We start from the raw sequence: 57,671 nt of genomic DNA, 5'->3' as shown, positions 1-57,671 counted from the left end.
GCGTCCCTGTCCGATCTCGTCCGGTCCTCGCTGCGTCTGCGCCCCGACCGTATTCCGGTTGGGGAGGTGCGGGGCAGCGAGGCCTTGGAGCTTCTCAAAGCCTGGGGGACCGGCCACCCCGGTGGGATTGGAACGATTCACGCAGGCACGGCGCTGGGCGCGCTCCGTCGCCTCGAGCAGCTCATCCAGGAAGCCGTTCTCACCGTTCCCAAGGCGCTGATCGCCGAGACGATTGATGTCGTCGCGGTGCTGCGCGGCCGCGGAAGCGAACGCCGCCTTGCTGAACTTGCTCTCGTCGCCGGCCTCGATCCCGCCACCGGCGATTACCGCGTCCAGTCCGCCGGGGCGGGCGGCGAATCCTCAATTACCGGAGAACCATCATGATCCAGTTCCCTTCCGCGATCCGTCGTGTTCGACGTCGCTTCGCCGACCTCGCCGCGATTGCCTTCATCTCAATCGCGCTCGCACCCGTGGCCTACGCCTCCGGCTCTTCGATGCCTTGGGAGACGCCGCTCAACCAGATCCTGGAATCGGTGCAGGGTCCAGTCGCAAAGATCATCTCGGTCATCATCATCACTGTGACCGGCCTGACGCTTGCGTTTGGCGACACCGCCGGCGGCTTCCGCCGGCTGATCCAGATCGTCTTCGGCCTGTCGATCGCCTTCGCCGCCTCGAGCTTCTTCCTGACGTTCTTCAGCTTCTCGGGCGGAGCGCTGGTCTGATGGCTGCGATTGTCGATCCAGACGTGCCGGGCTTCTTTGCGCCGGTTCATCGCGCACTCACCGAGCCAATTCTGATGGGCGGCGCGCCGCGCTCCGTCGCGATCGCCAACGGCACGTTGGCGGCTGCTATCGCTCTCGGCCTTCGTCTCTGGATTCCCGGCGCACTGATCTGGGCCGTGGGCCACGTCGCCGCCGTCTGGGCGGCAAAGCGCGACCCGCAGTTCGTGGACGTCGTTCGCCGCCACCTCCGCTATCCGCCTTACCTCGCCACATGAGGCTTCCATGCTGAACCTCACTGAGTATCGCAATCGACCTGCCAGTCTTCCCGACTTCCTGCCGTGGGCCGCGTTGGTTGAACGCGGTGTGGTCCTCAACAAGGACGGATCATTCCAGCGGACGGCGCGCTTCCGTGGTCCGGATCTCGACAGCGCGACACCTGCGGAGCTGGTCGGGGTGACGGCCCGCCTCAACAACGCATTGCGCCGCCTCGGCTCAGGCTGGGCGATCTTCGTCGAAGCCCAGCGCAGCGCCGCCCAGAGCTACCCCTATGGCGCCTTTCCCGATCCCGCATCGGCGCTTGTCGATCTGGAGCGGCGGGATGCGTTCGAAGAGGCCGGTGCGCATTTCGAGAGCCGCTATTTCCTGACCTTCGTCTGGCTCCCGCCGGCGGAGGACGCCTCGCGCATCGAGGGTTGGCTTTATGAGGGCCGTGCGCAGAGCGGCGTAGATCCTTACGAGCTGCTGCGCAGCTTCCTCGATCGGACCAACCGTGTCCTGCAACTGGTCGAAGGGTTCATGCCGGAGGTGGCGTGGCTCGATGACGGCGACACGCTGACTTACCTGCACTCGACCGTCTCGACGCGGCAACAGCGCGTCCGCGTCCCGGAGACGCCGATGCATCTCGACGCGCTGCTCGCGGACGAGCCGCTCGCCGGCGGGCTCGAGCCGCGTCTCGGCAGCCACCATCTTCGCACGCTCACCGTGGTTGGTTTTCCGACCGCGACGCATCCCGGAATCCTCGACGAGCTGAACCGGCTTGCCTTTCCCTACCGCTGGTCGACCCGCGCGATCCTCCTCGACAAGACCGAAGCGGTGAAGCTGCTGACAAGGATCCGCCGGCAGTGGTTCGCCAAGCGAAAGTCGATCGCCGCCATCGTCAAGGAGGTGATGACAAACGAGGCCTCGACCCTGGTCGACAGCGACGCCGCCAATAAGGCCACTGACGCCGATCTCGCGTTGCAGGAACTGGGCACCGATGATGTCGGCCAGGCCTACGTCACCGCGACCGTCACCGTCTGGGACGAGGACCCCAGGCGCGCCACTGAAAAACTTCGCCTCGTCGAGAAGGTGACCCAGGGGCGCGACTTCACCTGCATGCCGGAAGGAGTGAATGCGCTCGAAGCCTGGCTTGGCTCGCTGCCGGGACACACCTACGCGAACGTTCGCCAACCGCCGCTCTCCACATTGAACCTGGCCCACATGATTCCGCTGTCGGCGGTCTGGGCGGGACCGGCGCGCGACGAGCATTTCCGTAGCGCACCGCTCTTCTTCGGCAAGACAGAGGGATCGACGCCGTTCCGCTTCTCCCTGCATGTCGGCGACGTCGGACACACCCTGATCGTCGGCCCGACCGGCGCCGGCAAGTCCGTGTTGCTGGCGCTGATGGCGATCCAGTTCCGCCGCTACCGCAAAAGCCAGATCTTTGCCTTCGATTTCGGCGGTTCAATCCGTACCGCGGCGCTGGCCATGGGCGGCGACTGGCACGATCTCGGCGGCAGCCTCTCAAATAGCGCCGATGATTCCGTTTTGCTTCAGCCGCTCGCACGGATCGGCGATGCCGCCGAGCGCGCCTGGGCGGCCGAATGGGTGACCGCGATCCTCGCCAAGGAAGGCGTCACCATCGACCCGACCGCGAAGGAGCATGTCTGGTCGGCCTTGACGTCATTGGCTTCCTCGCCGGTCGAGGAGCGGACGATTACCGGCCTAACCGTTCTGCTGCAATCGACCGCGCTCAAGCAGGCGCTGCAACCGTATTGTGTCGGCGGTCCTTCCGGCCGGCTGCTCGACGCCGAGGTTGAGCAGCTCGGGCTCGCGTCAGTCCAGGCTTTCGAGACCGAGGGTTTGATCGGGGCGGGCGCTGCACCTGCCGTCCTCACCTACCTCTTTCATCGTATCGAGGGACGCCTCGACGGCCGGCCGACCCTCCTCATCATCGATGAGGGCTGGCTCGTCTTGGACGATCCGGCCTTTGCCCAGCAACTCCGCGAATGGCTGAAGACGTTGCGAAAGAAGAATGCGTCCGTCGTGTTCGCCACGCAGTCGCTCTCGGACATTGACGGCAACAACATTGCACCCGCGATCGTCGAGAGCTGCCCGACGCGCATCTTCTTGCCGAACGAGCGCGCGATCGAGCCGCAGCTCACAGCGATCTATCGGCGCTTCGGTCTGAACGATCGCCAGATCGAGATCATCGCGCGAGCGACGCCAAAGCGGGACTACTACTGCCAATCGCGACGCGGCAATCGGCTGTTCGAGCTGGGCCTCGGGCCGATCGCGCTTGCCTTCTGCGCGGCATCCTCAAAGGACGATCATGCCGCGATCGAACGGCTGCTCGCCGAGCACGGCCGCGAGGATTTTACGCCGGCCTGGCTCGCCGATCACGAGCTCCTGTGGGCCGCCGATCTCATCCCTGACCTAACAAATCTGGAGGTGCAATCATGAGCATCCGCAAGACGCCCCGTAGCTTGATGATCGCGAGCGTCCTGTCGCTCAGCCTGTCGTTTCAGCAGCTTTTGACGACGCGGGCCTCTGCGCAAGTGATCGTCTACGACCCCAGTAACTTCAGCCAAACCGTGCTGACCGCGGCGCGCGAACTGCAGCAGATCAACAATCAGATCCAGATGCTAACCAATCAGGCCCAGAGCCTGGTGAACCAGGGAAAGAACCTCGCCAACCTGCCGTTGTCGACGCTGACCCAGCTTCAGTCACAGGTCGCACGGACGCAGTCACTGCTGAGTCAGGCCCAGAACATCGCCTTCAACGTTGAGCGCATCCAGACAACCTATTCCAGCACCTACGGCACGGCGGCGGCTACGGGGTCCAATGCGACAATGTTTGCCGCGGCTCAAAGTCGTTGGCGGAACTCGGTGGGCGCTTTCGAAGACTCGCTGAAGGTGCAGGCGGGCGTCGTTGGCAATATCTCAGCCAATTCCAGCGCCATGAGCTCGCTGGTCACCGCCAGCCAGTCGGCAAGTGGCGCCCTGCAGGCCGCTCAGGCCGGCAATCAGCTCCTGGCCCTGCATTCCCAGCAGTTGTCCGATCTCGTCGCGGTGCTCGCCGCGAAGGGACGGGCGGATGCATTGGAGCAGGCGCGCGTGACGGCGACCGAATCGCAGGGCCAGCAGCAATACAAGATCTTCTCGACGCGCGGGGGTTATCAGCCCGGCAACGTCACCATGTTCCGCGGCAACTGAGGCGCGGATCATGGAGCGCTCGGATATCCTTCGCGCAGGCGCGATGATCGTCGTGTTTGTGATTTTCCTCGCCGCACTGCACGTCATTCATCGGCGTCCGGCGGAGCGGCCTGTATCCGATGCCCCCTCTGTGTCCGCTCCCGATGATCTTTCGGCCGAGCTGCGCCGCTGCCGCGCGCTTGGTCCCCAGGATGCCGAAGATCCGCACTGCCAGGCGGTCTGGGAGGAGAACCGCGCGCGCTTCTTCGGCAGGCCGGCGCGGCCACTTCTGCCGCAGGCCGCGCCGGCCACTTCGTCGATGACGAATGCTGCGGAAGGAGATAAGCGATGAACAACGTCGGGGTCATCGATACCTTTCTCAATACTTACACCACCTATATCGATTCAGGATTTGGTCTCATCAAAGGCGAGGTCACCTATCTCGCCTCGACACTGATCGTGATCGACATCACCTTGGCCGGCCTGTTCTGGGCCTGGGGCGCAGACGAAGACATTCTCCAGCGGCTGGTGAAGAAGACGCTCTATATCGGCTTCTTTGCCTTCATCATCACCAACTTCAACAATCTCTCCGGCGTCATCTTCAACAGCTTCGCCGGCCTTGGCCTGAAGGCCGGCGGCTCGTCCATCTCGACGGCAGACTTCTTGAGGCCCGGCCGGCTTGCGCAGGTCGGCTTAGATGCCGGGCAGCCGCTGCTGGACGCTGCAAGCCAGATGATGGGCTTCACCAGCTTCTTTGCGAACTTCGTCCAGATCGCGGTGCTGATGGTGTCCTGGCTGCTGGTGCTGATCGCCTTCTTCATTCTGGCCGTGCAGCTGTTCGTCACCCTGATCGAGTTCAAGTTGACGACGCTCGCCGGCTTCATCCTGATTCCATTCGCGCTGTTCAACAAGACCGCCTTCCTGGCGGAAAAGGTGCTCGGCAATGTCGTTGCCTCCGGCGTGAAGGTGATGGTGCTTGCCGTCATCGTCGGCATCGGCACCGGACTGTTCGCCCAGTTCACGTCAGCCTATGGCGGCGGCCAGCCGACGATCGAGCAGGCACTCTCGGTCGTGCTGGCGGCACTCGCCATGCTCGGCCTCGGCATCTTCGGGCCTGGCATCGCAACTGGTCTCGTCTCAGGGGCGCCGCAGCTTGGCGCGGGCGCTGCCGTCGGCACCGGCCTTGCCGTTGCCGGCACGGCGATGGCGGGGAGCGCCGCGCTTGGGCTCGCGGGGCGGGGAGCGATGGCCGCAGCCTCCGGCACTGCTGCGGCAGCACGTGGTGGTGCGGCGACGGCGGGCGGCATGTCCTCCGCCTACAGCCTGGCATCGGCTGGCCGGTCCGGCGCTGGCGGCGTCGCCTCGGGTCTCGGCGGCGCGGGCCGCGCTGCAGCCAGTGCGGCGACAGCTCCCGTCAGACGCGCCATTGCGCAAGCGACCGGCTCGATGACGGAGAGCTTCGCATCAGGCGCCCGGTCCGGGGTCGCAAATACCGGCGGCTCCTCGACGATGGGGACCATTGGGGGCGGCGAGGCCACAAACGATGAAGCCACATCTCAAGCCGCGAACGACAGCGGTCCGCCCGCCTGGGCCCAGCGCGTCAAGCGCAATCAGACAGTCATTCACGGCGCGCAGACAGCCGCGCAAGCCCTCAAAACCGGCGACAGCCATGGTGGCGGCCATTCCGTCGAGCTATCAGGGGGAGAATAAAGAATGTCAGTCTTTCGGCGATCGTCGGTCCGCTATGGCCGCACGCCCGAACCCGAAACCCCCTATCAGCGCGCAGCGCAAGTGTGGGACGATCGCATCGGCTCAGCCCGCGTGCAGGCGAAGAACTGGCGGCTGATGGCGTTCGGTTCGCTGTTCCTCGCTTGCAGTCTCGCCGGCGGGCTCGTCTGGCAATCTACCCACGGCACCGTCGTTCCCTGGGTGGTGCAGGTCGATAAGCTCGGCGAGTCACAAGCGGTGGCGCCGGCTGTCGCCGACTTTAGACCAAGCGATCCGCAGATTGCCTGGTATCTCGCCCACTTCGTCGCGATGGTGCGCTCGCTTCCAGCCGACCCCATCATCGTGCGGCAGAACTGGCTGAAGGCCTACGATTTTACGACCACGGCGGGCGCAATGGCGCTGAACGACTACGCCCGCGCCAATGACCCCTTCGCCAGTCTCGGCAAGCAGCAGGTCGCAATCGACGTCTCCAGCGTCATCCGCGCCTCGCCCGACAGCTTTCGCGTGGCCTGGGTCGAGCACCGCTATCAGGACGGGGCTCTCGCCGGCACCACACGTTGGACCGCCATCCTCACCATCGCAATCCAGCCGCCCACCGATGCCGACCGGCTGCGCAAGAATCCGCTCGGCATCTACGTCAACGCCATCAACTGGTCGAAGGAGCTGGGACAATGACCCCGCCGTTTTCTCCAATCGCCGGCGCTCCGGCTTCGCGTCTCTTCATCGCTCACCGAAACCGGAAAGCTGGCAATACGTGCTTCCGTAAATCCGAACTTGTGGCGTTGCTGATATGTGTCTCGATACTCGGCGGCTGCGCACACAATTTCATCCCGCCCGACATCAACTACGACACCGCTGAGCCGGCAACGCTGACTGCCGATCCACCGCCGCCCGTCAAGATCGTGGAATTGCCCAAGCCGCTGCCGCTGCCCGGGCAGCTGAAACCGCTCGCTCCGGGCAAACGCGTCCCAGAAGCTGCCGATCCGAAGGTTCGCGTCAAGCGGGCCAACGCCGCGGCACGGGTGCAGCCGGTCCGTAACGGATTCATCAACGCGGTCCAGGTCTATCCGTTCTCCGGCGGAGCCCTCTACCAAGTCTATACGGCACCCGGCCAGATCACCGATGTCGCCCTGCAGGAGGGCGAGCAACTCACAGGCTCCGGACCGGTCGCCGCCGGCGACACCGTACGCTGGATTGTCGGTGATACCGAAAGCGGCGCGGGCGCAACCAAGAAGATCCACATCCTCGTCAAACCGACGCGGCCGGAGCTCGTTACCAATCTCGTCATCAACACCGACCGGCGGACTTATCTCCTCGAGCTGCGCTCGACGGAGAAGACCTATATGGCCTCGGTCTCCTGGCAATATCCGGAGGACCAACTCATCGCGCTTCGACAGCAGAACGCAACGGCTGAGGCCGCAGCGCCAATCGCGGCCGGCGTCGATCTCGGCTCAATCAACTTCCGCTACGCAATCGAGGGCGACGATCCTGCCTGGCGTCCGCTGCGTGCATTCGACGACGGGAATAAGGTCTACATCGAATTCCCCAGCGGGATCGTCCAGGGCGAAATGCCGCCGCTGTTCGTCATCGGTCCGGCCGGCGGCTCCGAGCTCGTGAACTACCGCGTGAACCGCAACTACTACATCGTCGATCGCCTGTTTGCCGCTGCCGAATTGCGTCTTGGCGACAAGGACAGCGAGCGGCGCGTGCGCATTGTCCGCACCGACGGAAGGCCGCGATCATGGCGATAGACGGCGAAAACGAACGTCAGAGCGACATTCCGCCCGTTGCGCCCCCGGATCTTCGGCTCCGCGGCGAGCGGCCGCCTGTCACCCGCCTCTCGCGCAAGATCCTGATCGGCCTCGGCGCGGTGTCAGCCCTCACGGTCGCGGCAGCGCTCGGCTACGCCCTGCAAACCCGCAACAAGCAGCAAGCCGGCCAGGAGTTGCTCAGCACCCAGAATAGCCCTTCGGCTGAGGGCCTTGCCGCCTTGCCGAAGGATTATACCGGGCTGCCGCGTCAGGCGCCGCCGCTCGGACCGGCACTGCCCGGCGATCTCGGCAAGCCGATGCTCAACGCGGGCGCTGCACCAAACACCGCAGTTCCCGGAACGACGTCCGATCCGGAGGCACAGCATAGAGTGCAGGAGATCGAAGCGGCACGCGTCAGCCGGCTGTTCGCCCAGACGGTTCAGCAGCCGCAGAGCGTCGGCCAACCCATCCCGAATTCGGCGACCGGTGCCGCGACGCCGCCGGCCGCGACACCACCCCTCGACGCTGGATCGGCCCAGAACATGCAGGACCGCAAAGCGGCCTTCCTCAATGCGTCGACGGACAAGCGCACGGTCAGTCCGGACCGGCTTGAGGCCAAAGTCTCGCCTTATGTTGTGCAGGCGGGTACGGTGATCCCCGCTGCGCTCATCACCGGCATTCGCTCCGATCTGCCCGGCCAAGTCACCGCCCAGATCACGGAGGCGGTCTACGACAGTCCGTCCGGCAAATATCTTCTGATCCCCCAGGGTGCGAAGCTAATCGGCCAGTACGACAGTTCCGTCGCGTTCGGCCAGAGCAGAATCCTCCTGGTCTGGACCCGGATCATCATGCCGGATGGCAACTCGATTGTCTTGGAGCGCCAGCCCGGCGCCGACACCGGTGGTTATGCTGGGCTTGAGGACGAGGTCGACAACCATTGGGGCATGCTGTTCAAGGCCGCAGTTCTCTCGACCATGCTCAGCGTCGGAGCCGAGGCGGGTACGAGCCAGAATGAGAACAACCTTGTTCAAGCGATCCGCAGCGGTGCGTCCAACAGTTTCAGCCAGACCGGACAGCAGATCGTGCAGCGCCAACTCAACATCCAGCCGACGCTGACCATCCGGCCAGGTTTTCCGGTCCGCGTGATCGTCACGCGGGACCTCGTGCTGGCGCCCTACGCGAAGGGAGGAAGACCATGACGAAGCTCAAGCTCGGGCCGCTCGAAGACGACAAGCCGGTGAAACTCACCATCGAACTGCCGGCGGCGGTCTTCAGGGATCTCAAAAGCTACGCCGAGATTCTGACGCGCAGCGGAGGCGCGACGACGCCGGCCGAGCCTGTCAAATTGATCGCGCCGATGATCGAGCGTTTCATGGCGACCGACCGAGCCTTTGCGAAGGCACGACGGAATGCTGCTCAGTTCGTTTCCGGATCAGCCGAGAGGTCCGGATAGCGCTCGCGAAGCAAATCGAGGAACGGACGCAGCGATGGATTGCAGCTGGCCTGCCGCCAATATGCGTGGAAGCTTAGCCGCGTCGGCTCGTCGGCATCATGAACCTCGCGGAAGATGACGCCCGGATATGCAATGCCCGTCACACTTTCCAATGCCAGCAAGATACCCCAGCCCACGCCGACCAAGGTAAGAAGCCGGTCGAGCGCCACATCATGGCGAAGAAGCGGGCAAGGATCGGAAGAACCCAATTTGCTGATGAGCAGCTTGTGGAATTCTGGTCCCGGGCCGCGCAGTGACGTTAAAAGTGGTTCGCGCCTCAGTTCGCCCCAGTGAACCACGTCACGGCCTGTCAGCGGATGGTTCGCGGGGAGAGCGGCGACGATACGTTCGCTCCAGAGCAGTAATGACCTGTCGCTCCACGTTGTATGGGGCTCGGCCACGAAGGCGACGTCAATGGCGCAGTTAGCGAGATCCGAGATCAGATGGTCGCTCGCTCCGTCGACGAGATGCGTTTCGACCTCGGGAAAGCGGTGCCGGTGCTCAAGGAGGGTGGCCCGTAGATTGCCGGCTGAGAGGGAGGTGTGGATGCCGATGGTCAGTCGACCGCTCTCGCCGCGCGAGTGGCTCTTGAGGCGAGCCGCGATTGACTCGGTATCATCTACGATGCGCCGCGCGGCATCGAGGAATTCCTGTCCCTCGATGGTCGGTCGCGTGCCGCCGTTTGTGCGCTCGAAGAGAGTGACGCCCAGCTTGTATTCGAGGTCTCGTAGTCGGCGACTGAGGGTTGGCTGCTTGATTCTGAGCGTCTCTGCCGCTTGGCGTAAACTCCGGTGCTGGGACGCCGTGATTGCCCAGCGCAGCTCTCGGAATTCCACTGGCACGGTCGATGCCCTGTGGCGAGTTGTTGTGACCGTGTGTTTTCTTGATTGGCACACTCCATTTGCTTGCACTGCATCATCCCTTCATTCGCTTCGGCTACACGTACCCTTGAAACTGACTAATTTCCTTCTGGGCGTCGGGGTTCGATATTGCCGACACTCATTCGGTAAGTGAGGACTTCTCGTGACGACGTCCGCTTTGAAGGGAGGCGCACAGTGCAGCGATGCGACCGATCGCCGGCGGCGTTCTAAGAGCCGACGTTGTTTATGTTCATCGGCGCGGCACTTCCGCCGATGAGCGGCGGACGTCTCCATTGAGCGTTCTTCCCCAGGTTTCGGTGGCTCCACAAAAATGTCGCCAAACCGGTGGTCAGAGCCGGATGACCGCGCGCGTATTGATCCGCCGGAACGCGCTGGTTGGCCGCCTGCCAGGCTTCTCTGATGCTTCTCACTCAGGATTCAACGCCATCTGGGTTGGCGGTGCCGTGTCGGACTTCGATTGCCGCTCAGTCCTCCTCCGCAGCGATCGATTCCATCAGCGACACGAGCTGTCGCTGGACGGTCTGATCCTCGATCTTGCTGTAGGCGCGTAGCAAGCGAAGGCTGAAGGCGCTGTCGAGGAGCAGGAGGCTGTTGACTTCGCGGGCCTTGTTGTCACCGTCGTAGAAGAAGGTGACCGGTACATCGAGCGCAGTCGCGATCTGCTGAAGGCGGGCGGCGCCCACGCGGTTAACGCCCTTCTCGTACTTCTGGACCTGCTGGAAGCTGACGCCGAGCTTGTCGCCGAGTTCGGCCTGCGAAATCTTCTGCTCCACACGCCGCAGGCGGATCCGCTTGCCCAACTCAATGTCCGATTTGCCGGTACTACGCGGCTTCATCTTCTTCGCTGCTGATTTGTTCATTCTGGTGACCTGTCCGTCAAATCGAGGATCGATTGCCTTCTAAGATCAGAGACCCGTCCATGATGTACCGCGCTAACGTTCGTCTGGATCGTCAGTCGCTCTTAAGAACCACAGCAATCCAAGAAGCGGCATCGTACCCAAGCGCAGTCGCGTGCTGAAAGCTGATGCTGTGGAATACCTAAGGTCGAACCCACCGAAGATGCCTCTCGAGACTTCGGCTCGTTCATTTGGCGGAATATTGACCGGGCCACAACAAAAGCGATCATACCCTGTCACTTATTCGATGTGCGTGCTTCCTCGAGGCATCCGACTGCTCCTGAGTAGCTCTTGAGCAGGTGTCCGTCACACACCAGATGCTTCACCAGCCTAAATGGTGCGTGGCTCCTTCAATTCAGCCAGAGACGGTGGGAGGCATCTGACATCCCGATCAGTCGAACGGGAGATTAAGGAGGCCGACGCAGCGGCAGGCCTTCCTTGAGCAGAGATAGTTAACGCCACACGTTCTCAGGCGCGCATCCGCCACACGCGTCCTCGCAAACGGTGACGACCTTCGAGCGATGCAGACCATGCTGGGTCATAAGAAATTTCGGGACCGCCGAAATCTAAAGACCCGCGGAGCGATGGTGATTGATCCACCTTCCTCGATGTCTAAACTAATCCCGACACTGGCTCGGATCGGTCGGCACCGGGTGCTATACGACTCCATTGGTACTAGCGGGGCTGAGCCTTCGCGCTATTGGTTTCGAACTTCAGCCCGGCTCTGCCGATTTCGAGTCGGAATTCCACGCCCCAGCCATGGCGGCCAGAAACTAGTGTCCTGAACCAGAAGTTCGCAACATCGTGGCGCGTTCTGCCGGGATATTGTATCGGCAGAAGCGCTCGATGGAAGCAAGGATATCATCGGCGGATTTGGTCCATCGGAACGGTTTTGGATCGGCGTTGTGCCGGTCGATGAACGAAGCGATGTCCGCTCTAAGAGCGGCGACGCTGCGATAGATACCGCGTCTGATCTTCTTATCGGTAAGGAGCGCGAAGAAGCGCTCGACCTGATTGAGCCATGACGAACTGGTCGGGGTCAGGTGCACATGCCAACGCGGCCTCTTAGCCAGCCATCGTCGGATCAGCGGGGTTTTGTGCGTGGCGCAGTTATCCATGACGAGATGAACGTCGAGTTCGTGCGGCACGGCGGCCTCGATCTCGTCCAAGAGCTTGCGGAACTCGGCGGCTCGGTGACGTCCGTAGCACTTGCCGATGACCCGTCCGCTCGCATTGTCGAGGGCTGCGAACAGGGATGTAGTGCCGTGCCTCTTGTAGTCATGGCTTCTTCGGGCCGGTTGGCCGGGACGCATCGGCAGCATCGGCTGGCTGCGGTCCAGCGCCTGGATTTGGGACTTCTCATCCACACACAGAACGATGGCGTGCTCCGGCGGCGAGACGTAAAGGCCCACGACGTCGCGCACCTTGGCCACGAAGTTCGGATCGGTCGAGAGCTTGAACGTCTCCAGCCGGTGCGGCTGGAGCGCGAAGGCCCGCCAGATGCGTTGCACCGTCGACACCGACAGGCCGCTGGCCTTCGCCATGCCGCGAGAACTCCAATGGGTAGCGTTCTCAGGGCATCTTTCCAGCGTCCGCACGATCACGGCTTCGATGCGGGCGTCGTCAATCGTGCGCGGCGCTCCGGAGCGCGGCTCGTCGTGCAGCCCGGCGACGCGCTGCTCTACAAAGCGCCGCCGCCACTTGCCTACGGTCTGCCTGTCTAGTCCCAGCTTGGCCGCCACTTCCGTGTTCTGACCACCTTCCGCGCAGGTCAGCACGATCCGGGCCCTCAGGGCCAGCGCCTGCGCCGTCTTCCGCCGCATCGTCAGCGACTTAAGTTCGGCTCGCTCATCATCGCTCAATATCAGGGGTGCAAGTGGCTGGGCCGCCATCAGATCCTCCGTCGCTGTTACAGCCGCCATCTCTGGCACAGCGACGCGAATCTATCGCGAATCTACGATTGCGAACTTGTGACTCGGGACACTAGCATGGCAATGACGATAATCAGCCGGCCTTGCAACGCTGCTGGTGGGCCTGCTCGCGTTACATGGCGAATCTATAGATCATGGACTACGGATCATAACTGATGGGCTTTCCGCTCGTCAGGTGCATCTTTCTACCTTCTGTAAACAGTGTGATGCCTACGCAACTCTGATGCAGCGCTGCCTCCGCAGTCAAGTCGCAGTTTGGGAACAGACCCGGCCGTCAGCGAGCTCTTTAAGTTGGTCGATCCCAACTGTCGACGTTGAAGGCTGTCCTGAGGCGACGGAGTTTGCGATCGAGCTCCTCGCGCTCCGGCCCGTGGGGCGTATTCACGAGTTGAGCCTCAATGCGCGCCAGCTCGGCGGCAATCAATGCTTTGAAGGGTAGCGCTCTTTTCGTCACGTCGGCGGCTGAATGCTTGGATGGGTTAGCAGGTGATAGGTGAATGGGTCGGACGGGCCGCCTCTACCGCGTCTCACGAGACGTCCGTTCTCCACGAGTCTATGGCATACCGGGCTGACACGTTCTATTTGTGTTTCGTCATCGGACAGTAGTTCGGCGATCGCTGCAGCGGTGAGTCCGGCTTTGCCCCACATCTCCCGCAAGATATCATCAGCGACGGTCATTGGTCTCCTCGCCAACAGAGCGGTATCCGCGCATCATCATAAAACCGTAGCGAGATGCAAGGGCTCGGACGGTCGTATGCAACGTTCGAACGGGATCTGTAGCTTCACCACGCCGCCGTTCGCCTGGTAGAGTCGGCGTGTAAACTTTGTGCGGATCGGACCAAAGTGCGGGGCTTGGCACGCGCATTCACTGTCTATGGTGGCCCATCCCCGGGCTGCGTACGTTTCGTGCCTTGAATTGCGTGTGCTAACCAGTCGACCGTCAAGAAGCCGGATTGAGCTGAGGTGGACGGTTGAGCGTGCGCCAGAGCGAGACCAAACAATAGGCGCAAAAGTTCTCTGAACCAGGAGAGGATGGTTGTGCCCGACGGCGGAGAGGACGACGTTGGCGGCATCGCCGGCGAGGCCCTTGAGGTAGCACCGGCCGAGGTGTCCTTCGGCTTTGAGGTGTCCGATGATGGGCTCAATGGCAGAGCGGCGGCGCAGCTCAGGCTCGATGGTGCCGAAGACAACGCGGCGGGGATTTTGCGCGTCGTAGCCGCGGTAGCCCTTGTCGACATAGGCCCGCTCGATTGCACAGCCGGTGAGTGTCTCGGTGCGGTCCATAACGTCCCGCAACGTGTGGCCGTCGTAAGGGTTGTCGGGCAGCGACCAGGCGTGCAGCATGAATAGGCTACCGGGGGGCGGCAAGTGTTAGGAACGATGGAGGCCTTCATGCCGAACGGTGACGTCACCTGCCTCGGGTGAGACCTTGCGCTGCGACGGCCGGAGAGCAAGTGACGCTCGAGATCAAAAGCGCAGGCGCCGGAACAGCCTTGTTCGCTTGGGCGGGATCTTTTGGTCGGCCCAATTGTGGCTCTGCGCTGCGCGATAGCGGAATCGGCCCACGTTGTTGGAGCGGCCAAAGCACGAGGGGGCCGTCGCATATGACTCCCGCCAGCTATCCTCGTCGCAAGCCGAATCGCGCAGGCTTACCCTTCAGGCGGACGAGACCGAGCAACCGATAGGCCTTCGAGAGCTTGCCAAAATGGTGAGCCACGGTTGCCGACCAGGGCAACGCGGGATCGTCATTGATCAATCGCGCGGAAATGGCGCCCTCGCGTTCCACCAGGCGCTTGAGCCCCAGCAAAAGGTCATCCGTGCGGTAGGCAAGTTTGGGGCGCTGGCCGGGATGGCGGCGCTGGCGCCTGATTGTTTTGCCTTCTCGCTTGCGCTGGCAGGCGCTGAGCATGATTTGCGAATGTGTCTCGAGCGGCAGCTTGGCCAAGGCCTTGGCCCGGGTGAACGAACCAAATCGCTTAACGAAATAATAGGCGCCGGGGGTATTCTTGTCCCAGTCGAGAAGATTCTGCGTGACATATCCATGCTCCCCATGCAGGCTGCGCAAGGCCAGCAGAAGCTCCGCGTCGCTCCAGCGGACGCCAAGGATATATTCGTCGCCGCCGCCGTCTTTCCTGCGTTTCCATCCGTCGCGCTGTATCTCGCTATGGTTTGGTGCGGGCAGGCGCGCCTTGCGCAGTGCATTCGCGAGAGATCCGAAGCGATGGCGGATGTGTCTGGGACATGGCAGGTCCGGGCAGCGTTCGATAAGCCGGTTCGAGATCCGGCCCTTGGCGGCATGAAGCCGCTGTAGCCCCCTGATGACCGCAGCCCCCGTCCAGTATCTTCCGTTGTTCCCAAAAAACATCCTGGTCTTGGGATCGTAGCCCGCAGCGGCGTAGGCAGCACAAAGCGAGCCAAAGTGGCGATCGACGGTGTCCGCAGACGGAGCACCCTTTGTGCTGTTGAGTAGCCGTTGGGATAGGTGCCCGTTTCTATCAAGCAATCTCTTCAGTGAGGCGAGAATCTTCTCATTGTCCCAAGGGCGATTGCCGACGGCCAGACGCTCCTGCGCCTTGCGGAATTGTGCCGGCGGCACGATCGGTTCGAATGCCTGAAAACGCGCCCAAGCCGATTCCGGATTCTTTATCGCGCGGCCCTGCAATCTCTTCGTCGTGACATTGTAGGTCATCCGTCCCACGCAGAGCTCGCTGGCAAGAATCCTGTGAATGGTCGTCTCCGAAAGGGCCTTTGCGCCGTAGCCCTTCACGCCCGCCTTCGCCAAACGCCGAGCGATCTCATAAATGGACAACTTGTCACGTAAATACAGTCTGAATATGCGCCTGATCACCTCAAGTTCTTCGGCCGGACCCGGGACCACCACCACCTTGTCATGGCTGAGGGCCTTGTACTCGCCTCGCTTCAGGACCTGTCTCGGGTTTCGCTTGGCGTCCACGAGCAGCCGCCTGAAACCGTAAAGCAGCCCGCCGCCCTGGCGGAAGCCCAGTAGCGCTTGCTGCCGATGCGCTCGCGACAGTTTTGCGGAAAGCTCGCGGCTGTATTCGCTCGCCATGACCCGCTTCAGGTGCTTGACGATGGTTGTGATGGGAGCGACATCCTCCCCGAACGGCTCGCCGCAGTAGACGACACGCACGCCGGCCTGTCGGCACAGGAACTCGTAGTGAGCGGCCTGGTCGGGATTCTGGAACCGGCCCCAGCGGCTGACATCAAGAACGAGGATGACATCAAAGGCGCGCGGCGTCGCAAGCGCGTCGCTGAGCAGCTGTTTTAGCGCGTCTCGGCCTTTTAGTGACAGGCCGCTCTTTCCGGCGTCGATGTAGGATGCGACCACGGCATAGCCGTGCTGCTTGGCGTATTCGGAAATCGCGTTCTGCTGATTTTCAGTCGAGTAGATCTGATTCTCAGATGACATGCGTAGGTATTGCGCCGCACGCATCTGGCCGTCGAAGGTCGGTGTGCTCATCATGCGTAACGACGGAACATGTCCATCTCCCGATGTGACGCATTGTACCTGCATCCTATCCCGTGTTCTGCCTAAAGTTGATTGCCCGGGATAAGTTGCTCCGAATAAAGCCACGACCTCGTATTCTCTCCCGATATGATATGCACGGCCATTGGAAATGTCCCACATCGTGTCCGGTTGGGGCAGGTGGTTCTCGCACGTTGCGGGCCACCAGCTCTCATAGCTTCGGCCATCGGTAAGGATGACTGTCCTTCGCGACACCGACCAAATGCATGTGCGGTAGAAATGATCTGGGCTCGGTGACGCCGATGCCGGCTTGAATCGAAATCGCTTCGAATGAGAGCAGTTGCGACGCTATATCGTCCGACGAGAAACCCGGTCGTGGACAGGCCTCCCTGCCATTGTGATGCGTTCACTGTCGACAAGTTTGTCTCGATGTCAGGTAAGCTCCAGCTAAGGTTTATCGCCGGGTCACGGTAGGGCGGCAGCCATTTTGCGCCTGCACTTGGTTACTTCGAGGGCCTTGCTCGACCAGGCGGCTAATCGCTTCGAACCGGGATGGAAGTGCCTCATCACACCGGCCCCCGGCGCTCTACCAGTCCGTCGAAAACATTCGCTGATCCCTGCAGGACGAGCGTCGCAATCGACAAGATCGCGAACGGGAAGCAGAGCAGTGCGGCTTGCCACCACTCCCAGTGCCAGCCGTGATACGCCCCATAGAATGAAACAGCTGCCGCTACGATCGAGCCGAGCGGTGCCAAGGCGAGAATCAGGAAGTTGATCAGGCCGACCACGAACCCGAAGCCGAGCCAAAGCTCAATTCCCTCGAAATATGCGGCAAGCTACACAATTCCGAGGGTCAAGTAGCCGATTGGAAGAATCGGCATCTGCAACTCCGCTCGAAGCAAGACCCTCGGCTGGTTGAGGAACCTGTGATGACCCCAACCGAAAGTCGAATCTAAAGTGCATACGAATCGCACCGCAGCCGCCCCGCGGGGCGGCCTTTTCATTTCTGGAGTGAGGCGTCACTCTGGAGCTGGCCTTGTCTATCACGCCGTTCGCCCACCTCGTTCATGACATTCCCCTGCACGACCACACTGGCAAATGAGGGCGACGTCGAAGGCGGATAGCCGAGTTCGCCGGCGCCACCGTCAATGACGGTCAGGCCTGCTTTTCCGAACGAGAGGCGTTCACCCGGCGTCAGCGCGGGATCGCGTGGCTGGCTGCAGGGCCCCTGATGTGGCTCGCGCCGAGCGGGATGGCCGTCGCATCATCCTTGCAGATCGTGACGAGCTAAGTGATGTCGGCTGCCTCCAGCTTTGTCTGCCGCCGGTGATCGGACCACTGTCGCTGGCTTGAAGCTGTGAAGGAACGTTCTCGTCATAGCGCCAGCGACCGTTTTAGATCGTCGTGCTCGAAGGCGCTGGCCATGCGGTTGATTTCGGCCGAGCGGGCGCCGACCGCCTTAGCGGCTTCGCGCCAGGTTGCCGTTACGCTCGCGACTTCTTTGATAATCGTGCGGGCCTGCGGCAGCGTGAGTGCGAAGAACTCCGATGCGGCCTCCAGCAGGTCGAGCGAGCAAGTGCCCTCGTCCAGATCGATGTTCGTCGACAACACGCGGGCCTTGAGATCAGTTGGAACGGGATTGAGGTCGTATGCCGGCGAGAGAGACCATCCTGCCTTTCCCAGCCACAGGAAACCGTGGTTGCGGAGGTGATCGTCGACATTTGAGATCAGCACGTTGAAGACGACACGCTGATAAAGGGCATGGGCATCCGTTTTCCCTTGTGCGCCGTGTTGAGCAAGGGCATCGACGATCTCCGGATAACTGCCGCGCTCTCCGTCTTTGGCGCCCATCATCGCCATCGCCGACAGGAACGGGATGCGGATCGCACCCTCACGATCGAAGCGCCGCGACAGCATGACCGGCTTGCCGCCGACGTCGATCAGTTCGTGCTGCGGAGTGGCGATACCTGCCTGGCCAGCGAGCCGCAGTGCGATCTCCTTCCCAGGTCTCCATGCTATAGTCGTCGGTCTCCTTCGGGAATTTGGCGATGGAGAGGTGACCATGCTGGTCAATGACTGAGGCCTTCGGACGCCCGCCGCCGAGCGAAGAGCCGGGGGCAAAGATGAGTTGGAGCTCCTCATCTGTTTCTTCATCCCGGAGAAGCCGCTCGGTGATTTGGAGCAACCGGCCGAGTTCGATCAGGGCAGGCACGCCGGCCCGGGTCGGCGCCTGGAAAACACGGTCGCCGACCCAGCGGAAACGGAGCGCGCCTAGCCGGCTCTCGTCGGCGACGCCCAGCAGATAGTCGCTTTCCGCGAGGGTGCGAACGGCACGGCCCTCGTGTTCGGCGAGGCGGCGCTCGGCGCGCTGCATGAGGCGGCGGCCCCAGGTGTCCGGCGCCGAGTCGCCAATGGAGCCAAAGATGGCTAATCGGGCGGGAGGAGCGAATGCGCCGCGTGTCAGTGCAAGTGCCGGCTCCAGCGAGAAGCGGTCCGGATCCTCAAGCCATGCAGCGTCGTACTCGAAGAGGATGGTCTCCGCGCCTCTGACGCGATTGCTCCTCGCCAACCCTATCGGGCGCGTGCGGCCGTCCAGATCGATGTGCACCTCGAAGTCAGCCATCGTGGGATGGTCCGGTTGGCCGCTTGAGGTGGACGTGCTTGGGAAGGTGCGCGCTGGCGAGGGCTTGGCCGACGCTGTCGTTGCTGATGTCGGCGACCTGACCCAGGCCGTCGAGCAGGCCGAGCGCCTGCAGCACGCCAGCGTAGATGCCGATGCCGACGCTGGTATCACCAGCTTCGACCCTCTGCAGGGTCGACCGGGACGTGAAGGCGCGCTCGGCCACGACCGCCATCGGCAACCGTCGGCGTCGACGGGCGTCATGGATGTCCGCCCCAAGCTTGCGTAGCGCGCGCCTTACCGCAGCAGGAGGATTGTGTGGAGTAGGCATTGTTGATGTCTTCCTGCTTCAAATTCGATGAATATGTAGCACGAAGATCACAATTTTCCTAGATGGTCGAAGCGCAACCTCAGCAATGATTGGAGGTGTATTTGTACCGCAGTCGCGACGGCGCGACTTGGACAATTTGGACGTTCGCAATCGCGGTTACGATGGCTCTCACATCGCAGGCTCGCTGGGCGTCCGTCAATCTAAGTGACGCGCCACCTGTCTCCGCCAGGATTCGATCGACCGGCAACTCTGGTGCGAGGGCGCGGCCTCGGTCGAACGCTCCCGCAGCACAACTTGCGTTTGATGACGATGACGCACGAGCATATGTAGCCGGCGACTCTGGTGCGTGATGAACGGGACGCGCCAATGCCAGCGTTCATCGGTTATCCAAACAGCAGGCGCGAGCGCCTCAGTTGCCGTTGTCAAGTAACGCGTGTTCAGATATCGGGCCTTGGAATACTACAATTCACCAAAAGCAAAACCCGCCACAGACCACCCTTCGTGGTCTGACTCTCATCCACCTTCGGCAAATATTACACGCCAACAGGTTCGACGATCGTGCACCGACCACGTCTGAGCAGATCGCCTTGCTTGCCTTGTTGGGTCGTCACGAGGTTGAAATTGGCCGGACCATCCAGAAAAGGAAGATTCACGCCCTTTTCACCGTCCGTAGCCTCAGCTGCGATCAGTGAGAGGGCGAGGGCGCGCCAGCCCAGTTCCATCGGCTTCGCATAAGTCGAGGCGATCTTGGGCGTCCCGTCGGGTGAAAACTTCCAGGTGATGACGTACTCTTCGTGTGGTCGATTGTCGCGGTGCCTGGACCACGAAAAGAAAGCGTATTCGCTTCGGCCGGCTCCTCCAGCAGCGCCCCAGGTTCGGGGGACCAAGTGCGCTACTTTCGCGACCTTGGAAGTTTGTTCTACGCTTTCAGCCGTTTTGTGCTCGCCAACTCGACTTGACTTGATGCAGGAGAGGGTTGTCGTTTGCGCGAACACTACAGCTTGTGGCGGTTAGGTCAGCCAGACAGAGCAGCAAGAAGCCCAGACAGAGCAACAGCGCGCGTTTTCCAACCATCTCCTGCTGCCCGGATCCATCCGTTCTGTCTCGAGGCCTTTCCTGAAGGAGGCCATAGTCACGCTGTTCACAGCGTTGAAAGTTAGCGGCAACGTGACGGAGGCGCCCACCGGTATCCGGTCGAGTCGACGCGGCCCCTGTCTATGTCACGCGCCGCTAACCTCAGTGGCCGGCCACGGCCATGCTTGAAGGAGGGAGGGCCCCCAGGCACGTCGACGGCTAGCATTCTTCGTGCCAGCCGATGGTCAACTGTTCGCAACATGTTTGTGTTGGCCTTGTCACGCCGTTTTTCGCCAGAGTGGAGACATCGGCTGGAGCACTGGCGATGGCGCCGTCCGGCGATCCTCTCGGGGCATTAGCTGGACAAGGCAAAAACGAGCATTTGCACGTCATTCGGAGGCTTGACAGGGAATGTGCAGCGGGCCGCTCGATCATCGCGTTGCGAAGACGACCAATCGAACAGTTGGGAACACGACATGCGCAAAGAAGGTAGCGAGCGTTACCGGGATGCGGATCGGGCGAAACCGCTACACCATTGTTATTTTCGCTATCGCGCGCGACCGGAAGCCCTGCCTGCGGTGTGCCGAAAAACTTAGGCGAGATCCCAAATGGCTCGAGACAGCGCCGACTTCTTGAACTCGCGCCTTCCGCGGCTTATTGAAGGCTCTAATCTTGCCTCTCCCGTGAGAACCTCTTTCGAACGCCATGCTGCCCATGTTCTGCTGTATCTACGAGCCGGTGGCATATGGTGCGGCCATCCGGGACGAAGGCACTGGGAGCGCGGAGGTGCAGTCAGGACGATGCACACAATTGGCTGCGCGCTCGTCGCGCTCGGGGCGCGCTGATCGAGTTCGAGTTCGTCAGACGATAACGGCGCTCCGGCCTGACCCGGCCGGCGCGAGTAAGGCGGCCTTCTATTTCGTGACGAGCAAGTGCTGACGCTGGGCGTCTCGCGCTTATCCCTTCTTTAACCTCAGTAAATCGGGAGGGCGTTCAAAAACCGCGGCCTCCCTCGCCGGAGTATAGTCATGAGCAGCCAGACTGACCGACACATGCACCTCGCGGCCTTTTGCGGTCAGCCTGGCAATCACACTTCCTCCTGGCGCCACCCGCTGGCCGCGACCGCCTCGATACTTGAACCTTCCTTTTACCAGGAGATCGCGCAAATTGCGGAGCGTGGACTGTTTGACGTCGTGTTTCTTGCTGACATTCTGGCTTTGACCGAACCAAAATCAGCCGCTGGGGCACGAGAGGTTTTGCATGAGGTACCGTTCCGGATCGATCCCTTCGCAGTCCTGCCTATCATGGCAGCCGCAACTGAAAAGTTAGGTCTCGCAGCGACTGCCTCCACCTCCTATAACGAGCCGTTCAGCATCGCCCGCCGCTTCGCCGCGTTGGATCATCTTAGCCACGGGCGGATCGGCTGGAATGTAGTGACTACCGCAAGCCAGCCGGAAGCACGTAATTTCGGTCGGGAGACAAATCCCTCTCATGCAGCGCGCTACGCGCGAGCCACAGAATTCGTAGATGTGGTAAGAAAGCTCTGGGGCAGCTGGCAGGATGACGCGCTGATAGGCGATAAGGCGAGCGGTGTTTATGCCGATCGAGCGAAGATCGCTACTGTCGACCATGCCGGCGAATATTTCAATGTCCGGGGCCCGTTGAACTTGCCAAGGCCTCCACAAGGTCATCCCGTTCTGTTTCAGGCAGGAACTTCCGACGTCGGCAGGGATTTCGCAGCAAGAACGGCAGATGCCGTCTTCTTGGCGGCCCAAACCCGGGACGAGGCAGCAGAAGCGCGTGAAGCAATTCGTTCGCTGTCCGAACGCAATGGACGCTCTGCGTCAGACATTCGGTTCCTACCAGGGGCGCTGATCTTCGTCGGCCGGACATCCGACGAAGCAAAGGAGAAACAAGCAACGCTCAACGATCTGCTGACGCCACACGCAGGCATGGCACTGCTCAGCGAGCTCCTGGATACCGACCTCTCGGAATTTCCAGCGAACGGACCGCTCCCCGAGCTCGACATCAACGCCGTCACAGGCATCAAGAGCCGCTATCAACTTCTCAGGGCGCTCGCAGATCGCGACGGCCTGACCTTGCGGCAGGTCGCCGAGAAGGTCGCGAGCGGAGCCGGGCACAGGATAGTGGTTGGCGATCCCGCGGAAGTGGTTGATCAGCTCGAAGATTGGTTCGTCGCCGGAGCGGTCGATGGCTATACGATCATGTCTCCGTATATGCCGCAGGGTCTGACCGATTTTGTCGATCTGGTCGTCCCGGAGCTACAAAAGCGCGGCCTATTTCGAACACAGTATCAAGGCCGGAGGTTGAGAGATCATCTCGGCTTGAAGCGACCGGCTCACCCACTTCGATAAAGTGCGGTTGTTCACGATTGCCTCCGAACGCGGTTCCTCTGGATTGAGACGCCAAGTTCGATTTCGTCTTTGTTGATCGTCAGCGAGGTATCAACACAACAGCGAACAAAAGGTTTCAACCCGTTTCTTTCGTTGTGCCGCTCAGAGGCTGCGTTCGAGCTTGATGTTGTACTCGCGGACTTTGCGATAGAGCGTCGGCTTTGAGACTTTCAAGACATCGGCGGCACGCGTCATGTTGAGTTCAATGCAACGAGTGTTCGTCGGACGATGTCCCGCTCATAATCCTTCAGCGGCCGCAACACGATTACACGATTATGCGACCATGACGCCCGGCCCCTGCGCCAAGGCATCTACCCCTGTGGCAGTCCTGTCGCATTTGTGGTTGTGCGACAATGCGATTTTACGATTCATCGTGAACGCGACTATGCGATTCTGCGATGATGGCAGGAAATCGACGTGGACACGCATCGGTGCCGCGTGGCCGAATGAAGACGGCAAGGGATTCAACATCGTGATCGCGCCGGGCGTTGCGGTCTCAGGAAGGATCGTCTTGCGCGAGCCGAAGCCGCAGACCGACCGGGAGAGCGATTAGATGGTCGCTCCGATAGCCCGAAGACCAGCTTGTCCTGGAAGGTGCGATTGACGTCCGCGAGAGGCGGAATTCCCGCAGCGCTTTACGGCCGCGCTCATCCTGTTTGCGAAATGCTAAGGCTCTCCGACCGGAGAGCCTTTTTGAGTTGAGCGTGCCCTGCGGGCCGGGCTCTAGGCTTCGCCCGGAGCCGGTCGTCTCCGCCCATTCGGGTCACGATCCCTCACGCAAGGTATATTGAACCCTTCGCCGGAGGCACTCGGTCACGCCTTTGCCTGCGGCATCGCTGTCACTAAGGCGCGCGCCGGGTGCCTTTTTAGACCGGTCTCAGGGCCGGAGAACGGTCCTCGCCTTGCTGCGGGCCATACTCCTTTTTTTCTTCGGCCCTGATCGACACGATGAAACTGTTCGAGGAATAATCCCGAATCCGGCATTTGCGTAGGTCTTCGTTCGGCGGCGTCCGAGTGGCTGCCGACTACCCGGTCATTAAATCTCTAATTAATCAACGTTTTTTGGCCGATCGTGGCTGAAAAGCTCTAGTTTCGCGCGGAATCGACGCTTACCTTCAAATTCTGAGTCAGAGGCCGGTCGAAATGCCGAAATCACATCAATTGTTCGAGTAGCGACTCCACGCCTCGCGCTTCGTCGACGATGTGGGTAATTGAAAGCCTCAACGGAGGGATACTGTCCGAGCTTCATGCCGCCATAAGAACCGACAGAGCACGTCGGCACGGCGACTATTTTCAACCCTCGCGTAAGAGCCTTCCTAAGTAGAAGGGGTCCCGAGCTGCGCAAACTTTAGTCCACCTCAAGAATCATTTCGACTTCGACCGCGGCAAGGAAGCGCCGCCACGCCTAGCGAGGAGCGGGCATCTCTGCCAATTGATTCCCCGAACGCATCGACCATCAGGTCGGAATATCCATTGACCACCTTGGCTTGGTCAGCGAACTCATCGGCCGAGTTCACCATGCCGACCACCTGACTACGCGTTTCACCCGATCGAGGCTACCATGATCAGGCCGGCCTGCCGTGCAGCTTCATAGCCTTGTTCGACGGCCAGATCCCGGCCGAGATTACCCTTCGGCTCGCTTAAGACACTACCGGCCATGAACAAGAGATTGCCACTTGAACCGCGTTGACAAAGCTGTCGACCGTCGCCGCAGCAGCCGGCAGTGTGATGTTCTTCTCTCTCAAGCGCGCCTCCGCGCTCGACGAATTCGCTGCCTGCGCACCCTCAAATGCGGAAGCTAAGATCACCAAACAAAAGGCGATATACCCGCAAAATCTTCATTAAGCGCTCCCGCACTTACCTATGAACGTACATCTCTAAAGTGGCCCTACGAGCAGTGATACCGCAGTTCGCGTCTGTTTCAAGCATGCCCAACTCATCGTTCGTGCGCTCCTCGCAACCAAATCATCTGCATCATTGATGAAGCAGACGCTCAGACGATCACGTATCCAGCAACGGTGTAAGAGCGATCAAAAACGCGACTTCCACCAGGTTTGGTCTACGTCCTCGTAAAGAAATCCCAGCCAGTCACTTCATGAAAGTGCCAGTCGGCCCCCACGTAGTACATCGTCCATCGAGTTGGAATCGTGTCACCCGCTATACGGCCATGCCAGATCGTCATTGTTCTGCAGGTCGGAGCTGTAGATGAGGTCCAATTGACGTAGAGGTATATTCTGTTCGCCGTAACGTTTCCCGCTGCAGGGTACGGATATCCCTGGCACGAAAATCCCGCCGCGCTATTCACATACGCTCCCGTGAAGTCTCCTGTTGGTGCGTCTAGCGTCGGTACCGAAAGCACGGAGCCCTCTGATTCACCTACGTAGAAGGGACTGGCAGCTGCGCGTGCGCCCGTAGCGATACGATGGCAAGGAGCAGCAACGCAAACAAGCGCGTCATCATAGTGTTCTCCTCGGCCGCTTCAATAAAGCCAGCTCGGTTATTGATCCGGCTCATGAAGAACTGGTGAGCTGCCCGAGTATCTCCCCCGGCGTTCCGCCCAACTCCGACAGGACTGATAGCGTGAGGCTTACAGTCATCCTCGCTCGCACGAGCTTGCCACTAACGATCGGTGGTCACCAAGCGTTAAATTTCAACGGAATTCACCGACGAGATCTGGTGGTTGACATGGCAAGTTCGCGATTTCAACTTGGTTGCCGGAGCCTTAGCTGCCATTAATTGCTAACGATGCTTGGGCATCATTACTACGGGTGGATCACGCACGAACGCGACCACGTCCTTTGGACCGCACTCACGAATGAATCTCGCCTTGGTGTCCCGCTCAGCTATATGGGGTGTCCCGCTCGGCTATATGGGGCTCAATTGCGACCGCGAATCCAAAGTACTATGTCGCTCGATCCAATTACGCGTCTTGGATAGTATGGGTTTATCGTTCCAGCTAACATCGTAGTCAAACGTGCAGGAGGACTGTTCAGCAGTTCGCTAGCAAATTGTTTTGCGTCAGCCTCGCTCGGAAAAGTTCTGGTTTCTCGAATGGGATATCGATTTGGCCGCTTCGATTGATTAAAGGAAACATACCAAGTGTGTCGTAGCCATATCCGTTTCGTGCTCATCGGCCGATGATGACTTTATGTCCAAGAACCGACCGACGCATGCGATGTAGCCAAGTCGGTACAGCGTTTTCACTGACGATCGATAACCAACGAGGTCGTAGCGCCACCACCCGGTCAGTTGCGATTATTAGTAGTGATTGTGTGCGACAATTGTAGGGATTTGAACCCGCACGTTCTTGTAGTTGACCAGCGCAGCGTTCTCTTGGCCGAATCGCTCTCGCAAACCGACTTATGCCGGTCGCAACGCTTGAACCGCGATTGAAAGGCAGGAGAGCCAAACTATGTCTCCATTAGAAGCAATCGCCCGTTGGCTAGAAGCCCAGGACCTGGATACGCAACTGGAGGTCGCCGCATTGCGACATTCCTGCTCTTCGGGGAACGTGCCGAGCTTATACGTGGTACGCCGGACCAGCTCGAAACTCTTCAACGCTGGTTAACCGCCCCAAAGTTGGATTCGCGGGCCGCCGCAAGCCCGTGCTCTGACTTTCCGGGTTATCTTCGAGTACTTTGCGGAGGGTGGAATTGCAAACGACGGATGGAAGCTGAACGCGACGGCAAGTATGCGGCTGAGCGCAAGGCGCAAAGGAAGCTACAACTATTGCCGGCCCGAAAGGAGAACTGCTTTCGTGTTGCGAAATCTTGGAATGGCTTGGCTGCAACTTATTTAACACGCCGGGCTCTTATCGGAGCGCCGGCGATCCTCACAATCGTGGGCGCCGGCTTACAAACCGAAGCCGTTATCAAGGTCTTGCTTGCGCCGGCCTCGCTTGCAATTACGCTGGCGCTGCTGCTGATGCTGCTGCGGATCCTGGTACTGCCGACACGTATCCAACTAATGAAGCCTATGCGGCGCTTGAAGAGGAGGCGAAGCAGCGCCGCAGGGCCGAGGCCATGGTGAAGCGCTTCAGGAGATCGAGGCCCACGAGGCTCAGATCCGACAAGCGCAGAAGATGGAAGCTATCGGCCAGCTCACCGGCGGCGTCGCGCACGACTTCAACAACATCCTGTTTGTGTCCTTTGACATTCTTCTATGTCCTAGCACAATTGCCTCACCTCGCGGAAGCGGTCGCCGACGCTGACGACGGCCAAGCCTAACCATCTTGGCAGTTGGGTTATTGGCGAACGCTCTATGCGCGGCGCGCCGCCCGGCGGGGCGCGCTGTTTCTCATGTCGGGCACCGCCTTGATGCTGAGAGGGAGAGGTCGGCCGGAACGAGTCTGAGCCGGCGCGGTCCGAGAGAGAGCGCCGGCCTACTCGCCCGTTCCCGCTCTAGCCGATCTCGCCCGTCCGCGCGTTCCCGAGGGCGCCAGCATCATAATCGCTGCGGCTAAGCAGCTCCTGCCGTATCTCGAACGTGGCCGACGCATCGAAAGCGCTATCTTGCGCGCCCGCAATGGAAGCGGCCTTCGGCGCATCCCGATGCGAGGGCGCCTGGAATTGGAAGATGGCCTATGACGCTTGCGAGGTCCCATCGTCCTGCCTCTGCGCAAATCCGGAAAGGCGCTTTTCCGTAAAGCCGGCTCTGCGGCTTCACAACTTTCCGCTTTGGGCAAGATCGCAGGCCTTCTACCGACCCACACGCGCCGCAATGCCGAGAGCGAGACTTTCCAGCAGTTCTCGACGCCGATCCCGCTCGGCCTGGCTGCTCTGACCGCGGCCGCGATTACGGCAGCGGATCGCGTGCTGGGGGCCGTCCGCAGGCACCGGGCTGCTCGTCATCCTCGCCGAGATCGCCGGCGGCTCGGCTGAACGAATTGGCCGAGACCCGGGCCAGGTTGCTCTCTTCCCTCGTTCCGGCCATTTCCGTCACGCGCTTCGATGCGGTCCAAATCGACGATCGATCCCGCCATCGTGCCGAGGGTCGTGCTGATGAACCCGCCGTTTTCGGCGATGCCGAGCGTCTCCCGCCGCGTGGCCGACACTGCGTACCGCCACATCGCCTCAGCGCTTGCCCGTCTTGCTGACGGCGGCCCGCTGGTCAAGTTCCCCGGCGCAAACTTCTCAGCCGAAGCCCGGCCTGGCGCGGCGCATTCGCCCGATTGCACGAACGCGGCCGCATGGTGTTCACCGCCGCGATCGCCGGTGCGGTCTACGTATCAAGCACGGCACCACGATCGAGACGCGCCCCACCGTCATCGACAAGGTGCCCGTCGATGACCCGCGGGCGTTCCCAGAGCCGCCGGGAATGGCGCCCGACGTTGTGACTCTGCTCCGCTGAACCACGTTCCACCTCACCTGAGTATTGCATCAACCGGCGCGCTTCCCATGTTAGCGTCGCCGGCGCCGCACACCGCGCGTAGCTATCTCGCACGGGCGGCCGCGCAGTCGGCTAGCCTCGCTCGCCATCGTAGCGGCTGCGATATTCGTGCAATGAATTCGGTTACCCTGTTCGATGGCGCCGGAATTGCAGAGGCCTGCTAGCGCATAGGCAGTGCCTGCGGAGCGCAGCAAGATGGATGGTTGGATAGTGACAGTCGCTCTTTTCAAGAAAGATAGCGACGACGACGAAGAATATAGGCACGTAACATACGTGGTAGCCGTCGCTGACCCCTCAGAAGCGGTGAGGAGGACCGTAGCAGACTGCGGCGCAAAGGCCGCAATGCTCAACTGTCCAATCGAAAAGGAGCAGTTGCAAAGGCTCGGCTTGGAGCCGGGTGAGCTGATGGCGATACATGATGACGAGATTGATCCGATCCCCTTACGTCCCCGGCGTCATTAGCAGCGCGTCTGGTTCCGTCCAAACCGCGTCGGGTTAACGACATGTATGTGCGGCCCACACCTTACAGCACATCGGTTCCCTTCGTTCTCTGACTGGCACGCGGGTTGCTGAGCCAGGTATGGCTTGGTCGCTTGTTGAATGACCCTCATGAGGGCCAAGCCTGTTCGCGCGGCGGGCGTGCGGGCGGCCGTCAGCACCGTCCGCACGTCTTGCGCATATTGCACGTCGCCGCTGTGCTCTGTCGTGTTCGTGCCGTTCTGGCATGCGAGTTGCTGAGAGGCTTATCGGCTTGGCTGTTCTTCCCGCAACTCAAGACAGACCAAGCTTGGCGTAGCAAACTCAGCGCGGATGGTTCCTCCAGACGCCCGCGCGCTTTTTTCGGAGCCGCAAGCCACATGGTCTTCGGCAACAGGGGCGCTGTGGAAATCGTCCGTGACTCGTGAAGAGGGCTTGGAGATCGCGATAGCATCGCTCAAACAATGGTCCGAATGGAGGGCCAAAACGAGCGTCGTACTTGCGGCGATTACCGAGGCTCATGGCGACTAGGCCGCCACTATGGTCGAAGCTCTCTTCACAAGGAGCGTGCTGCAATGGACAGGCTCAAATTCATTCCGGCCTTCGAGGCGGCTATTCGCTCCGCCGATCCCGCCAAGCTCGCCGCACTCCGAGATACCATCCGCCAGCGTGGAGGCCCTGACGAATTCGCGCTGGCGACCACTGAGCTTGTACGGAAACATCCACTCACGCTTTTTAGGCTGATCAAGATCATCTCCGACGCCGCGCATGAGGAGCATCGCCCATGAGCATCAACCCCGCCCGAAACCACACCATTCTCATCGCCGACGCGGCGGTATCTCTCGTCACTGTGGCTTGCGCAGCATGGCGGCTATATGTGCGGGCAAACAGAACGACCGAAGACATCGACCAAGGCGAAATACGCGCGCGATGGCCGATGCCATCCGTCTTTGATGGCCTGATGCGCTCAGTCCAATTGCGCCGTATTGACTGAGGTCCGCCGCCATGTCGCCGCTCATCATGATCGTCGCCTGGACGCAACTAAGCGTTTTAGCTACGATCAACATCACTGCTCAGCCCTCAGACAATATGGACGAGTGCCGGAAGATGGGCGAGGCAACGATCAAGGCCGCCACTGTGAAGCCCGGCTTTTCGGCCGCCTATGTCTGCCACGACACGACCCTTCAGCGAGGATTATCGGGTGCATTAGGCGTGGTCGCCTACCAGCAAGAGGATGGCGGAATAACGATCCTAGAAGGGTACATGTCGACGCTGTCGGACTGCAAGGTTGCTGGAACGGTAGCGGCCGGCAGCAAAGTTGTTCCCGGCTCAACGGCCTGGGCGTGGGCTTGCTACGACCTCGCAAGCTTTCGACGGTAGGCGATCAACGTGTCAGTCTTCGCCGCTTATAGCGCGCATCATCCACGGATGAACGCCGAGCGCATCGTTGATGCGACGACAAGATCAATTGTCGGGTTCTCCGATTGCCTCTCGAGGCTGTCTATCTATGAGCGGTCAATCCGGGCGAGGCGAGCCAGTTTCTCTTGCCTGATAGAATCTGAGCCGCCGCACATTCAAGCCAGTAGCGCACGAGCTTTCCTGCGCCAGAGCATGCCATCCGGACACGTCATTAAACCACAGGCTATAGCCTCACCCGCCACAAAGCCTTCCCAGCGGCCCGAAGGGTCGCGATCAACACGAGCACGCTATCCAAGATGCGGAGTGGTGCGCGGAGCGTTGCGGGTTTTCATTTTGCACCCGTGACGAAGTCCGATCTTGCTTGCATGATCTCGCGCCGCAGTTTAAGCAGCTCGGACCGTTGGCAGGCCCTCCGGGTTTTCGGCTCGGTCCAGCCGTCGCGATCTCACCATCGGCATTGCACTGTCGATGAGGTCGCGGCTGCATCCGCGCTCGATACCCCAATCGAAAATCGACGACCGAAAACCGTGCACGGTGACATCTTCGCCGCCGTGAGCCCTAAGCGTGCTGAGCAATGCGGCGCCACGTCGCGATGATCGGCAATCAGTTTCCGGGCTTCGGAGACCACACAGCTGCCATCGGCGCGCGAATGATCGCGATCCCATTCCGCGTGTCATTCGAAGGTCGCGAGGATGCCGAGTTGACGGCGAAGCTCCTCACGGAGTTGCCCGGCATCCTCAACTTTGCTCTTGATGTTGGGACAGCCTGCGCGAGACGGGTAAGTTCATGGTTCGCATAAGCATCCGAGGACGCCAAACGACCGATTTTCAACTCGAACAACCGGGTTCGCGGCTTCGTCGCCGATCGGTGCGAGGTCGGGCCAGAGCTCATGATATCGAAGGATGATCTCTTCGACGCCTACACGCGTTACTGCATCTCGGCTCGCGCGTTCACACTCTCGCGCAATGTGTTCTTCACCAAGCTCAATACAGCGGTTATCACCTTGCAGGATGCACAGGCGGGTAACGACAGTGACCGCGAGCGGATGATCGCCGCCATCGGACTGCGTGACTTCGACGACCATCACGAAGAGGTTTTGGTTTGATCAGAACCTCGTCGGGCTTGGCATCCCGCTCGAAGACGCGATCTTGCGTGACCCGATCACCGGCAGCGACGTCGAAGCCATCGACAACGAGTTCCCTGGCTGGAGCGCTTGATCCGCCTGTGCCGCGCGTTCCCGGGCCCGGAGGGCCACGGGGGTCGGGGCACGCGCCGCGTAACGCTTCCTCAATTGCTGACATCGTGCCCGTTGCGAGCCCAAGGGCCTCGGGAGCCGCCATGCCGCCAGAAGCTATCGAACCGATCTCGTTCAAAGAGGCGAACCGATACTCCGATCTCGCCGCGATCGGGCCCGAACGGTAATTGCCTCGCAGCGCACGGATTCGCTACCGGACAAGTTCTGTCGAATGTCTCGCGCGTGATGCCATCCCGCTCGGCCCACAGCTAGCGCTGTCGGTGCAAATCCTACGGGAATCGACGGATTCAGATAGTACTATGTGCTGGATGGCGGTGAAGGCGTCGGTGCCGCTGTGATGATGTTCGAGGATCGCGAAAGCGGCGATGCAGCGAACAAAAAGGTCTTGGAGTTCGTTCAAGCGAGTCCGCATGACCTCAATCTTGGAGACCCCGAAATTGTCGCGGGGGACAATGGTGAATATTCAATCTGACCAGTAGCGTGCGCCTTTCCATGGAGCAACCCGTCATGGCGCCGAACCGATAAGCTCCGTACTGAGAGCCCTAAACACTAGATTAATTCAGCCGCAGCTGGAATCCTCTACCTGTGCGCAAATCCTTGGAAGTGAAGATGGAGAAAAGCTGCGCAAAGGGGCGAAGGTCAGCTCTGAATTGAATGACGAACCGCGGCAAACATGCGGTAGAAATTCTTGGTCTTGGATAAATCGCGGCTCCTGCTTCACGCAATGCTCGGCACGAGAGCACGGAGCAGGGTGTCAACCGAGTTTGTTGAAATGCGTGGCGCTAGATTGACGAGATGGTGAACTGTGGGTTTGAACCTCGGCATTCCCTGAGCTAGGTGGGATTTTCGGTTCCGTCGGGATTTCTGGAATATACCCCAGCTGCCGCTATAGGGCGGCTACCGGCAGGCGGGCGTAATCCCAATCTCACAGTCGACTCACTCAGCTCGGCCCACGCGTTGCCCGACCGCGAGACCGCGGTCGGACAAATCTCAAACAGCCCATTCTTGAGCGATGGCGCTGCCGTGTCTATTATGGCCCACGCCAAATCAAGCGGTGTGTTCGTCAGCGCTCGATGGGCGGAAGCGTCCTCTCGTTCCCGGTTTTCCTCGACGGCGGAAGCAGTCGCCCTTGTCGGCCGTTATAGGCAAGTAGGCGCAGAGCTCTCGATCGATACTGTTACTCAAGGGGCCTATTTGCGGTTATACTCACAGCCGCGCCGTGGTGGTGGTGGAAGGCGAAGCCGTCAGACTTCTATCTCACGGAGCCCACCGCCATTATCATCCTCGGACCACCGCTCCCTTTACTCGTCATCGGCTTGGTCTGTTGGCTGGTGTTCATGCTTGCCGCCTCTGCGCTCCCGGTCTTCGTTGGCATGACGATCGCCATGTTGGGCTTCCATACCGGTGCCGGCTTGCTCGGAGGCGTCGCAATTGGTCTCGTGGCAGGCGGACTAACCTTCGGTGTCACCCAGCTTGCGCTCGCTCTCGCGCTATGGGCTTGGGAAGCTCGGTGTGCCCCGGCTAGAATTATTCGGCGCGGGCCTTGCAACCAGCCTCGTTAACTGTGGGGATGTTTTTTTCTAGTTTGGTGGTTCGTCAGAGTGCGGCGCACGTTTCGTGACTATCATTTGCTTACGCATGCTCTGTCCTTCGATTGGCCTCTAATGCGGCAGCTGATAATCGTGGGGGCCGATCTCAATAGCCTCTCTGATCGGCTATGGTGCAACCTCGGCCGCGGCTCTCCTCGCGGACCTGGTCAGCACTACCGCACTTTCCGCTCATAAGATCGCGCTTCAGGTCGCCGTGATCTTGTTCATGATCTCTTTCGGGATCAGCATGGCAACGGCTGTGCGCGTTGGCCATGCGATAGGCCGCAACGACGGCTCCGCGGTCAAGCGAGCAGGCTTAGCCGCCCTCCCGCTAGGGCCGATCGACATTCAGGATTCCCAAGTGGCTTGATCGCTGATTCATAGAGTTCCGTGATTCGACACGGAGCGATGATGACGGCGAAGCGCTATGAGCTGACCGAGGGGCAATGGGCGAAGATTTCGCCACTGCTGCCGGGGAAAGCTGGCGACCTGGGACGTACGGCTGCGGATAATCGTGTGTTCGTCAACGGATGTTTGTGGGTTTTGCGGTCGGGCGCACACTGGAGCGACCTGCCGGAGCGGTACGGCAAGTGGAAAACGGTGCACCAGCGCTTCAGCCGCTGGTGCCATGCTGGCGTCTGGGAGCGTGTGTTTGCTGCTCTAACTGCCGATCGCGACAACCAGTATCTGATGATCGACAGCACTATCGTTCGCGCCCACCAGCAGGCGACGAGCGGAAAAGGGGGGCCAAAGATCAGGCGCTGGGGCGTTCCCGAGGCGGACTGACCACCAAGATCCACATGCTGGCCGATGCGCTCGGCCGTCCGCTCCGCTTCATCGTCACGGCTGGGCAGGTTAATGACATCACCCAGGCGCCCGCACTGCTCGATGGCCAGAGCGGCGATGCCGTGCTCGCCGACAAAGCCTATGACAGCAACGCCCTGCGTACGCTTATCGCGGAAATCGGCGCAACGGCGGTGATTCCGTCAAACCGTACCCGCAGGATCATCATTCCGCACGACGCCGACGCTTACAAACAGCGCAACCGCATCGAGCGCTGCTTCTGCCAGCTCAAACACTTCCGACGCTTGGCAACCCGTTATGACAGGCGCACCGCCAACTTTACCGGCTTCATCCATCTCGCAGCTGCGATGATCTGGATGCAATGAATGTCGATCGGTCCTAGATGTCGCGATCATTGCAGTGCTGACGCTTGCGGTGACCGTCGTGCGCTTCGAGATCGCCAAATTATTTATTGCTGGCTCGACTGGCAACAGCCAGGTGGCCCGTGACTTTGCGACCAAAGCCAACTGACGTGAGGTGACTGGTCGAAGGAGCAACTTGCACAAAGATACGACGCAGGATCTGCAAGGGGCCTCCCCCTTCGAACGCCCGCCAAATCGAGTCCCGAAGGGCGCCCCCTCTATTCAAGCGCATGTTTTCGTAGTCGACGATTGCTTGGACTCTGGCTATTTGAACTTTGATCTCAGCGACGGAGCTCGCGCTGCGAACTACGATGGAACCAACGTCAACATTCGCGAATTGGGTGCCGTTTGGTGGCGCCGAGCAAATCAGAATCAGAAGGCAACTCCCGACCTGGATTCCGAGACGCATCAATTCATCTCGTCCGAGTGGAAGTTCGGACTTGGCTCCGTTTGGCAAAGTGCATTTAGCGGCAAATGGGTAAATTCGCCGGGGGCAGATCAAAGGGCCACTTCTAAGACGTTCCAGCTTCGCATTGCTAGGTAATGCGGGATGCAGCCGCTTTATCGAAGCACAGCAAGCGATGCTCGTTGTTCTTCACTGTTGCGCAATCCATCATTCGCATATTGGCCTGCGGTGCATCGGCTGCCAAGGCCGGCAAAGCTGAAGATAACATGATTGCGGAGCAATAAAGGTGCGAGAACCATCTCTGCTTTGGGGTTGCCTGCCTACGGTTCATCTGCACTCATTTTTCACCAATAAGAAGGCATGGACGCTGCGGAAACTGCGCCCTGGCCAGTTCGCCCTGAAGCAGCGATGCCGTCCAGTCAAAGCGCTGTAGGCTTTCACTGTTCATCGATTAGGTTGGCTATAAGACTTATGGGTCGGGAGCCGCGCTTGCAGACCAATTCACTCAAACTTGTAGGACGCCTCTAAGAAGGTGCCCCATCGCTCCATGCTGTACTTCGCGAGTGCAGGGATCTGGATGAGCGTGCCTCGGCCGCTGCAGCCGCTGCAGTTGAATATGACATCGCTGTCGTTCTTGGTCCACATTGCCCAGTACCGAGCGCCGACGCCAATACTGAAATTTCTGCTGAGGAAGTACGACAGCGTTCCTTCGATCTGTACGCCTCCGCCGCCTTGCCCGCGCTGTTCGTAGAAAGTTGTTTCAGGACGGAGGAGATGGTTATCGCGACCGTTGAAGTCGGTCCATGGCAGGTAAGCAACATCTGCGCTCACGCGCCAGTCCTCAAACAGCATAGTCTCGGCGCTAAGGCCGACGCGCAGCGCATCCCAATTGGCATCTTGACTGCCGATGATTTGCTGGACCGGAACCCCGCATGGCCCGTACGGAAAGGCTGTCTGCACGCATCCGATCGAATCCGACTTTTGGCCGAAGTAAGTCCCACCGATAAATGCGCCCAGCTTGTAGGTGCTACCGCGCATAAAATCGTAACCGACATCGGCGGTGTAGTACATGAACCTTCCGTTGGCCTGATCTGACAGAGTGTTGCTATAGGCCATGTTGCCGATACTCGAATCCTCGTCGTTCATCCTTCCGTTGTTGAAGCGTCCGATGCCGATGTTGCCCTTCAGGAATATCCCCCAAGGACTATCCAGGCGTGCGAAGAGCTCGCCGGAAATGCCATCCAAGCCCTGATAGGTGAGCCTTGAATTGGGAATGCCGCTATCTCCGGGTATCGGCGGCGGATTCGTGTAGTCCCACTGAAATGTTCCCCGGCTGAGCCAGACCCGCGAGCCCCCTTCGAACGACCAGTCGCCCGTATCGACAACAGGCTTCATTTTGGAATCCGCTCGTCCCGGATAGGCCGATGCGTCGAACCATGCCGGCCCGCTCGTGTCGCCGCCGAAATGGTAATTCAATCCGATCTTTCCGATGTGATAGTTGCTGGACAAGCTGGTTGTGTTAGCGGCAATGATGGCAGGGGGCGGGAACTGCACCGTCGGCGGGGTCGCCAGACGCGTCCCATCGAAGCCCATGTAGTCGTACTCGAATTTGACAGACCAAGCAGGTGTAAGGGCTTGCTCGAGGCCGACTCCGACGGTCCAACCGAAACGACTATAATCGAACTGCGTTGTATGCTGAGGGAAGCCGGCAAAGCGCCCCTCGAATTCGTTGTTGTTGGCGATGTTGCCGCGGTTGTGTTGCCAGGCCATGCCTGCCTTGATGTAGCCCAGCGTTTGGCCTGTTAGGCCGAAGGCGTAACCCACACGAGCAGTCCCCGTGACAAAGGCGTTTGGACCTGCCTTGCACGTGGCGATAACAACGGCGCCCGAGAAGGCAAGGCAGCTGTTTGTGCCATCGGAGACAGCATGGCTCGCATCGAGTTCGGTGCCGAAAATCCACCTATCCGTTTGCCAGTTGTAGCCGACCTGGCCTCCGGCCAAGAATACGGGGGTGCTGACGACGTTACCATAGATCGATGGGCCGTAGGGATCACTGAAGGATGTCCGGCCATAACCTCCGCCGCCGTACACGCCAATGTACCCTCCGGTCCAGCTCCACAGCGCAGGCGGGAGCCTCGCCATCGGATCGAGATCCGCAGAATGAGCAACACCGCGTGCGGCAAGTGCAATTGCCGCGGCCCAAACAAGAACTCCAGATCGCATACCACCTCACGAACACGACGTGCGCACCATTTCAACGAACATCAAACAGCCGATGTCGTGATGTCGCTTCCATGCCGTTTATGGTCTGCAGAATCCATGCCAGTGATCGCGGTGGGACATTCCAGAATCGTTTACGCGGCAAAGCGTAAGACTGTATGTCTGCTCTGTCGGTGAGTTTGTTCACCTACACTGCGCGTCCAAGTGGGGCGCGGGGCGAAGTCGCGCCGGTCATCATCACAGGATGACGAGCAATGACAGATCTGTCAGGCTGACTACTTGTAGTGCTGGGGTTCCGGACAGATGTGTAATCAACCGGACACTGAACGATCTTTCCATCAGAGGCACGAGCAGCAGCGCAGATAGGTACTTCAGCCGAAGTGGAGCGAGAGTTCATGGCACCCCGCGATGCCGTCTTGCTTTAGGTCGCCACTAACGGATGAATTGTGTGTCAAGCTGGGCGATGCTGAGGTTGCGCCCATCGCTTTCCTCAGCAAAGCCCCGGGGGCCGGTGCCCTATGGCGTCCCGTAAGATCACGGAACGGCCTTCCATAGTCCCGGCGAGTTGCGCTAGGCTCTCACAGTCATGGCGAGAGAGCTTCAACGGACCGATAGGATAGAGCTGCCCGTTCTGCCGCGCCTGCGTCGCATACAGGCATCGCGCCGGGTGCGGCTCCAGCGGCTGCTATCTGATCCCAACATTGCTCAGAATGATCCGGGGCGGCATAGGTCCATCAAGGCTGCGCAGTATTGCATGTCCGTATCAATGCGCGCGGAGGCCGTTCTGCGCGGCCTGATCGGACCGCTAGGCATACCCGACCTATTTTCCCGGGCTGTAGGCAAGCCCCGGCGCGCTCTACGCTGCCAACCGCCGACCATGCGTTGCGACACACCTACATAATCGCTGCGACCGCGCTGGGCGCTCCGGACATTCTGTCCAGCATTCTGCTCGGGCATGCCGCGCTCGTATCAGCGGGCGCTACATCGGTGAGTTGGCCGTGCTGCGGTCGGCGGAGCTACGCGAGGCGCAAGAAAAGATCGGGCGGGAAAGGCGAGGGCCGCATGATGAGCCGCCGCAACGATCCACAGCACCACGCCTTGTGGGTCCGCACCACGGGTAAGTCACAGGGGCTCCGCATCTTCGATAGCGTGATCGTGCTGATCACAACGCTTTCCGCCGCTGCGAAGGCTTTGCGGCGGGTTTCCCAGTAGGCAACCTACGTCGGCGGACGAAGTCCCGGCGATGTCAGCCATTCGGTCATATATGCCGCTACTTATTCTGACGAGCCTTCCGCAAGGCCTCTTCACATTTGGCATCGGGCGGCAATTCTCTTGCCTCCGCGCGGAGACCCCTTCGCTTCCTGCTCTAATCGCTGTTCTAGTGGGACCGTTTGCACGAAACGGCGGCGACGCTTTGTCATCTGCGCGTCCCTCGTCTGATGCAGGCGGGAGCGCTTCTCAGTCTCTCAGTCACCGACGCCCACGAAGAAGTCTAGGCCGGCGATGAGTGCTGAGCCACCTTTGGCTCAGGCGCAGATGGTACTGGACGATTTCCTGCGCCATGTCCTAATGCTCACCAAGATCCAGATGCGGTCCGATACGTCGAACGGGTTTGGGTCTTTGGCAGCTTGATGAGAGGTGAGGAGGCAGTAGGAGACATCGATCTAGCGCTCGAAACGAGTCGGCGCCCAGAAGATCTCGCGGATTATGCTTTGATGAAGCGGCATCTCAAGGAGCTTCTGTCGCGCCGCGACGACGTTCCGACCAGCCGCGGCCTGGTCTGGTCGGCAGAAGCATGGATAGCGGAACGCGCTCTTTATGGATCACGGCGGCATCCACTCCTCGCCGGGGTCCAATCCGATGTCGGCGATATCGTCGACCTAGGTGTCTGGTCCCGGAGTGTGGGGGAATCAGTCAAACTGGTCCTTCATTCCGGGAGGACCTATGGGCCAGATACTCCATGGCAGCGCCACGACCACGCACGCGATCCGAGCGGCAATACAGCGATCGAAGGCTCCGCTCAAAGAGCTAGCCGCCCAGCACGGGCTCAACCAAAAGACGGTCGCCAAGTGGCGTAAGCGCACCTTTGTCCACGATGCGCCGATGGGGCCAAAGACCGTGCGCTCGACCGTGCTTTCTGCCGAGGAAGAGGCGATGGTCGTCGCCTTCCGCAAGCACACGCTCCTGCCTTTGGATGACTGTCTCTATGCGCTGCAGGCGGCGATCCCGCATCTCACGCGCTCGTCCTTGCACCGCTGCCTGCAACGTCACGGGATCAGCCGCTTACCCGAGATCGCCGGCGACAAGCCCGCCAGGCAACCCTTCAAGCGCTACGCCATTGGCTACTTCCACATCGATATCGCTGAGGTCCGCACCGAGGAAGGCAAACTCTATCTCTTCGTGGCGGTGGACCGGACCGCCAAATACGCCTTCGCCCGGCTGGTGAAGAAGGCCACGGGTGCAGCAGCCAGGGCCTTCCTCGAAGAACTGGTGGCGGCCGTCCCTTTCCGGATCCACACTGTACTAACCGACAACGGTATCCAGTTCGCCCTGCCTAAGAATCGTGATGGCGCCACTGCAAGCTGGCGCGGCCATCCCTTCGACCGGGTCTGCCTGGGACACGGCATCGAGCATCGCCTGACCAAGCCCAATCATCCTTGGACTAACGGTCAGGTCGAGAGAATGAACCGCACGCTCAAGGAGGCAATAGTCCGGCGATACCACTACGAGACCCACGAGCAATTGGAAGATCACCTCGCTGCCTTCCTTGATGCTTACAACTTCGCCAGACGCCTTAAGACCCTGCTTGGTCTCACGCCCTATGAAGCTATCTGCAAAGCATGGGCCGACGAACCAAACCGCTTCAGGATCGATCCCATCCACTTGAATGAACACCTAGGGGTTCCCTGCCGCCTCATCTACGACCGAGCGAGAGGCCGACAGGTTAACGATCCGATATTGTCTCGCCATCCTCAGTCCAATGGGCGCCAAAATAACTTGGCCCCACCTGCCGAGATGCCGGATTTTACTCCGAACGGTTTGCGCCCGATGGATGGTCGGTGGGTGGCGGGGTTCTCCAAATGGGGCGGTGTTTCTCCGTACGACATCTTTCGCGGTTGGACAGACGATGCACACAAGTTGTTCCCTCGCTACCCCGAGGGATTGCGCATTGTCGGGGACAATCGCGATTTTTCTAGCTATCCGTGGGTCCCAAACGTCTGACAATCGGAGGATTCGATGGTCGGGAAGCGGTCGCGCTGGTCAATGCTACGCCCTTAAAGGGCACCAGCATTGTACTCCGACGCAAAGTTGAACAGGGCTCCGACAATTGGATCCTGCACGGTTGGTTCGAACATGCGGAATTTTATCGAAGCCGCAAGCGGGTTGACTATTCAACGCTTCCTGACCTCGCAGCCGCAGCAGCTTTGATCCTCGCGGTCGACGCTGAAAGGATGCTGCGCCGAGCTGCTCAGGAGGCAGCTGGGGCGGGAATCCAAATATCGTCAGACGTGATCTCGACGAAGATATGAACGCGCGCTTCATCGACGCCGTGCATAACGACTTGCAAGCGCGCAGGATCAGAATCGAACCGGCGGGATGGAGTAGCCCACTGGCCTCCGTTGTCCGCGCTTAGTGCCTGTTTTCCATTCACAGTCCCGGCCCTCGGCATGAGTTGCATCGTGTCGAGACATGATGCATCCGTGCCACGTCCGCGTTTCACCGCGCGAGTACATCTGATTGGCAGCTTCGTTCCACGAGGCGACCCAAGTGTGGCAAGGCCGCCGCTTTTGGGCGAAGAGACCGACGTCTGATTCGCGCATAAAACTTCAATTGGGCGCGACCGACTGTGTTCTGAGTGAGCGTTGACGGTGCGCTGAGGCGGCCGTAGCTGGCGGCAGGCAGCCAGAAATGCTGGAGCTTTCTGGCTGCGGGCGGGATTTGTGAGGAATCGCAAGGGAATAGACACGAATTTCAGGTACAATCGGTTGCCAAAACGTTAAAGTGGACAATGCTGGCAAATGCAACCAGGCCGGCATTAATCAATTAGACTGAAGACCCATGTCGACCGCTCGTCACATTGTCAGTTTGCTGAAGAGCCACATTGCCGGTGACGGGGAGCGTTTCCTCGCCACCGCAATGCAGCTTGCCGCGCATGAGGCCCGGCAGGGTCATGGCAAGCTGGCGCAGGAACTGAAAGAGCTGATTGACCAGGCCAAGATAGCCGGCGCTGCACTGACCAAAACGGCGCGGCCAGTTCCCTTGGTCCAGCCGAAAGGCGAATTGGCCGGGCTGCTGCACGCCGGTTATCCGGACCTGCGTCTGACCGACATGGTTCTACCGAACGAATTGCGGCTTCGGCTCGATCGTGTGCTGATTGAACAAAGGCAGCAGCAGAACCTACGTGAGCACGGTCTGAAGCCGCGCCGCAAATTACTGCTTGTGGGACCGCCTGGCTCGGGCAAGACGATGACGGCGGCCGCCTTGGCCGGCGAACTCCACCTCCCATTGTTCACCATCGTCCTGGATGGTCTGATCACGAAGTTCATGGGCGAGACGGCTGGAAAGCTACGGCTCGTCTTCGACGCCATGCAGGCAACACGCGGGGTCTACTTCTTCGACGAGTTCGACGCGATCGGCGCCCGGCGCGGCGAGCGCCAAGACGTCGGCGAATTCGCCGTGTCTTGAACTCCTTCCTGCAATTCCTGGAGCAGGATGAAAGCCACGGCCTCGTCGTAGCTGCGACCAACCATCCCGAGCTGTTGGACAAGGCGCTCTTCCGTCGTTTCGACGATGTCATTGAATACGCGTTGCCTGACTCGGTCCTGACTCAGGCCTTGCTGCAGGCGCGCCTCGACCGTTTTGACACTCGCGGTGTCACCTGGAGCCAGGCCGTCGAGCAAGCGCACAATTTATCTCAGGCCCAAATTGTAAGAACAGCGGACGACGCGGCCAAAACGATACTCTTGCGGGGCGGGAAACGGATAACATCGGAGGCGCTCGTTCAAGCGCTGATGGAGCGCCGACGGGCCTCGCTGTCTGATTAGCGACAGCACAGGTCGTAATGGCAGACAATTTTCCTCGGGACCGACCCCATATCCGTCTTCGCGACAACGGTGTTCGAGAACCGTATCGGCGGCCCAAGCAGAAAATCGAACCGCCTGCAGTACCTGAACGCGATCGTGCGGGCCATGCAGCGGCATTGATCCAGTCTGTTGGACAGGCCATTCAGGCGGCTCGCGTGCAGATCGACGCTCGCGAACTCGACCTGGCGGTAGGGGGGCCAGGGTTTTATCTCGATATCGAATTGCCGGTTCGCGAGCGCATCGCTCTAGATCAGTTAGCCGATCGACGGCAGAAGATGGAAGTTGTCGCAGTTCATGAACCGGTAGGAGAAGGGGAGCCGCTGCGCGCTTCCGTTTTCGTTCCGCAACAAGCGGAGAACTACTATCTGCGGAAGGTCGAGGCCTATCGCGACTCTGACACCAAGAAAGGAAGGCCGCGAAACGAGCCGCTTGTGTCGCGGATTCAGACCGTGCGTCTGGCAACGGCACGATCACTGTACACCGACGAAGATGCGCTTTTCCCGCAGCAACCGAACGAACAGGTCTGGTGGGAGATTTGGCTGCGCAAAGGGCGCCGAGAGAATTTCGAGCGCATAGCCCAAGCGCTGGACATCACCCTGCGCGCACATGCTGTCAAGTTTCCCGAGCGAGAGGTCATGCTTGCGCTCGCTAGCGTGGCAACACTGGATCGGCTTGTTGCTCACAGTGATGTCGTGGCCGAGTTGCGACGCGCGAAGGATACGCCATCCTTCTTCATCGGCCTCGGGGGCGCCGAGCAGCGGGATTGGAGTGATGAACTGCTCGAACGCGTGGCGCCACCGGACAACGATGTCGCGGTTTGTTCTTGATAGCGGTGTGCGTCGAACTCATCCCTTGATCGAACCCGCTCTTGCCGCGGAAGACTGCCACACAATCAAGCCTACCTGGGGCTGCGATGACACCCCGGCGTGGCAAGGTCACGGGACGCGGATGGCCGGTGTCGGGCTCTATGGCGACCTTGTCCCTCTGCTCGTCGGAAGCGATCCGATTGCCTTGCCTTGCCTTGCCTTGCCTTGCCTTGCCTTACCGACTGGAGAGCGTTCGTATTCTGCCGCCCGAGGACGAGGCGAACGATCCTGAGCTCTATGGAGCGGTCACCGGAGAGGCGATTGCTCGCGCCGAGATCCAGGCGCCGACGCGGCGCCGGGCCATAGCTATGGCGGTTACCAGCGCAAACCCGGCGCGTGAGCGACCGACATCGTGGTCAGCGGCGGTCGACCAACTCTGCTTTGAGGAGGATCAGCGGCGTCTGATTATCCTGTCCGCGGGAAACATCGCCGAGGATCTGACGCCTGCTGATCACCTCACACGCAATGATCTCGAGGCTATCGACGATCCGGCACAGGCGTGGAATGCGCTGACGGTTGGTGCTTACACTGAGAAACTGGATATCATCGATCCTGAGTTCGCCGGCTACGCGCCGATCGCTCCGGCAGGCGAGCTATCGCCGCGTAGCAGGACTTCTGTTGTTTGGGACCGGCAATGGCCTGTGAAACCCGATGTCGTGTTCGAAGGTGGCAACCTCGCGGCAGGAGGGACGAGTGCAAAGTGCTGCTCGATATGGGCGGACGGTTCGACGCGTACTGCCGCTGCAAGACTTGAAGACGCTGCCAGAGGATCAGCAGAATCGCCTTCGCTCTGCTGGCAGCTTAACAGGTCGAGCGGGAAGCTTCAGACAGGTTCGCGGTACGATGCGACAGTCCCACGATATGGTCACCACATGCTGGAGAGGAACAGGCGACGCGCAGGAAGCCACGACAACGCGACCGCGGGCGAGCAGCCGAGCGGAACAGTTAGGCAACTCGGCATGAACTTTCCAGGCATCTTGAAACTCTGGTGCCAGCAGGATCGGTGCTCTCAACAGCTTGTAGAGCGACCGCCGACGATAACGTGCCCGACGCCCTCGCGCCCCAAGAGGATGCTGAAGCCGAAGTGAGAAGCATCGGGGAGACCTGGTAGGCGAACTAGGCGTTCCGGTGGATCAATATGAATGTGATAATCCGCCTCTCGCTGACGCTTTTGCCTACATTGCTGTGAAGCTACCGAGATCTGATGAAGAGAGCTTTGGTGAATACGTGCGCTACCGATCGACGGACGTCACTCGCACATAGACAACGTCGACTCCCAGCGGGTCGGTAATCGGTTCATCGCTGGGAGGAGGAATTTAATCGAAAGTCTGAGGTCGCTCGGAGCCGAAGATAACCAAGGGCTGAATCGATGAGCCAGTCAATGAAGCACTCGGTCACAGCCACTCACCATAGTACTTCAACCACACCAGTCGAATTCCGAGAACTGCGCTGGGCAATCGCCGCGTCTCAGCACCGGAGCTTGCGTCAAACAGCAGAGACGCTTCGAATCAAGCAGCCTACCCTTAGTCGTCGCCTAAGAAACCTCGAATACAAGTTAGGTGTCACGCTTTTCGAGCGCACAAAAGGCGCCACCCGCCCGACCGTCGAGGGGTACGAATTCCTCGATGCCGCTCGGCGCATAGTGGATGATACCGAAAGGATCGCGGCTCGCCTCAAGAGCCACTCGCGCGGCGAGAGCGGTCGATTGACCATCGGCATCCACACATCCCTCTCAGCTGGAAATTTACGAGCCACGCTCCTTGAGCACCGGCACCGTTTTCCGGGTGTCGAAACGCATCTCGTAGATGGAGCGAGCGATCATCCAATTTCCGACCTCACCAACTCAGCCATTGACGTCGCCTTCGTAGCCACGCCCAATGCGGGGGAGAACGAGAGGTCATTGTTGCTCTGGAGCGAGCGTATAGTCGCCGCGCTGCCAGCGAGCCATCGGCTGACAGGCCGTGATGTGGTTCACTGGGGCGAACTAATGGGCGAACCGATTCTGACGTCACAACGCGGCCCCGGACCGGAATTTCACAAGCTACTCATCAGCAAATTGAAATCTTACGATCCTTGCCCGTTGCTACGCCATGATCTGTCGCTCGACCGGCTTCTCACCCTGGTCAGCGTAGACTGGGGCATCTTGCTGGCATTGGAAAGCGCAACGGGCGCAGCCTATCCGGGTGTCATCTTCCGCGAGGTTCATGATGCCGACGGGCCGACGCGGCTGAACTTCCACGCACATTGGCGCCAGGCCAATTCGAATCCATCGCTGCGTTCCTTCCTCGATTTGCTTCGGGAGCGCTATCCCGACCTCTCGGCTAATCTGGAGACGAATTGAGGCGCATTTCGCCGTGTTTTCGCGAACGCATCTGCGCACTGGATCGGTCCAAATCAGCTGCTCGATCCTCCCGTGCGCTTCCGCATCGTCCTGGCCAAAGGCGGTTGCGATGGAGGCAGAGGAGACCGCTCTTGCCAGCGTGGGCCAGCGCCTTACGCATAAAGTGCACGCGCCAGCACCGAGAATCTCGCGCCGGCAATCGCTGTCGACGCCGACCGCGACGTTATCGCGACCGACGCGATTGCGCCCCTTTGGCGCACCTTTACGTAGGTGGTGTCGATCCACAGATAGGGCCAGTCGCTCTCGATCGGGCGAGCGAGGAATGCCTTCGCCTTGTCGTCGATCTCCGCTCACAGCCGCGAGACCTGGCGCTTGGAGATCCTGCTAATCCCCATGACCTGGACAATTCGTCCACCGAGCGGGTTTGAGACGCCTTGCACATAGGCTTCCTGCACCACGGCGATGAGCGCCTTCTCGGCCATCCGGCGCGGCTCTAAAAAGCCGGGGAAATAGGAACCCCTTGCGCAGCTTGGGGAGACGAAGCTCGACCGCGCCGGCGAGGATCTCCCAGGTCCGGTCGCGGTAGCCGTTGCGCGCAGCTTTACGCTACCGAGCAACACCATCACTGGGGGACAAGACCCGAGCCCGAGACTGAAGTGGACCGGATTGATCTGCCATCGAGGATCAACGACCACCTCACACCGTCCTTTGCGGCTGCTCCTCAATAAGCGGCAGTCGAGTCTCCCCTGGCGCTGCTGCCTCTCTCGGCCAGCTTTCACGGCCCGCGTTGTAGGCGACTGCAGCGGCTCATCACGCATCACTTTCATATCTCTGAGCGAGTGCATCAGCCTTGGCACCGCATTTGACAGCGCCGTTTGGACTGCAAGGCGATCCTCTCTCTGAGATCGCCCGGTAAGGTCTCACAGTCGAGGTCTATCGAAACTTCTAGTTCTATCCATCTGCTTTTACCCAGGGAGGTGCTGCTTAGCCCCTATACGCCTTTGCGACATGCCATTTCGGATGTTTTCCCCATCTGGAAACCCTACTCTCCGCGACATAGCCCCGGAACCTCAAAGCATGACCAATGACCGCATGAGCGCTATCCTTGCGCATCAATTTTCGCAAAATCCATCACACCGTCTCGGCCGTCCAAATCGAGCTCCCCTTGAACTCGCCCATGCAACCGATCTCGCATCAACCTGCTGCTCCTGCCTCTCGAACCAATCGCTGATTGAGCGCGGTACGCCATTGTGGCGGCCTGCCGTTCGCGACCGACACAACTCGGCGATCAGCGATCTGCTTCCCCTCGGCTCGCGTTACTATCGCCGCAGAATTGCCATCGGGACACTTACCGGAATCTGGCAGACTGAATAATTCGCGGTCAGCACTGCTCACGTTGTATTTCGTCGTCAAGTCAGGTCCTTGCGATCGAAGCTACAAAAAGTGGCAGGTGTCGGATATTGAAGGTCGTGCTATCTTCTGCGGGTTAATCACAACTTTACAGTTCAGAGAGGAAAGCAATGGCATCGACCGTAGCTGAAGACGAGAAACGCCGCACACAACAAGGGCCGCCGTTGGCCCAAGCATCGGCTGCTGGGCCAAGTGGCGCCGCCGAACACACTAAGGAGTCGACGACAGCCACGCGCGCTTCATTCGTGTTTCCAGAATGGCAGAAGTCGATCGAAGCAACGACAAACTTCTTCGCGGCGGCTTTGAAGGACAGTTTGAGGTTGACTGCTTCCTCTTTGCACGATCACGCCAATTTTCTAAGAGTCGTTGCCGAGGTAAAAACGCCCTCCGAGTTGCTAAAAAGCTATCTGGACTTGGCAGAGCGATCTTGGTCCAGATCGTTCAGTGAAGGCTCGAAGTTATTGGATAATCTCAAGATACAACAACATCAGCGGTGAGCAGTTGAATCAATGGATGTGATATGAGTGACGACGAGATTGGGGCGGTCGCCTGTACTTTCCCAAGATTGCCTGATCGGCCAGTTCTGATGGCAACGCGCCTTCAGAATAAAAACGGCATTTTCGAGCGTCGGTGGTCAGCTCGTTGTCGCCGGTTGCTGAAGATACGGATACGGTTGTTAAAGGCAGCAAAGCCCGGCTAAGCATTGGTGCGCGCGCAGAGTCCGCTCCGCGGCTGCAGGCGCATCTCGAAAGAACTCGGAACCGCGAGAAGGTCGCTGGCGGGTGTTTTTTTTAAGCGGTAAGCTGAGGCCATCAGTTGGCGTAGTTCAGAGGCGTAAGCGCGTCGATTCCGCTGCTTGGCCAACCGTTAGCGATACGTTGAAGTTGTACGGCGCGCCAATCGAACGGATTGACGTTGTTCATTTTCGCCGTCTGCAGCAGCGTTGCGACAGCCGCCCAGTTTTGCCCGCCGCCGTCGCGGCCAGCGAAGGGGCAAATTTGTTTCTCGTACTCGTTTGTGGCCTGATGGCCCTTTCGACAATAACAATATTGGAGTCGAGCTAAATGCGAGTGTCGGCCAGCAAGTGTTCGAAGATGGCACGGCGTGAGACGGCATAGCGGATCGCCTCGGCCAGTTTTGATTTGCCGGAGATCCGCCGCAAGGTCTGCTGCTAGAGATCGAAGAGATCTGCGACGATCGCGGCGGAGGCTTGTCGGCGCGTGGCGATGCTTGCGTCGGGGCTTGGACGGCGCACGGTCTTCTCGACTTGCCGAAGCTTCGTCATCCGCTCGACCAATGTGATGCCATCGTTGCCGCGATTAGATCGCGCGAGCTTGTTATAGGCGGCATAGCCGATGGAGCGGAACGGCATCGATTGTGCCAAAATGTGGGTGTTCAAACCACGGCCAGGAGGACGTACGTGGACAAGGTCCGTGGACGAGGTTAGCATCATTAGTTTGGTTGGGCCAAAGTTCCCGATTCACGGAGCTGGGTACGCCGAGACGGACGGCACCGTCGAGCGTTACGATCTCTTGGGCGGCAAGTGCTACATCTACAAGCGAAGTGCCGACAGCAGTTCTGGCAGGTCGCCGCGGGCGTCGCGAACCGCAGCCATCGGACCAGCACTAAACTCGAAGGAATTTCGAACGCGAACCAATTCGCCGCGGAATGGTACCTTCGAAGACGCCGCGGAACATTTTCTCCACGAATTTCAGTGCTGACCGAGGGGCGTCGCAGCCCCTCTACATCGCGGGTCGCGAACAACGCCGCAAGTATCTCATCTCATCACATTCGGCGACCAAACTGCTCCATCACCTTCGGCATGATCGCGGAATACCGCATCGATCGCATAAGAAGGAGAGTTATCGCTATCAGGGCGAAGAAGGGTTGCGACTTCATCATCTTCATGGCGAATATCAGCTTGGGACCTGATGATGCAAAGCGACTAGAGTACCACGATGTTTCGATCGTCAACGATCGCGAAGCAGGTGAGCGCATTCTGGAAATTGAAGTCCGCGGCAAGCGCGGCGTCTGCTACTGCAAGAGCATGCCTAGCATGCCGTTGCGCCCTTCCTGCGGCTCCGCACGCGAAACAAGGCCAAGCCGACCACCGCTTGTTCCCGAACAACCAGTATTTCCTCCTAATACCATCCTTGAAAAGCAGGAGCTTAAGTTCGACCGCGAGGGAAGCGCCGCGCGGCCTGCAGTCCGCGGCACACGTACGTCTGCTTGCGGCTGATGGAAGGTGCCGACAGAATCGCCGTACCAGCGTCGGGATACTGTTACTTCGCACATAAAAAATCAGCTGAGCGCAGCGGCAATCAACCTCAAACGTGTTTCCCGACATGAAGAGGAAGAAGGTCGCGCCAGCAGCGACGCAGGGTGCAAAGCGGCGCGCGCGACATGACCGAGGCGCTCGGCTCGCACGACTTTTGCGAGTCGCAGAAACTCACGTCACTCACAAGAACTCGGCGTGCAGATAACTAGGTTAGCCAAAGCAGAGCTGCGACGCCAACAAGCGAAGCAGTTTCCGCAGGCTTTCACGGTGCGTTGCGACGCACCATATACCTTGCATATCTGTCGTAGGTAGCGAGCGCTTTGCTGAGAGTGGCGTCCTCGAACGTGTGGAAACCATGACGCTCCCAGAATTGTTCTGAATCATTCACCGCTACCAATGAGACATTCGGAAAGCGGGCTTCCGTTGCGTGGGCAATGAGTTGGCGCACTGCGTCGGAAGCCGCACCATTGGCCCGTGCCGCCGGCAACAGGGCGATGTCATGGACATAGTAGGTTGACCCAGGTACCGGCAGTTTCTTCAAAAGGGCGTTGAGCGCGGGTGGCTGCCTAAATTGCCACGGGTGGCTGACGACGTAGCCAACAATTCCGGCACGTCGGCCCTTGAGAACGAAGCATCCCTTGGGATAGAGCCGCAGACGTTCAGCAAAAACCTCCGCGTCTTCGCGATAGTTCAGGTGAACACGACCCGCGACACTGTTCACCCCCTGAAGATCCCGAGTTTCCATCGCACGCCAGGGCATCTACGTGTGCTTCCAATGAAATTCCAAGCGCCGAATAATCCATTAGCTTGCAACGCCTGTCCAGATCGACGTCCATTGAGGTGCCACGGCCGCGATCCAATCCTAACACCTTGGCGACAGGCACAGACCGGGTTATGAAGCCCTTGGCATGCGGGCGTGGCGAAGTTGGTAGATGCAACGGACTTAGGCTAAAACTTGAGTGCTCCCAGGGGAAACCCGGGATGCAGAACTGCTCAAATTCGAGGAATCCTTCGCTAGTAATCCCGAGCCAAGCCTCGCACAACCTTGGCAAACCACTCTCCTCCACCTAATCGAAGTTTTGATGCTCAAAGGCGCTGCGCCGGAGCAGTCCCTAGTCAAGCATCAAGGTTCTCAGGTACCAGTTCTTCATCGAGATCCGCCTCAATTCCGGCCACTCGTTACCGTTCGACGTGGCCCTGACAATCCCAACAAGGTTGCCCGGACGCGCCACGCCCAAGGTGGCAGGCGATTGGTTGATGCCGGACGATCAATGGGACCATCCTGAACTGAGTAATGCCGAGGCCATCAAGTTGATGGATGGATGGCTCGACCTGGAGATTCTCAAGCCTTACGACTATCGCATGGCCATCACGTACTTTATGATGGCCCAGGGCGACTTCAGCGACGAGTTACAGCTCCAGAAATTCGAGATAGGCAAAGACGCCTATTGGAAGCCATTTGTGGCTTATCTGTTTGGATTTGACGAGTCCTCAGTTCAACGCAAGTACGAGCTCGACGCTTCGATTACCTGGAAGAGCAGCGCAAGAAGTTGACGTGGTGGTCGCCACCGCACGGGAGGTCCGTGAGAGTGACGCGAACGTGGTCAAGTTGTCGATGAAATCAAGGCCATGGTCGCGAAACCAACAACCATCTACGAGAACTTCCGGCGTGTTTTTAACGGCTATTACGCGTGTTAAATCACGAAGGCATTTTCTATTTCTACGTCAACAAAGCGGCAACTTTGATTACACCATCGGCCTGGGCCTGCCCGGCCAAACCGGCAACACTTCCAGTCAGAAAGGGACGAGCTACAAAAAGCTGGTCTGCGCTCTCTTCGATTTGGCTCTGCTGAAGGTGTAGAGGACGTCGGTTTCTTTCACTTTGTGTACCACGATGGCATTTTCGAGGCTTTGGACGACGGAAAGAAGCTAGCGCTGTTGGAGATCGTGCGTGTCTGACTGCGACGAAGAAAACGCAATACATAATGACACTGATAGCTTCAGATCTCCCGCGCATCGAGGAGAAGTCTCCCCCACCTTCTCACCGGACGAAATCATACTCCGCCTTCACGACGACGGAGCCGATGGCCTCCTCTTCAAGATGGCGGAGTTCTAGCTTCGGAAGAGGTTCCGCCGCAGCGGGAGTGCCAGCATGAGCGGCTACCAGCGAGCACGTGCAAACCGTGAAGGAACTGTCTCGCGCAGCCTTGCGAATGGACGATTTCGCCCGAGACCGGCTCCTTGCAACTCACGCCTACACGTACAGTTAACAATGCAGCCTTCCGGTTGCACAGGATAGGAGCAAAGCGCCTCGCTCAGAGAACGATGATATTTATCGAGCCGCTGTGCGGGCTTTCGTGGTGTCGAAGTGGTTCAGCATTAGCTCACCCAAAACCGCCGGGTTGAGGATTGGGACTTCCTTGCCGTCGCGCAGCCTGCCGATTGCCATAAGTAGCTTGCGTATGTCATAGGTCGAATTGAAGACCTCCGGCACACCACGTTCAACGTTCAGGAGCGTGTAGACGGCCTCCATCGCCGTGCGAACCGAATATTCGGTCGTGAAGATGCAATCGCGCTCCGCCGACTCGGCGAATTGGCCGATAAAAGCAAAGTTAGCAGCCCCTGTGGGCACAACGTTTGGCCGGTCCCCCGCCTGCCGCGGCATGAAGAAAGAGGTGACATACGGCATCATCACCGGCACTGTCCTGGCGGCGGTTGCGGCGAGTTCTGGTATGTCCTCGACCGGCGCGCCGAGGTGATACAGCCATTCCTGGGTGATTTCCTCGCCTGTGCAATCTTGCATCGGTTTGTTGACGTAGTCTCCAGGTTCGTCGACAAAAAGTGAGTAGACCCAAACGACGACCTGATCGCTGGGCTGGTGCTTGAAATGCGGCTGGCGGTTTACGGTCCAACTGAGGAGCCAGCTCGAATCCTTCGCCGTAACGATGCCTCCTGTGACGACCTTGCCGCTGAACGGATCGCGTTTGGCGATCTTGCGGATATATCCCGGAATGCGCGCGTCCAGAGTCGTGACAGTCGCCGATTCCCATTTGGTAGCGGGGATATTACCTCCGAAGACGTCCGGGCGGCCGAAGGCCGCGTCCTTGGCCGCTATGCGGCGCCACAGATCCCATGCAGGCGCCGGGCCTTCATCGAGTTTGGAGGGCGTGTGATGGTCTCCCTTGTCCGAGTTCTCGGTGAGCGATCCGATCGTCATGAATACAAGATCATCGGCGCCAAGGGAGACGCGGCCCGCGACACCTTCCTCCAACCAGTAAATGGTGGTGGCCTGCTTGCGTCCGGCCTTTAGGTCGAAATCGACATCAGTAACTTCGACGTCGTAGCGGAAGTTGACGCCTTCCTCGAGCAGCCATTTGCACAGCGGTAGAACCAGGGATTCATACTGATTGTACTTAGTAAACTTTAGCGCGCTGAAATCCGGCAGGCCGCCGATATGGTGGACGAACCGATGCAGATAGAGCTTCATCTCAAGTGCGGAATGCCATTCCTCGAAAGCGAACATTGTGCGCCAATAGAGCCAGAAATTGCTGATAAAGAAATCCGTTCCGAATACTTCGTCGATCCGCTTATTTTGCATCTCCTCGCGGGAGGCCAGAAAGATAGAAATCATTTCCTTCTGCGCGGCTTCGTTCAACGTGAAGAGGCCATCGGTATGGGCATCCTGTCCCTGGTTCACCGTCACCCGCTGAAGTGAATAGTTTGGATCATCCTTGTTCAACCAGTAGAATTCGTCGAGTACGCTGGCCCCCTCGATTTCGAGCGACGGGATCGATCGGTACAAATCCCATAGACACTCGAAATGATCTTCCATTTCACGGCCACCCCGGATCACGAAACCTCGCTTCAGGTCGTGGCTACCGTCGAGCGCTCCGCCGGGTATCTTCAGCCGCTCCAGTATAGTGATCCGATCGCCACGCATATGGCCATCACGGATCAGAAAAGCCGCGCCTGAAAGCGCGGCCAGACCCGAACCAACAAACCACGCCGTCTTGTTATCCACACCTTTGGGTTTGCGAGGGCGCGCGAATGCTTCGTAATTGCCGCTACAGTAATACATGGCGACATTCCATCCGACTGGATTAATCGACTAACGAGATGGCTCAGCAAAAGATGTTCTCGGGCGCCAGGCATTTACGCGGGACGCCGATCGTCAGACCGCCGTCGACGACGATCTCGGAACCGGTAACGTAACTCGACTCGTCGCTGAGCAAAAACAGGACAGCCTGCGACACCTCTTGCGGCTCGGCTGGTCGGCCAAGCGGTATGGGGAAAAGCGAGGAATCGAAGCTCTCGGTCATTGGGCTGGCGATAAGGCCGGGATGGATCGAGTTGACGCGTACGCATGAGGCTACGGCCTCCAACGCAGCGGACTTGGTTATGCCTCGCACGCCGAACTTGGAAGCAACATAGGCATGAAGCCCGGCACTGCCCCGCAACCCCTCAACCGACGAGATGTTAACGATCGAACCTCCGCCCGCACGCCTGATGGCTGGCAGAGCCGCCTGCATTCCCAGAAATACACCGGTGAGATTGACAGCCAGGGTCTCATTCCACCGATCGAGCGGGAACTGCTCTAGGGGCGCAATGTTGGCGATCCCCGCATTGTTGACTAGGCCATGCAGCAGGCCGAAGCCAAGCTCCGCGCTTGCAATTGCCTTGGCCCAGTCCTCTGGCCGGGTAACGTCTTGATGGACGTAGACGGCCGAGCTGCCGAGTTCAGCGGCGAGAGCCTCTCCCTCGGTATGAAGAATATCAGTGATTACAACCTTGGCTCCCTCAGCCACCAGCAGGCGGGCATGAGCCGCCCCCATACCGCGAGCCGCGCCCGTTACAATGATGACTTTGTTATTCACACGTCCCATGAGGGGTCCTTGGTTGGTGCTGCGGATCAATGGCGATGCAACGTCTTCCAGGCGTCGAAGAGGACGCGGGAATCGTGCTGGCCCTTGTAGAAGGGCGAGACCGGACGTTGAATATCGAGCAAGCCGAACACGGCGGTCTGTGCCGCGCGCACTGAGTATTCGACCGTAAAAACAACGTCGTCGGGAATCTCGCAGAATTGACCGATAAAGGCCAGGTTGCTCGATCCGTTCGGGATGACCTTCGGTCGGTCGGTCTTCGCGCGCGGCATGAACTGCGCGGTGATGTAAGGCATCATTGCCATAACCACACGCGACGTTTTTAGAACGTGCGGGATGATCTCGTTGAATCGCAGGTGCGAAAGCAGTTCGACGAGGATTTCACGCCCCGTGCACTCCGACATCGGCTTATGCACGAAATTACCAGGGTTGTCCGGGAAGAGCCCGTAGCCCCACCACACCCAGACATTCTTCGGCTGTTCGTAATAGTGCGGTTGACGATTAAGGACGATAGTCAAGAGCCAATTGGAGTCCTTGATCGTCACCAGTCCGCCCTTGCCCGCCTTACTGCCGGAGAAGGCCTCAAGCCAGTCGAAGAAGCACGCGTCGTCCGCCGTGACAGTGAACGACTCCCATTTGGAGCGATCGATTTTGGAGACGAAAACCGTAGGGTTACCGAAGTCTCGGCTTTTGCCGGCCAGTAGCTCCCAAAGCTTCCACGAACCTCCGCTTCGCTCCGTCTTCAGCACTGGAACCGTGTCCATCGAACCGTAGCTGGTATCGGATGTCATTGAACCATTGGTCACAAACACCAGATCGCGTTTAGCCAGATCGATAGCGCGGTCCTTGCCACCCTGCCGATAGTGCAACCGCGTCGCAATCTTCTGCGGGCCTTCGATCACAACCTCAATATCGATCACTTCCGCCGCCATCTCGAACTGTACGCCGCCGGCCTTCAACCATGCGACGATCGGGCGCACTATGGCGTCAAACTGATTGAACTGCGTCCGGTAGATCCCCGCCATGGTGTCGATTGTCGAGAACAAATGCAGGAACCGCAGACAGTAGCGCTTGAACTCGGTCGCGCTATGCCAAGGCTTAAACGCGAAGGTTGTGGACCAAATGAACCAGAAGTTGCTCTGGAAGAAATGATATCCGAACCAGTCCTGGATCGTCCGGGAGTTAAGCAACGACTCTGGTGCCCCGCAAAGCGAGATCAAGTCTAGTCGGTCTCTCTCGCTGAACCCTAGATCGGAAACATCGACGATCTGACCGCCAGATACCAAGCGCGCCTTGTCGTTCCAGAAGAACTCCTGATGGAATTCCTTCAGTTCTTCCATTACCGATCTGGACGGATCAGCAATCGACGGAATGAACGATAGCAAATCGTAGGTGCAATTGAACTTCTCCTCGAACATGCGTCCGCCGCGCATGACATATCCGTCCTTTGGGTTACCATGTGCGTCAAGGCTTCCGCCGAATTGTTCGAGCTGCTCGAACAAGACGATATGCTGACCTAATAGCCCGCCCTCCTTGAGGAGGTAGACCGCAGTTGCCAAAGAGGCAATTCCCGTTCCGACCAAATAGGCACGGCGAGGAGCTGCCTCCGTCACCGGATCACGGCGGGAGACCGGGAAAGAAGAGCACATCAAGTTCTCCGGCACATAGCAGTTAGAGCATTCAGTAACCAGCCTGTGCAATCCGCGCGCCGATAGCGGCGCGTGCAAACAGTGATTGCAAAGCACGGCTCCTCAAGGTGTCCACCGCTACCGTTATCCGGATCTGGTAGATTTTAGCCGCAGTGCTGCCCGGAGCGCTGTGAATGAAGGACAATTTTCGAGCATCGTCACGTCAGGTTTCGGACCAGCGCCGTCATTGACCAGACAAGACAGAAGGCAACCGCACAGGACGCTTGGTACAGGTTAGAGCAACCGGTTCCGGTAACCGCACGTCACCGACTTTGATGACGACGCCCGTTGAAGTTCTCTCACCAGCACCCGATGAGGATCGATATGAGGCGCCCGCGCAATCCGACTACGGTGCGCCCCGTCTCATCACACAAATCGTGTCGCACTTGCATCACCTCTGGCCGAGCAGTTGCGTCAAGAGATTACGCCGTCAACCGCCATTCCTATACTGGCATCAACCGCTTGCCGGCACGTCCGGCAAATTCCGTTTTCTATCTCCCAAACGGCCTGCTTCGCGGCAAGATCAACGGGAGTATTCCATGACACGCAAAGGTAAACCGAAGAACTCCAGTCACAAAGCCTTCATCGTGACGGGCGAAGCCGAAACTGCATTTTGGACAAAGGTCGGCGGTGTCTGGCCTCACGACGACGGGAAGGGGCTTTAACGTCAAGCCGATAGTACTACTCGTCGGTGGCCGGCTCGGCTCGTCATTCCGTGAACGCAAGGATGTAAGTGCGTGATCGTCTTCCCTGGTCCGAATAGCTCTGTGCGATCGTAACCGGGGCAGCGAAGAGGCACGATGGCGCGTCAAACGAGGCCATTCCGGTGTGGAGCAATTTCCATGACCTCGCCCACGAGCTGACCGTAGTCTTGCGCGACAAGGTTCTTCAAATATTGACTGCTCTTGGGCCGATGTCGCTACCGCGCATTTCCGAACCCTCGACGCGGCTAAAGCCTATGATTCGGCTTCGCCTGCGAGGCGCCCCAAACCCTGAGAGCCTGGGCAGTGAGCTCGGCGCTCGCCAGCTCTCTCCAGGACCGCCCCACTTCGATCCAATTGCTTTTCCGCGCGGGTAAGGTGGCCAATGTTTTTCGTGCAATCGGTGCGAGATGCGCGGCTTCGGAATCCGGATCGCGGTTCGCATCTTCTAGGATTTTGAAAGCTGCCTGCTCGGATCGTGCCCACCCTGCCTCTGTGAACCTGCTCTCGCCAAAATACTCGAGGCATGTGCGGAACGTCAAAGCACGGCCGATAACCGTATGGTTGGGGAGTGCGGGTTCGTTCAGCCACTTCCGAAAATAGTCACACCACTCTTCGCTGCTGAAGTCGAGGAGACCGCTTCCTTCAAAGATCAAAAGTGCCGCCATGCCGGCGATCTCGTATCGCACCTGTTCATCCTGCTTCTCGAACCAGTCGCGGATTGTCTGCAAGGGCGTCATAGGCCGCGTCACGACTGATGTCACTGTCGAGTCGGTGCGATTAAACGAAACAACGTTTTCCAGCGGAGGCATGCGCGGCCAGGGCTTCCCTTTCGCGTCCCATAATACCCACCGCTCTGCGATCGCTTTTGCCTCTTCGGGCGATCTCGTTCGCCAAAGCTCCTTAAGCGCCTCGTCGACGTAGTACGAAACATCCGCCTGCACGCCACACGTACGCGCGATTGCCGCGAGGCGCCCAGCGTCAAGGAGCCGCGCCGCGAAATTGTTCTCTGCGTTCATTTTCCGAGGCCTTTCGCGCCCTTTCCAGCGCGTCCCGTTCATTTCGCTCTATGTGATCGAACCAGGAGCCCGGGGGGAATGTCGCTATGCGCCGGGCAAAGAACGACTGCGGCTCCCAAGCTTGTCCCTCGCGCTTCTCGAAGATGATGACACCTTTTCGGGTGAAGTAATCGGGCCCCGGAATATTGCAGTTCACCAAAAGGAGAACCCGCCATAGATCGCCTTTGGTAATCCGCGTCTCATTCACCTTCGGTAAATAATTCACGCCCACAGGTTCTACGATGGTGCAACGGCCATGCCTGAGCAGATCGCCTAGCTTGCCTTGGGGGGTGGTCACGAAGTTGAAGTTGGCCGGATCATGCAGAAAGCGAAGGTTCACGTCCTTTATGCCGTCCGTGACTTCAGCGGCAATCAGCGAGAGAGCGAAAGCGCGCCAGCCCAGTTCCAGCGGCTTCGCGTATGTCGAGGCGATCTCTGGCGTTCCCTCAGAAGAGAACCTCCAAGTTATGACGTACACTTCGTGTGATCGATTGTCGCGGTGCCTGGTCCACGAAAAGAAAACATATTCGCTTCGGTCGGCTCCTCGAGCGACGCCCCAGCTTCGAGGGACCAAGTGCGCTACTTTCGAGACCTTGGAGAGGATTTGTTCGACGGTCTCGCCGTTTT

43 protein-coding genes and 9 pseudogenes (2 of these 52 only partly in view) are annotated in these 57,671 nt (G+C 59.5%); 33 read left to right on the top strand and 19 right to left on the bottom strand.

What is annotated here, in order from left to right; translation table 11 throughout:
• The 11 genes in view from trbB to ACVIW0_RS36715 are tightly spaced (at most 10 nt apart) and all read left to right on the top strand, a layout consistent with a single transcriptional unit that may run on beyond the window.
• On the top strand, positions 1-384 hold the 3' end of the coding sequence (gene trbB, locus ACVIW0_RS36765) for a P-type conjugative transfer ATPase TrbB (protein WP_461346213.1). The gene continues 615 nt to the left of window position 1, outside the view; the window shows 384 of its 999 coding nt (coding positions 616-999); the start codon falls outside the window, past its left edge; it ends in the stop codon at positions 382-384.
• On the top strand, positions 381-722 hold the full coding sequence (locus ACVIW0_RS36760; protein WP_461346214.1) for a TrbC/VirB2 family type IV secretion system protein: 342 nt from the start codon (positions 381-383) through the stop codon (positions 720-722). The genes trbB and ACVIW0_RS36760 overlap by 4 nt, the downstream gene beginning before the upstream one ends.
• Positions 722-997, top strand: a complete 276-nt coding sequence (locus ACVIW0_RS36755; protein WP_461346215.1) for a VirB3 family type IV secretion system protein — start codon at positions 722-724, stop codon at positions 995-997. Before ACVIW0_RS36760 ends, ACVIW0_RS36755 begins: the two co-directional genes overlap by 1 nt.
• Before the next feature lie 7 nt (positions 998-1,004).
• Positions 1,005-3,443 carry a conjugal transfer protein TrbE gene (trbE, locus tag ACVIW0_RS36750; RefSeq protein ID WP_461346216.1) on the top strand — a complete coding sequence of 813 codons (2,439 nt, stop codon included), beginning with the start codon at positions 1,005-1,007 and terminating at the stop codon, positions 3,441-3,443.
• Complete coding sequence (trbJ, locus tag ACVIW0_RS36745; protein WP_461346217.1) at positions 3,440-4,195, top strand: P-type conjugative transfer protein TrbJ; 756 nt, start codon at positions 3,440-3,442, stop codon at positions 4,193-4,195. The genes trbE and trbJ overlap by 4 nt, the downstream gene beginning before the upstream one ends.
• 10 nt (positions 4,196-4,205) lie before the next feature.
• Positions 4,206-4,526 (top strand): putative entry exclusion protein TrbK-alt, encoded by a 321-nt coding sequence (gene trbK-alt / locus ACVIW0_RS36740; protein WP_461346218.1) that lies wholly within the window; start codon positions 4,206-4,208, stop codon positions 4,524-4,526.
• Positions 4,523-5,884, top strand: a complete 1,362-nt coding sequence (gene trbL / locus ACVIW0_RS36735) for a P-type conjugative transfer protein TrbL (protein ID WP_461346219.1) — start codon at positions 4,523-4,525, stop codon at positions 5,882-5,884. The genes trbK-alt and trbL overlap by 4 nt, the downstream gene beginning before the upstream one ends.
• A 3-nt stretch (positions 5,885-5,887) precedes the next feature.
• Positions 5,888-6,577 (top strand): conjugal transfer protein TrbF, encoded by a 690-nt coding sequence (gene trbF / locus ACVIW0_RS36730; RefSeq protein WP_461346220.1) that lies wholly within the window; start codon positions 5,888-5,890, stop codon positions 6,575-6,577.
• Positions 6,574-7,653, top strand: a complete 1,080-nt coding sequence (gene trbG / locus ACVIW0_RS36725; protein ID WP_461346221.1) for a P-type conjugative transfer protein TrbG — start codon at positions 6,574-6,576, stop codon at positions 7,651-7,653. Before trbF ends, trbG begins: the two co-directional genes overlap by 4 nt.
• On the top strand, positions 7,644-8,852 hold the full coding sequence (locus ACVIW0_RS36720) for a TraB/TrbI/VirB10 family type IV secretion system protein (RefSeq protein WP_461346222.1): 1,209 nt from the start codon (positions 7,644-7,646) through the stop codon (positions 8,850-8,852). The genes trbG and ACVIW0_RS36720 overlap by 10 nt, the downstream gene beginning before the upstream one ends.
• On the top strand, positions 8,849-9,106 hold the full coding sequence (locus ACVIW0_RS36715) for a DUF2274 domain-containing protein (RefSeq protein WP_461346223.1): 258 nt from the start codon (positions 8,849-8,851) through the stop codon (positions 9,104-9,106). Before ACVIW0_RS36720 ends, ACVIW0_RS36715 begins: the two co-directional genes overlap by 4 nt.
• Here the strand turns inward: ACVIW0_RS36715 and ACVIW0_RS36710 are convergent.
• From ACVIW0_RS36710 to ACVIW0_RS36670, 9 genes and pseudogenes are all read right to left on the bottom strand, one after another.
• Positions 9,070-9,987, bottom strand: a complete 918-nt coding sequence (locus ACVIW0_RS36710; RefSeq protein ID WP_461346224.1) for a LysR family transcriptional regulator — start codon at positions 9,985-9,987, stop codon at positions 9,070-9,072. The two genes, ACVIW0_RS36715 and ACVIW0_RS36710, sit on opposite strands and share 37 nt — an antisense overlap.
• A 503-nt stretch (positions 9,988-10,490) precedes the next feature.
• Positions 10,491-10,886, bottom strand: a complete 396-nt coding sequence (locus ACVIW0_RS36705) for a helix-turn-helix domain-containing protein (RefSeq protein WP_461346225.1) — start codon at positions 10,884-10,886, stop codon at positions 10,491-10,493.
• 809 nt (positions 10,887-11,695) lie between these two features.
• Complete coding sequence (locus ACVIW0_RS36700) at positions 11,696-12,814, bottom strand: IS630 family transposase (RefSeq protein ID WP_461346226.1); 1,119 nt, start codon at positions 12,812-12,814, stop codon at positions 11,696-11,698.
• 979 nt (positions 12,815-13,793) lie between these two features.
• A pseudogene (locus tag ACVIW0_RS36695) lies at positions 13,794-14,253 on the bottom strand (IS5/IS1182 family transposase); the annotation flags it as partial.
• 218 nt (positions 14,254-14,471) lie between these two features.
• Positions 14,472-16,334 (bottom strand): recombinase family protein, encoded by a 1,863-nt coding sequence (locus tag ACVIW0_RS36690; RefSeq protein WP_461346227.1) that lies wholly within the window; start codon positions 16,332-16,334, stop codon positions 14,472-14,474.
• Between the two features lie 572 nt (positions 16,335-16,906).
• Positions 16,907-17,128 carry a hypothetical protein gene (locus tag ACVIW0_RS36685; RefSeq protein WP_461346228.1) on the bottom strand — a complete coding sequence of 74 codons (222 nt, stop codon included), beginning with the start codon at positions 17,126-17,128 and terminating at the stop codon, positions 16,907-16,909.
• A gap of 586 nt (positions 17,129-17,714) precedes the next feature.
• A pseudogene (locus tag ACVIW0_RS36680) lies at positions 17,715-18,963 on the bottom strand (type II toxin-antitoxin system HipA family toxin).
• Positions 18,956-19,291 (bottom strand): helix-turn-helix domain-containing protein, encoded by a 336-nt coding sequence (locus ACVIW0_RS36675; protein ID WP_456709381.1) that lies wholly within the window; start codon positions 19,289-19,291, stop codon positions 18,956-18,958. The pseudogene ACVIW0_RS36680 and the gene ACVIW0_RS36675 overlap by 8 nt, the downstream one beginning before the upstream one ends.
• A gap of 533 nt (positions 19,292-19,824) precedes the next feature.
• Positions 19,825-20,013 (bottom strand): hypothetical protein, encoded by a 189-nt coding sequence (locus ACVIW0_RS36670; RefSeq protein ID WP_461356701.1) that lies wholly within the window; start codon positions 20,011-20,013, stop codon positions 19,825-19,827.
• A 1,380-nt stretch (positions 20,014-21,393) separates the two neighbouring features.
• On the opposite strand from ACVIW0_RS36670, the gene ACVIW0_RS36665 reads away from it, so the two are divergent.
• Positions 21,394-22,740, top strand: a complete 1,347-nt coding sequence (locus ACVIW0_RS36665) for an LLM class flavin-dependent oxidoreductase (protein ID WP_461346231.1) — start codon at positions 21,394-21,396, stop codon at positions 22,738-22,740.
• 141 nt (positions 22,741-22,881) lie between these two features.
• Here the strand turns inward: ACVIW0_RS36665 and ACVIW0_RS36660 are convergent, their stop codons facing one another.
• Positions 22,882-22,974: a hypothetical protein gene (locus ACVIW0_RS36660; RefSeq protein ID WP_456854752.1), complete on the bottom strand. Its 93-nt coding sequence runs from the start codon at positions 22,972-22,974 to the stop codon at positions 22,882-22,884.
• An 88-nt stretch (positions 22,975-23,062) separates the two neighbouring features.
• On the opposite strand from ACVIW0_RS36660, the gene ACVIW0_RS36655 reads away from it, so the two are divergent.
• The 10 genes and pseudogenes from ACVIW0_RS36655 to ACVIW0_RS36610 all read left to right on the top strand — a co-directional run bounded on the left by ACVIW0_RS36655 (position 23,063) and on the right by ACVIW0_RS36610 (position 34,076).
• Positions 23,063-23,332 (top strand): hypothetical protein, encoded by a 270-nt coding sequence (locus tag ACVIW0_RS36655; protein ID WP_461346232.1) that lies wholly within the window; start codon positions 23,063-23,065, stop codon positions 23,330-23,332.
• 3,380 nt (positions 23,333-26,712) lie between these two features.
• A pseudogene (locus ACVIW0_RS36650) lies at positions 26,713-26,923 on the top strand (hybrid sensor histidine kinase/response regulator); the annotation flags it as partial.
• A gap of 298 nt (positions 26,924-27,221) precedes the next feature.
• Positions 27,222-28,241 (top strand): annotated as a pseudogene (locus ACVIW0_RS36645) (methylase); the annotation flags it as partial.
• A 978-nt stretch (positions 28,242-29,219) separates the two neighbouring features.
• Complete coding sequence (locus ACVIW0_RS36640; RefSeq protein WP_456854757.1) at positions 29,220-29,432, top strand: hypothetical protein; 213 nt, start codon at positions 29,220-29,222, stop codon at positions 29,430-29,432.
• Complete coding sequence (locus ACVIW0_RS36635; RefSeq protein ID WP_456854759.1) at positions 29,429-29,638, top strand: hypothetical protein; 210 nt, start codon at positions 29,429-29,431, stop codon at positions 29,636-29,638. Before ACVIW0_RS36640 ends, ACVIW0_RS36635 begins: the two co-directional genes overlap by 4 nt.
• Before the next feature lie 11 nt (positions 29,639-29,649).
• The gene (locus tag ACVIW0_RS36630; RefSeq protein WP_456854761.1) at positions 29,650-30,024 is read left to right on the top strand and encodes a hypothetical protein; all 375 of its coding nucleotides are present in this window, start codon (positions 29,650-29,652) and stop codon (positions 30,022-30,024) included.
• A 928-nt stretch (positions 30,025-30,952) separates the two neighbouring features.
• Positions 30,953-31,168, top strand: a complete 216-nt coding sequence (locus ACVIW0_RS36625; RefSeq protein ID WP_461346234.1) for a hypothetical protein — start codon at positions 30,953-30,955, stop codon at positions 31,166-31,168.
• Between the two features lie 451 nt (positions 31,169-31,619).
• On the top strand, positions 31,620-31,790 hold the full coding sequence (locus tag ACVIW0_RS36620; protein ID WP_461346235.1) for a hypothetical protein: 171 nt from the start codon (positions 31,620-31,622) through the stop codon (positions 31,788-31,790).
• 1,220 nt (positions 31,791-33,010) lie between these two features.
• Positions 33,011-33,277: an MATE family efflux transporter gene (locus tag ACVIW0_RS36615; protein WP_461357529.1), complete on the top strand. Its 267-nt coding sequence runs from the start codon at positions 33,011-33,013 to the stop codon at positions 33,275-33,277.
• A gap of 41 nt (positions 33,278-33,318) precedes the next feature.
• Positions 33,319-34,076 (top strand): IS5 family transposase gene (locus tag ACVIW0_RS36610; protein ID WP_461356700.1). Its coding sequence is split into 2 segments (ribosomal slippage): positions 33,319-33,661 and positions 33,661-34,076, totalling 759 coding nucleotides; the frame shifts between segments, so codons are not numbered across the junction.
• A gap of 943 nt (positions 34,077-35,019) precedes the next feature.
• Here ACVIW0_RS36610 and ACVIW0_RS36605 read toward each other — a convergent pair.
• The gene (locus ACVIW0_RS36605) at positions 35,020-36,741 is read right to left on the bottom strand and encodes an outer membrane protein (RefSeq protein ID WP_456854766.1); all 1,722 of its coding nucleotides are present in this window, start codon (positions 36,739-36,741) and stop codon (positions 35,020-35,022) included.
• A gap of 1,059 nt (positions 36,742-37,800) precedes the next feature.
• On the opposite strand from ACVIW0_RS36605, the gene ACVIW0_RS36600 reads away from it, so the two are divergent.
• The 7 genes and pseudogenes from ACVIW0_RS36600 to ACVIW0_RS36570 all read left to right on the top strand — a co-directional run bounded on the left by ACVIW0_RS36600 (position 37,801) and on the right by ACVIW0_RS36570 (position 45,029).
• Complete coding sequence (locus tag ACVIW0_RS36600; RefSeq protein ID WP_456854767.1) at positions 37,801-37,950, top strand: hypothetical protein; 150 nt, start codon at positions 37,801-37,803, stop codon at positions 37,948-37,950.
• A 732-nt stretch (positions 37,951-38,682) separates the two neighbouring features.
• Positions 38,683-39,621 (top strand): annotated as a pseudogene (locus tag ACVIW0_RS36595) (IS481 family transposase); the annotation flags it as partial.
• Positions 39,622-40,797: 1,176 nt separating this feature from the next.
• Positions 40,798-41,783 (top strand): annotated as a pseudogene (locus ACVIW0_RS36590) (AAA family ATPase).
• Positions 41,784-41,800: 17 nt separating this feature from the next.
• Positions 41,801-42,649, top strand: coding sequence for a hypothetical protein (locus ACVIW0_RS36585; RefSeq protein WP_461346236.1), 849 nt, complete (start codon positions 41,801-41,803; stop codon positions 42,647-42,649).
• A pseudogene (locus tag ACVIW0_RS36580) lies at positions 42,594-42,737 on the top strand (hypothetical protein); the annotation flags it as partial. The gene ACVIW0_RS36585 and the pseudogene ACVIW0_RS36580, both read left to right, overlap by 56 nt.
• Before the next feature lie 52 nt (positions 42,738-42,789).
• The gene (locus ACVIW0_RS36575) at positions 42,790-43,776 is read left to right on the top strand and encodes a S8 family peptidase (protein ID WP_461356699.1); all 987 of its coding nucleotides are present in this window, start codon (positions 42,790-42,792) and stop codon (positions 43,774-43,776) included.
• Between the two features lie 293 nt (positions 43,777-44,069).
• A complete protein-coding gene (locus ACVIW0_RS36570; RefSeq protein ID WP_461346238.1) occupies positions 44,070-45,029 on the top strand; it encodes a LysR family transcriptional regulator in 960 nt (319 codons plus the stop codon).
• A 177-nt stretch (positions 45,030-45,206) separates the two neighbouring features.
• On the opposite strand, the pseudogene ACVIW0_RS36565 reads toward ACVIW0_RS36570, so the two are convergent.
• Positions 45,207-45,635: pseudogene (locus ACVIW0_RS36565) on the bottom strand (transposase); the annotation flags it as partial.
• 914 nt (positions 45,636-46,549) lie between these two features.
• Here ACVIW0_RS36565 and ACVIW0_RS36560 point away from each other — a divergent pair.
• Entirely contained in the window at positions 46,550-46,936 is a 387-nt protein-coding gene (locus ACVIW0_RS36560; protein WP_461346239.1) for a hypothetical protein, read from the top strand.
• 315 nt (positions 46,937-47,251) lie between these two features.
• Here ACVIW0_RS36560 and ACVIW0_RS36555 read toward each other — a convergent pair.
• Positions 47,252-47,793 (bottom strand): annotated as a pseudogene (locus ACVIW0_RS36555) (IS66 family transposase); the annotation flags it as partial.
• 360 nt (positions 47,794-48,153) lie between these two features.
• Between ACVIW0_RS36555 and ACVIW0_RS36550 the strand changes: the two are divergent.
• On the top strand, positions 48,154-48,678 hold the full coding sequence (locus ACVIW0_RS36550; protein ID WP_461346240.1) for a hypothetical protein: 525 nt from the start codon (positions 48,154-48,156) through the stop codon (positions 48,676-48,678).
• A 301-nt stretch (positions 48,679-48,979) separates the two neighbouring features.
• Here ACVIW0_RS36550 and ACVIW0_RS36545 read toward each other — a convergent pair whose 3' ends face one another.
• On the bottom strand, positions 48,980-49,477 hold the full coding sequence (locus ACVIW0_RS36545) for a GNAT family N-acetyltransferase (RefSeq protein ID WP_461356698.1): 498 nt from the start codon (positions 49,475-49,477) through the stop codon (positions 48,980-48,982).
• Between the two features lie 497 nt (positions 49,478-49,974).
• Between ACVIW0_RS36545 and ACVIW0_RS36540 the strand changes: the two genes are divergently transcribed.
• Both ACVIW0_RS36540 and ACVIW0_RS36535 read left to right on the top strand, forming a co-directional pair.
• Positions 49,975-50,271 carry a hypothetical protein gene (locus tag ACVIW0_RS36540; RefSeq protein ID WP_461356697.1) on the top strand — a complete coding sequence of 99 codons (297 nt, stop codon included), beginning with the start codon at positions 49,975-49,977 and terminating at the stop codon, positions 50,269-50,271.
• 1 nt (position 50,272) lies between these two features.
• Positions 50,273-50,578 carry a hypothetical protein gene (locus ACVIW0_RS36535; protein ID WP_461346243.1) on the top strand — a complete coding sequence of 102 codons (306 nt, stop codon included), beginning with the start codon at positions 50,273-50,275 and terminating at the stop codon, positions 50,576-50,578.
• Between the two features lie 471 nt (positions 50,579-51,049).
• On the opposite strand, the gene ACVIW0_RS36530 is transcribed toward ACVIW0_RS36535, so the two are convergent.
• The 5 genes from ACVIW0_RS36530 to ACVIW0_RS36510 all read right to left on the bottom strand — a co-directional run.
• The gene (locus ACVIW0_RS36530; RefSeq protein WP_456854940.1) at positions 51,050-52,795 is read right to left on the bottom strand and encodes an oleate hydratase; all 1,746 of its coding nucleotides are present in this window, start codon (positions 52,793-52,795) and stop codon (positions 51,050-51,052) included.
• Between the two features lie 43 nt (positions 52,796-52,838).
• Complete coding sequence (locus ACVIW0_RS36525; RefSeq protein WP_461346244.1) at positions 52,839-53,600, bottom strand: glucose 1-dehydrogenase; 762 nt, start codon at positions 53,598-53,600, stop codon at positions 52,839-52,841.
• A gap of 26 nt (positions 53,601-53,626) precedes the next feature.
• Complete coding sequence (locus ACVIW0_RS36520; protein WP_456854944.1) at positions 53,627-55,246, bottom strand: oleate hydratase; 1,620 nt, start codon at positions 55,244-55,246, stop codon at positions 53,627-53,629.
• A 988-nt stretch (positions 55,247-56,234) separates the two neighbouring features.
• Entirely contained in the window at positions 56,235-57,005 is a 771-nt protein-coding gene (locus tag ACVIW0_RS36515) for a hypothetical protein (RefSeq protein WP_461346245.1), read from the bottom strand.
• Positions 56,968-57,671, bottom strand: partial view of a nodulate formation efficiency C protein gene (locus tag ACVIW0_RS36510; RefSeq protein WP_461346246.1) — the 3' portion only. The gene runs 136 nt beyond the window's last position; the window shows 704 of its 840 coding nt (coding positions 137-840); its start codon lies beyond the right edge, outside the window; its stop codon occupies positions 56,968-56,970. Before ACVIW0_RS36510 ends, ACVIW0_RS36515 begins: the two co-directional genes overlap by 38 nt.

Source organism: Bradyrhizobium sp. USDA 4454 (assembly GCF_054822705.1).
The sequence above is the reverse complement of the archived record's forward strand: the minus strand, read 5'-3'. Positions and strand labels throughout refer to the sequence as shown.

Bases quoted from the DNA above. Each gene is read 5' to 3' on its own strand.
- ACVIW0_RS36760 (WP_461346214.1), top strand. From the start codon at position 381: ATGATCCAGTTCCCTTCCGCGATCCGTCGTGTTCGACGTCGCTTCGCC.
- ACVIW0_RS36670 (WP_461356701.1), bottom strand. From the start codon at position 20,013: ATGGAACTGGGCTGGCGCGCCCTCGCCCTCTCACTGATCGCAGCTGAG.
- ACVIW0_RS36570 (WP_461346238.1), top strand. From the start codon at position 44,070: ATGAAGCACTCGGTCACAGCCACTCACCATAGTACTTCAACCACACCA.
- trbJ (WP_461346217.1), top strand. From the start codon at position 3,440: ATGAGCATCCGCAAGACGCCCCGTAGCTTGATGATCGCGAGCGTCCTG.
- ACVIW0_RS36705 (WP_461346225.1), bottom strand. From the start codon at position 10,886: ATGAACAAATCAGCAGCGAAGAAGATGAAGCCGCGTAGTACCGGCAAA.
- ACVIW0_RS36525 (WP_461346244.1), bottom strand. From the start codon at position 53,600: ATGGGACGTGTGAATAACAAAGTCATCATTGTAACGGGCGCGGCTCGC.
- ACVIW0_RS36660 (WP_456854752.1), bottom strand. From the start codon at position 22,974: ATGACGCGTGCCGCCGATGTCTTGAAAGTCTCAAAGCCGACGCTCTAT.
- ACVIW0_RS36675 (WP_456709381.1), bottom strand. From the start codon at position 19,291: ATGCCTACTCCACACAATCCTCCTGCTGCGGTAAGGCGCGCGCTACGC.
- ACVIW0_RS36545 (WP_461356698.1), bottom strand. From the start codon at position 49,477: ATGCCCTGGCGTGCGATGGAAACTCGGGATCTTCAGGGGGTGAACAGT.
- ACVIW0_RS36625 (WP_461346234.1), top strand. From the start codon at position 30,953: ATGATATCGAAGGATGATCTCTTCGACGCCTACACGCGTTACTGCATC.
- ACVIW0_RS36575 (WP_461356699.1), top strand. From the start codon at position 42,790: ATGGCGACCTTGTCCCTCTGCTCGTCGGAAGCGATCCGATTGCCTTGC.
- ACVIW0_RS36715 (WP_461346223.1), top strand. From the start codon at position 8,849: ATGACGAAGCTCAAGCTCGGGCCGCTCGAAGACGACAAGCCGGTGAAA.
- ACVIW0_RS36690 (WP_461346227.1), bottom strand. From the start codon at position 16,334: ATGAGCACACCGACCTTCGACGGCCAGATGCGTGCGGCGCAATACCTA.
- ACVIW0_RS36540 (WP_461356697.1), top strand. From the start codon at position 49,975: ATGCCGGACGATCAATGGGACCATCCTGAACTGAGTAATGCCGAGGCC.
- ACVIW0_RS36585 (WP_461346236.1), top strand. From the start codon at position 41,801: ATGGCAGACAATTTTCCTCGGGACCGACCCCATATCCGTCTTCGCGAC.
- ACVIW0_RS36700 (WP_461346226.1), bottom strand. From the start codon at position 12,814: ATGGCGGCCCAGCCACTTGCACCCCTGATATTGAGCGATGATGAGCGA.
- ACVIW0_RS36665 (WP_461346231.1), top strand. From the start codon at position 21,394: ATGAGCAGCCAGACTGACCGACACATGCACCTCGCGGCCTTTTGCGGT.
- ACVIW0_RS36560 (WP_461346239.1), top strand. From the start codon at position 46,550: ATGGCATCGACCGTAGCTGAAGACGAGAAACGCCGCACACAACAAGGG.
- ACVIW0_RS36605 (WP_456854766.1), bottom strand. From the start codon at position 36,741: ATGCGATCTGGAGTTCTTGTTTGGGCCGCGGCAATTGCACTTGCCGCA.
- ACVIW0_RS36635 (WP_456854759.1), top strand. From the start codon at position 29,429: ATGAGCATCAACCCCGCCCGAAACCACACCATTCTCATCGCCGACGCG.
- ACVIW0_RS36720 (WP_461346222.1), top strand. From the start codon at position 7,644: ATGGCGATAGACGGCGAAAACGAACGTCAGAGCGACATTCCGCCCGTT.
- ACVIW0_RS36655 (WP_461346232.1), top strand. From the start codon at position 23,063: ATGACGCCCGGCCCCTGCGCCAAGGCATCTACCCCTGTGGCAGTCCTG.
- trbE (WP_461346216.1), top strand. From the start codon at position 1,005: ATGCTGAACCTCACTGAGTATCGCAATCGACCTGCCAGTCTTCCCGAC.
- ACVIW0_RS36520 (WP_456854944.1), bottom strand. From the start codon at position 55,246: ATGTGCTCTTCTTTCCCGGTCTCCCGCCGTGATCCGGTGACGGAGGCA.
- trbK-alt (WP_461346218.1), top strand. From the start codon at position 4,206: ATGGAGCGCTCGGATATCCTTCGCGCAGGCGCGATGATCGTCGTGTTT.
- ACVIW0_RS36515 (WP_461346245.1), bottom strand. From the start codon at position 57,005: ATGAACGCAGAGAACAATTTCGCGGCGCGGCTCCTTGACGCTGGGCGC.
- ACVIW0_RS36755 (WP_461346215.1), top strand. From the start codon at position 722: ATGGCTGCGATTGTCGATCCAGACGTGCCGGGCTTCTTTGCGCCGGTT.
- trbL (WP_461346219.1), top strand. From the start codon at position 4,523: ATGAACAACGTCGGGGTCATCGATACCTTTCTCAATACTTACACCACC.
- ACVIW0_RS36640 (WP_456854757.1), top strand. From the start codon at position 29,220: ATGGACAGGCTCAAATTCATTCCGGCCTTCGAGGCGGCTATTCGCTCC.
- ACVIW0_RS36600 (WP_456854767.1), top strand. From the start codon at position 37,801: ATGATGAGCCGCCGCAACGATCCACAGCACCACGCCTTGTGGGTCCGC.
- trbF (WP_461346220.1), top strand. From the start codon at position 5,888: ATGTCAGTCTTTCGGCGATCGTCGGTCCGCTATGGCCGCACGCCCGAA.
- ACVIW0_RS36530 (WP_456854940.1), bottom strand. From the start codon at position 52,795: ATGTATTACTGTAGCGGCAATTACGAAGCATTCGCGCGCCCTCGCAAA.
- ACVIW0_RS36630 (WP_456854761.1), top strand. From the start codon at position 29,650: ATGTCGCCGCTCATCATGATCGTCGCCTGGACGCAACTAAGCGTTTTA.
- trbG (WP_461346221.1), top strand. From the start codon at position 6,574: ATGACCCCGCCGTTTTCTCCAATCGCCGGCGCTCCGGCTTCGCGTCTC.